This is a genomic window from Mongoliibacter ruber (assembly GCF_003003005.1).
GTDB classification, from domain to species: domain Bacteria; phylum Bacteroidota; class Bacteroidia; order Cytophagales; family Cyclobacteriaceae; genus Mongoliibacter; species Mongoliibacter ruber.
In genome coordinates, this window is sequence record NZ_PVTR01000008.1 from 1 (window position 1) to 57,671 (window position 57,671).

Annotated in this window: 53 protein-coding genes (1 of these 53 running past the window's edge); 22 read left to right on the plus strand and 31 right to left on the minus strand. The window is 39.6% G+C overall.

What is annotated here, in order from left to right; genetic code table 11:
* Window positions 1–369: VOC family protein (locus tag CLW00_RS13630; protein WP_106134255.1), on the plus strand; the 369-nt coding region annotated here is incomplete at its 5' end.
* A 49-nt stretch (window positions 370–418) separates the two neighbouring features.
* On the opposite strand, the gene CLW00_RS13635 is transcribed toward CLW00_RS13630, so the two are convergent.
* The gene (locus CLW00_RS13635) at window positions 419–4,021 is read right to left on the minus strand and encodes an alpha-L-rhamnosidase (protein WP_106134256.1); all 3,603 of its coding nucleotides are present in this window, start codon (window positions 4,019–4,021) and stop codon (window positions 419–421) included.
* Between the two features lie 418 nt (window positions 4,022–4,439).
* Here CLW00_RS13635 and CLW00_RS13640 point away from each other — a divergent pair, with 418 nt between their 5' ends.
* Together CLW00_RS13640 and CLW00_RS13645 are read left to right on the plus strand one after the other, a co-directional pair.
* On the plus strand, window positions 4,440–5,693 hold the full coding sequence (locus tag CLW00_RS13640; RefSeq protein ID WP_106134487.1) for an alkaline phosphatase family protein: 1,254 nt from the start codon (window positions 4,440–4,442) through the stop codon (window positions 5,691–5,693).
* Complete coding sequence (locus tag CLW00_RS13645; RefSeq protein ID WP_106134257.1) at window positions 5,680–6,087, plus strand: group III truncated hemoglobin; 408 nt, start codon at window positions 5,680–5,682, stop codon at window positions 6,085–6,087. Before CLW00_RS13640 ends, CLW00_RS13645 begins: the two co-directional genes overlap by 14 nt.
* A 20-nt stretch (window positions 6,088–6,107) precedes the next feature.
* Here CLW00_RS13645 and CLW00_RS13650 read toward each other — a convergent pair whose 3' ends face one another.
* Both CLW00_RS13650 and CLW00_RS13655 read right to left on the minus strand, forming a co-directional pair.
* On the minus strand, window positions 6,108–6,722 hold the full coding sequence (locus CLW00_RS13650) for an NADPH-dependent F420 reductase (protein WP_106134258.1): 615 nt from the start codon (window positions 6,720–6,722) through the stop codon (window positions 6,108–6,110).
* Between the two features lie 300 nt (window positions 6,723–7,022).
* Complete coding sequence (locus CLW00_RS13655) at window positions 7,023–7,805, minus strand: hypothetical protein (RefSeq protein ID WP_106134259.1); 783 nt, start codon at window positions 7,803–7,805, stop codon at window positions 7,023–7,025.
* A gap of 161 nt (window positions 7,806–7,966) precedes the next feature.
* Between CLW00_RS13655 and CLW00_RS13660 the strand changes: the two genes are divergently transcribed.
* Complete coding sequence (locus CLW00_RS13660) at window positions 7,967–9,289, plus strand: metal-dependent hydrolase family protein (RefSeq protein WP_106134260.1); 1,323 nt, start codon at window positions 7,967–7,969, stop codon at window positions 9,287–9,289.
* Window positions 9,290–9,466: 177 nt separating this feature from the next.
* On the opposite strand, the gene CLW00_RS13665 is transcribed toward CLW00_RS13660, so the two are convergent.
* The 4 genes from CLW00_RS13665 to CLW00_RS13680 all read right to left on the minus strand — a co-directional run bounded on the left by CLW00_RS13665 (window position 9,467) and on the right by CLW00_RS13680 (window position 11,753).
* On the minus strand, window positions 9,467–10,096 hold the full coding sequence (locus tag CLW00_RS13665; RefSeq protein ID WP_106134261.1) for a Uma2 family endonuclease: 630 nt from the start codon (window positions 10,094–10,096) through the stop codon (window positions 9,467–9,469).
* A gap of 6 nt (window positions 10,097–10,102) precedes the next feature.
* The gene (locus CLW00_RS13670; RefSeq protein ID WP_106134262.1) at window positions 10,103–10,732 is read right to left on the minus strand and encodes a Uma2 family endonuclease; all 630 of its coding nucleotides are present in this window, start codon (window positions 10,730–10,732) and stop codon (window positions 10,103–10,105) included.
* 6 nt (window positions 10,733–10,738) lie between these two features.
* On the minus strand, window positions 10,739–11,347 hold the full coding sequence (locus CLW00_RS13675) for a Uma2 family endonuclease (protein WP_106134263.1): 609 nt from the start codon (window positions 11,345–11,347) through the stop codon (window positions 10,739–10,741).
* 67 nt (window positions 11,348–11,414) lie between these two features.
* A complete protein-coding gene (locus tag CLW00_RS13680) occupies window positions 11,415–11,753 on the minus strand; it encodes a hypothetical protein (protein ID WP_106134264.1) in 339 nt (112 codons plus the stop codon).
* A 184-nt stretch (window positions 11,754–11,937) separates the two neighbouring features.
* Between CLW00_RS13680 and CLW00_RS13685 the strand changes: the two genes are divergently transcribed.
* Window positions 11,938–12,792 (plus strand): alpha/beta hydrolase, encoded by an 855-nt coding sequence (locus tag CLW00_RS13685; protein WP_106134265.1) that lies wholly within the window; start codon window positions 11,938–11,940, stop codon window positions 12,790–12,792.
* Window positions 12,793–12,966: 174 nt separating this feature from the next.
* Entirely contained in the window at window positions 12,967–13,572 is a 606-nt protein-coding gene (locus tag CLW00_RS13690; protein WP_106134266.1) for a TraB/GumN family protein, read from the plus strand.
* Window positions 13,573–13,623: 51 nt separating this feature from the next.
* Here the strand turns inward: CLW00_RS13690 and CLW00_RS13695 are convergent, their stop codons facing one another.
* A complete protein-coding gene (locus tag CLW00_RS13695; RefSeq protein ID WP_106134267.1) occupies window positions 13,624–16,572 on the minus strand; it encodes a DNA polymerase III subunit alpha in 2,949 nt (982 codons plus the stop codon).
* 538 nt (window positions 16,573–17,110) lie between these two features.
* Window positions 17,111–17,881: a CDP-alcohol phosphatidyltransferase family protein gene (locus tag CLW00_RS13700; RefSeq protein ID WP_106134268.1), complete on the minus strand. Its 771-nt coding sequence runs from the start codon at window positions 17,879–17,881 to the stop codon at window positions 17,111–17,113.
* A 381-nt stretch (window positions 17,882–18,262) separates the two neighbouring features.
* On the opposite strand from CLW00_RS13700, the gene CLW00_RS13705 reads away from it, so the two are divergent.
* Complete coding sequence (locus CLW00_RS13705; protein ID WP_106134269.1) at window positions 18,263–19,159, plus strand: mechanosensitive ion channel family protein; 897 nt, start codon at window positions 18,263–18,265, stop codon at window positions 19,157–19,159.
* 68 nt (window positions 19,160–19,227) lie between these two features.
* Here the strand turns inward: CLW00_RS13705 and CLW00_RS13710 are convergent, their stop codons facing one another.
* The 4 genes from CLW00_RS13710 to polX all read right to left on the minus strand — a co-directional run bounded on the left by CLW00_RS13710 (window position 19,228) and on the right by polX (window position 22,743).
* Entirely contained in the window at window positions 19,228–19,899 is a 672-nt protein-coding gene (locus CLW00_RS13710) for a hypothetical protein (RefSeq protein WP_146131426.1), read from the minus strand.
* Between the two features lie 245 nt (window positions 19,900–20,144).
* Window positions 20,145–20,780 (minus strand): YiiX/YebB-like N1pC/P60 family cysteine hydrolase, encoded by a 636-nt coding sequence (locus CLW00_RS13715; protein WP_106134271.1) that lies wholly within the window; start codon window positions 20,778–20,780, stop codon window positions 20,145–20,147.
* 11 nt (window positions 20,781–20,791) lie between these two features.
* Window positions 20,792–21,079, minus strand: a complete 288-nt coding sequence (locus CLW00_RS13720) for a hypothetical protein (protein WP_106134272.1) — start codon at window positions 21,077–21,079, stop codon at window positions 20,792–20,794.
* A 2-nt stretch (window positions 21,080–21,081) separates the two neighbouring features.
* Window positions 21,082–22,743 carry a DNA polymerase/3'-5' exonuclease PolX gene (gene polX / locus CLW00_RS13725; RefSeq protein WP_245917305.1) on the minus strand — a complete coding sequence of 554 codons (1,662 nt, stop codon included), beginning with the start codon at window positions 22,741–22,743 and terminating at the stop codon, window positions 21,082–21,084.
* Window positions 22,744–22,916: 173 nt separating this feature from the next.
* Between polX and CLW00_RS13730 the strand changes: the two genes are divergently transcribed.
* The 3 genes from CLW00_RS13730 (at window position 22,917) to CLW00_RS13740 (ending at window position 26,111) form a co-directional block, all read left to right on the plus strand.
* Window positions 22,917–24,548: a transcriptional regulator gene (locus CLW00_RS13730; RefSeq protein ID WP_106134273.1), complete on the plus strand. Its 1,632-nt coding sequence runs from the start codon at window positions 22,917–22,919 to the stop codon at window positions 24,546–24,548.
* Window positions 24,549–24,637: 89 nt separating this feature from the next.
* A complete protein-coding gene (gene pyrR, locus CLW00_RS13735; protein WP_106134274.1) occupies window positions 24,638–25,180 on the plus strand; it encodes a bifunctional pyr operon transcriptional regulator/uracil phosphoribosyltransferase PyrR in 543 nt (180 codons plus the stop codon).
* Window positions 25,181–25,187: 7 nt separating this feature from the next.
* The gene (locus tag CLW00_RS13740; protein ID WP_106134275.1) at window positions 25,188–26,111 is read left to right on the plus strand and encodes an aspartate carbamoyltransferase catalytic subunit; all 924 of its coding nucleotides are present in this window, start codon (window positions 25,188–25,190) and stop codon (window positions 26,109–26,111) included.
* A gap of 51 nt (window positions 26,112–26,162) precedes the next feature.
* Here the strand turns inward: CLW00_RS13740 and hslU are convergent, their stop codons facing one another.
* The 5 genes from hslU to CLW00_RS13765 all read right to left on the minus strand — a co-directional run bounded on the left by hslU (window position 26,163) and on the right by CLW00_RS13765 (window position 34,072).
* Complete coding sequence (gene hslU / locus CLW00_RS13745) at window positions 26,163–27,569, minus strand: ATP-dependent protease ATPase subunit HslU (RefSeq protein ID WP_106134276.1); 1,407 nt, start codon at window positions 27,567–27,569, stop codon at window positions 26,163–26,165.
* Window positions 27,570–27,584: 15 nt separating this feature from the next.
* On the minus strand, window positions 27,585–28,625 hold the full coding sequence (porQ, locus tag CLW00_RS13750; protein WP_281257437.1) for a type IX secretion system protein PorQ: 1,041 nt from the start codon (window positions 28,623–28,625) through the stop codon (window positions 27,585–27,587).
* An 11-nt stretch (window positions 28,626–28,636) separates the two neighbouring features.
* Complete coding sequence (gene lon, locus CLW00_RS13755; protein ID WP_106134278.1) at window positions 28,637–31,126, minus strand: endopeptidase La; 2,490 nt, start codon at window positions 31,124–31,126, stop codon at window positions 28,637–28,639.
* Window positions 31,127–31,592: 466 nt separating this feature from the next.
* Entirely contained in the window at window positions 31,593–32,906 is a 1,314-nt protein-coding gene (gene rseP / locus CLW00_RS13760) for an RIP metalloprotease RseP (protein ID WP_106134279.1), read from the minus strand.
* Window positions 32,906–34,072: a 1-deoxy-D-xylulose-5-phosphate reductoisomerase gene (locus CLW00_RS13765; RefSeq protein ID WP_106134280.1), complete on the minus strand. Its 1,167-nt coding sequence runs from the start codon at window positions 34,070–34,072 to the stop codon at window positions 32,906–32,908. Before CLW00_RS13765 ends, rseP begins: the two co-directional genes overlap by 1 nt.
* 186 nt (window positions 34,073–34,258) lie before the next feature.
* On the opposite strand from CLW00_RS13765, the gene CLW00_RS13770 reads away from it, so the two are divergent.
* The 7 genes from CLW00_RS13770 to CLW00_RS13800 all read left to right on the plus strand — a co-directional run bounded on the left by CLW00_RS13770 (window position 34,259) and on the right by CLW00_RS13800 (window position 41,660).
* Window positions 34,259–35,704, plus strand: a complete 1,446-nt coding sequence (locus CLW00_RS13770) for a S1C family serine protease (protein ID WP_106134281.1) — start codon at window positions 34,259–34,261, stop codon at window positions 35,702–35,704.
* A 67-nt stretch (window positions 35,705–35,771) separates the two neighbouring features.
* Complete coding sequence (locus CLW00_RS13775; protein WP_106134282.1) at window positions 35,772–36,185, plus strand: nucleotidyltransferase substrate binding protein; 414 nt, start codon at window positions 35,772–35,774, stop codon at window positions 36,183–36,185.
* A 374-nt stretch (window positions 36,186–36,559) separates the two neighbouring features.
* Window positions 36,560–37,837 (plus strand): LVIVD repeat-containing protein, encoded by a 1,278-nt coding sequence (locus tag CLW00_RS13780; RefSeq protein ID WP_106134283.1) that lies wholly within the window; start codon window positions 36,560–36,562, stop codon window positions 37,835–37,837.
* 3 nt (window positions 37,838–37,840) lie between these two features.
* Entirely contained in the window at window positions 37,841–38,446 is a 606-nt protein-coding gene (locus CLW00_RS13785; protein ID WP_146131427.1) for a hypothetical protein, read from the plus strand.
* Between the two features lie 96 nt (window positions 38,447–38,542).
* On the plus strand, window positions 38,543–39,037 hold the full coding sequence (locus tag CLW00_RS13790) for a hypothetical protein (protein ID WP_146131428.1): 495 nt from the start codon (window positions 38,543–38,545) through the stop codon (window positions 39,035–39,037).
* 273 nt (window positions 39,038–39,310) lie between these two features.
* Entirely contained in the window at window positions 39,311–40,027 is a 717-nt protein-coding gene (locus tag CLW00_RS13795) for an ABC transporter ATP-binding protein (RefSeq protein WP_106134286.1), read from the plus strand.
* Window positions 40,020–41,660 carry a putative ABC exporter domain-containing protein gene (locus CLW00_RS13800; protein ID WP_106134287.1) on the plus strand — a complete coding sequence of 547 codons (1,641 nt, stop codon included), beginning with the start codon at window positions 40,020–40,022 and terminating at the stop codon, window positions 41,658–41,660. Before CLW00_RS13795 ends, CLW00_RS13800 begins: the two co-directional genes overlap by 8 nt.
* Here CLW00_RS13800 and CLW00_RS13805 read toward each other — a convergent pair whose 3' ends face one another.
* From CLW00_RS13805 to CLW00_RS13820, 4 genes are all read right to left on the minus strand, one after another.
* Window positions 41,661–42,107 carry a GNAT family N-acetyltransferase gene (locus CLW00_RS13805; RefSeq protein WP_106134288.1) on the minus strand — a complete coding sequence of 149 codons (447 nt, stop codon included), beginning with the start codon at window positions 42,105–42,107 and terminating at the stop codon, window positions 41,661–41,663. It abuts the gene before it with no gap.
* The gene (locus tag CLW00_RS13810; protein WP_106134289.1) at window positions 42,104–42,565 is read right to left on the minus strand and encodes a GNAT family N-acetyltransferase; all 462 of its coding nucleotides are present in this window, start codon (window positions 42,563–42,565) and stop codon (window positions 42,104–42,106) included. The genes CLW00_RS13805 and CLW00_RS13810 overlap by 4 nt, the downstream gene beginning before the upstream one ends.
* A 91-nt stretch (window positions 42,566–42,656) precedes the next feature.
* Entirely contained in the window at window positions 42,657–43,151 is a 495-nt protein-coding gene (locus CLW00_RS13815; RefSeq protein ID WP_106134489.1) for a methylated-DNA--[protein]-cysteine S-methyltransferase, read from the minus strand.
* Between the two features lie 376 nt (window positions 43,152–43,527).
* Entirely contained in the window at window positions 43,528–44,223 is a 696-nt protein-coding gene (locus tag CLW00_RS13820) for an XRE family transcriptional regulator (RefSeq protein WP_106134290.1), read from the minus strand.
* 177 nt (window positions 44,224–44,400) lie between these two features.
* Between CLW00_RS13820 and dinB the strand changes: the two genes are divergently transcribed.
* Together dinB and trxA are read left to right on the plus strand one after the other, a co-directional pair.
* Window positions 44,401–45,585: a DNA polymerase IV gene (dinB, locus tag CLW00_RS13825; RefSeq protein ID WP_106134291.1), complete on the plus strand. Its 1,185-nt coding sequence runs from the start codon at window positions 44,401–44,403 to the stop codon at window positions 45,583–45,585.
* Window positions 45,586–45,776: 191 nt separating this feature from the next.
* Complete coding sequence (gene trxA, locus CLW00_RS13830; protein WP_106134292.1) at window positions 45,777–46,097, plus strand: thioredoxin; 321 nt, start codon at window positions 45,777–45,779, stop codon at window positions 46,095–46,097.
* A gap of 91 nt (window positions 46,098–46,188) precedes the next feature.
* Here trxA and CLW00_RS13835 read toward each other — a convergent pair whose 3' ends face one another.
* Window positions 46,189–46,815 (minus strand): 3-keto-disaccharide hydrolase, encoded by a 627-nt coding sequence (locus CLW00_RS13835; RefSeq protein WP_106134293.1) that lies wholly within the window; start codon window positions 46,813–46,815, stop codon window positions 46,189–46,191.
* A gap of 107 nt (window positions 46,816–46,922) precedes the next feature.
* Complete coding sequence (locus CLW00_RS13840; RefSeq protein ID WP_106134294.1) at window positions 46,923–47,504, minus strand: DUF502 domain-containing protein; 582 nt, start codon at window positions 47,502–47,504, stop codon at window positions 46,923–46,925.
* Window positions 47,505–47,555: 51 nt separating this feature from the next.
* Here CLW00_RS13840 and CLW00_RS13845 point away from each other — a divergent pair, with 51 nt between their 5' ends.
* Complete coding sequence (locus CLW00_RS13845) at window positions 47,556–48,488, plus strand: hypothetical protein (RefSeq protein WP_106134295.1); 933 nt, start codon at window positions 47,556–47,558, stop codon at window positions 48,486–48,488.
* Window positions 48,489–48,540: 52 nt separating this feature from the next.
* On the opposite strand, the gene nqrE is transcribed toward CLW00_RS13845, so the two are convergent.
* The 7 genes from nqrE to cmk all read right to left on the minus strand — a co-directional run bounded on the left by nqrE (window position 48,541) and on the right by cmk (window position 54,951).
* Window positions 48,541–49,152 carry an NADH:ubiquinone reductase (Na(+)-transporting) subunit E gene (gene nqrE, locus CLW00_RS13850; protein WP_106134296.1) on the minus strand — a complete coding sequence of 204 codons (612 nt, stop codon included), beginning with the start codon at window positions 49,150–49,152 and terminating at the stop codon, window positions 48,541–48,543.
* A 13-nt stretch (window positions 49,153–49,165) separates the two neighbouring features.
* Entirely contained in the window at window positions 49,166–49,849 is a 684-nt protein-coding gene (locus CLW00_RS13855) for an NADH:ubiquinone reductase (Na(+)-transporting) subunit D (protein ID WP_106134297.1), read from the minus strand.
* Between the two features lie 28 nt (window positions 49,850–49,877).
* A complete protein-coding gene (gene nqrC, locus CLW00_RS13860) occupies window positions 49,878–50,654 on the minus strand; it encodes an NADH:ubiquinone reductase (Na(+)-transporting) subunit C (protein ID WP_106134298.1) in 777 nt (258 codons plus the stop codon).
* Window positions 50,641–51,855, minus strand: a complete 1,215-nt coding sequence (locus CLW00_RS13865; protein ID WP_106134299.1) for an NADH:ubiquinone reductase (Na(+)-transporting) subunit B — start codon at window positions 51,853–51,855, stop codon at window positions 50,641–50,643. Before CLW00_RS13865 ends, nqrC begins: the two co-directional genes overlap by 14 nt.
* Before the next feature lie 5 nt (window positions 51,856–51,860).
* Window positions 51,861–53,225 (minus strand): Na(+)-translocating NADH-quinone reductase subunit A, encoded by a 1,365-nt coding sequence (locus CLW00_RS13870; protein WP_106134300.1) that lies wholly within the window; start codon window positions 53,223–53,225, stop codon window positions 51,861–51,863.
* Between the two features lie 132 nt (window positions 53,226–53,357).
* On the minus strand, window positions 53,358–54,260 hold the full coding sequence (locus tag CLW00_RS13875; RefSeq protein ID WP_106134301.1) for a 4-hydroxy-3-methylbut-2-enyl diphosphate reductase: 903 nt from the start codon (window positions 54,258–54,260) through the stop codon (window positions 53,358–53,360).
* A gap of 1 nt (window position 54,261) precedes the next feature.
* Complete coding sequence (gene cmk / locus CLW00_RS13880) at window positions 54,262–54,951, minus strand: (d)CMP kinase (RefSeq protein ID WP_106134302.1); 690 nt, start codon at window positions 54,949–54,951, stop codon at window positions 54,262–54,264.
* Window positions 54,952–55,101: 150 nt separating this feature from the next.
* Between cmk and ade the strand changes: the two genes are divergently transcribed.
* Together ade and CLW00_RS13890 are read left to right on the plus strand one after the other, a co-directional pair.
* Window positions 55,102–56,736: an adenine deaminase gene (ade, locus tag CLW00_RS13885; protein WP_106134303.1), complete on the plus strand. Its 1,635-nt coding sequence runs from the start codon at window positions 55,102–55,104 to the stop codon at window positions 56,734–56,736.
* Window positions 56,737–56,973: 237 nt separating this feature from the next.
* Window positions 56,974–57,671 carry the 5' portion of an acyl-CoA dehydrogenase family protein gene (locus CLW00_RS13890; protein WP_106134304.1) on the plus strand. The gene runs 442 nt beyond the window's last position, so 698 of the gene's 1,140 nt are visible here — the first part of the coding sequence; it begins with the start codon at window positions 56,974–56,976; its stop codon lies beyond the right edge, outside the window.

Below are 57,671 nucleotides of genomic sequence, written 5' to 3' on the forward strand. Positions count from 1 at the left end.
CGCTACAATACCTTTAAAACTAACAGAAGAACAGCAAGAACTTACCTCAGCTATCATGAAGTTTTAGCTTGGGTGTCCCATCGCACAAAACAGGAAATAGAAGAATTTGATATGGCTTGGTTCCCTTTTGATCATGAGAAAGGTGGCGCGAGTGGCTCTTTGGTGAAAAGCAATGAGCTTTACAAGCCAAGCGATAAAGGTGTAGTGGTGTATTTCTCTTCAGAGGATGTCAACATTGAAATTTCCAGAGTAAAAGCAGCAGGTGGTCAAATGCTTCAAGAGAAAACCTTGATTACGGAAGATATTGGTTATATGGCTTTATTTTTAGACACAGAAGGAAATAGGATCGCCTTGCACTCGCAAAAGTAAGTTTAAGATACAAGTGAGACGTGGCAGGTTTTGAAAACCTGCCACGTCTTTAATTATCAACCTCGAATTGATATCTCCCAGAACCTAATTGGATTTGCACCAATCCGTCTTTGTAATTCAAGGAAATTATTTCTGAATCCTCTTTAATCGGCTTTCCTTTATAACTTATGTGGGATATTCCTTCAGCCTCAAGGAAAAGTTTCGCTTCAGTATTCGCAGGAATATTGACTTCGTACAAAATGCTATCACCATCAATCTTCCAAGTACTTTCAATCCTTCCATACATGGAATCATAGTGCCCCTTGGCCCAAGTCATTACCCCATCCGGATCAGGCTTAGGTTGCAGGATAAATTTTTTAAACCCTGGAGACTCTGTATCCCTTTGGATTCCCAAAGAATAATTCATCATCCATGCACCTATCGCTCCGAAAGAATAATGGTTGAAGGAATTCATGCTGTTATTTCCTCCAAAACCATTTTCTACTGTATAGGAATTCAATCTTTCCCAGATCGTAGTCGCTCCGTTGATAACAGAGTATAGCCAAGAAGGATAAGTAGTTTGCTGAAGTAATCTGTAAACTATCTCATGTTGTCCTGCTGCAGATAAAGCTGAACCAATAGACGCAGTGCCGATAAATCCTGTCATCAAAGAGTATTCTGGCCTGCTTATTCCAAGATCATCTACATTTTTTCTTTTTATAGAAGCAAGAAAATTATTCAGCACTTTTTCCTTAGAAGCATCTGATACAGCCCCCATATCAAGGGCTATGGCGTAAGAACCCTGAGTGTCTACCAATTGACTTTTTTCTGCATTATCTATTGGTGCAGTTTCCCCTGGAGGAAGCATCATCCCTGTACGAACCCCCGACTTTACTGTCTTCCCATTTTCATCCAGATAGGTCTTATTGAAAAAGTCAATACGATCTAATCTTTTTGTATTGTACTGCTGGGATTTGGCACTAAAACCAAGAAGCTGCGAGGTTTTTGCCATAATTTCCAAACAATAAATCTGATAGGCATTCCAAAGTAATGTATTGTCATTTTTATTGTTTTCAGGGCTAAGCCAATCACCAAGAGGTCCTTCCTCAAGAATTCCTTCTTCAGAAGTCTTTGAATCCAAAAAGGACATGTACTTTTCCATAGCTTCATAATGTTCTGATAGCATAGTAAGATCACCGTATTGCTGGAAAGTTTCCCACGGCACTATGATCCCAGCCGAGCCCCAAAGAGTTCCTCCAAATCCGCCTCCCACAGGAGCCACATCCGGGAATCTGCCGTCAGGTCTTTGTATGTCTCGCATCCCCATCAAATGACGCTTTAAGAAAAGCTGTGTATCCGCCATATAAGTCGCCGTTCTGGCAAATACGTTGATATCTCCTGACCAACCCATTCTTTCATTGCGCGCAGGGGTATCAGTAGGAATGGAAAGAAAATTACCCCTCATTGACCAGGTAATATTTTCCCAAAGTTTATTCACCAAAGAATTTGATGTTTCATAATGCGCAGTCAACTCATCTATGGAACTGATAACCAATCCAAAAACATTATCAACAGGAATTGCAGTCTCGATTCCAGTAATTTCCAAAAACCTGTACCCATGAAAGGTGAAACTTGGTTGAATGGTCTCATCTCCACCTTTGGCTATGTAAATATCCTGAGCCAGTGCTGCCCTGATGTTTTCCAGCATGATCATACCTTGTTGTCCATCATGCTCAGGTAAATCCGGGTATCGGACTTCTGCAAAACGCATCGTGATCTTTTGACCCTTTTGCGCATTTTTCAACACGATTTCCGGAAAGCCAACCATGTTTTGTCCCATGTCATAAACAAAGACCCCTGGCCTGACTTCCTCAACACTTTGTGCCTGAAGCTTTTTTACAATTTGTGGGTTTTGCCCTTGATGGTAAATCAGTTTTAATCGGTCATAGTTTCTGATGATTTCTCCGCTTTCAGGATTCCCTTCCTGATCCATAAATGCTGTTCCTTCCAAAGGCACTTCTTGGGCATTTATCCAATCACTATCATCAAAGTTTGTCTTGGTCCATCCCAGGACTTCCTTATTGGCATCGTATACTTCCCCCTGAAAAAAACTTCCATACCTAACAGGTCCTTCATGGTAGATTTGCCATGTATCAGGGTCTGTCACCACCACTTGTTCAGTCCCATCCTCATAACTGACTACCAACTTCGCCAAAAGCGATTGCCTGTCACCGAAGTAGTTCCAGTTTTCACCACTGTAAGTGATATTACCAGACCACCAGCCCTCACTCAGCCATGTCCCTAATACATTTTCCTGACCGGGTTCCAAATCCAGTGAATACGCCTGGTAAGGATGGTGTTTGTTATACTGTGTCAATCCTGGATTAAAATAATCGTTACCTATCCTCTTTCCATTGGCAAATACCTCATATATACCTCGGGCTGTAATATAAAGCCGGGCTTTTTGAATGCTCTTGTTTTCTGTTTTAAACACTGTCCTTAACATGGGAGCAGCTTTTTTACTCGGGTCAGCCAATACCAAAGTACCTGACCCACCACCTTGAACTTGATATGAACCTGAATCGATGGTGACCCCACCATGTGAAAAAATACTTTTCCCTAAAGAAAGCTCTTCTTCAAATAAAACATGGGATGGTTTTCTGAGGTTTTTGATTTGTAGATTTGAAAAATTGGCTGATTGTCCTTGTTTTAACCAGAACCCAATGTCGGCAAGCATAGGAAAACTGATGAAGTTATTCCCAGCACCTATTGGGTTGAGGTTGAGACCTTGCTGCTGAAACCTAGGAGCCTGGGAATCAAAGGGAGAAATACGGTTTTCTGGTCTTTTCTCTCCTACATACAATGTAAAAATCCCAAAATTACATTCCGCATGGATCTTATGAGAAGCGTGGTGATTACCTGAATGGATGATTGATTTGGGAATTTCAAGGCTGGCAAAAGGCTTCTCTTTACTGTCAACATGATCATAACCCACCCTGTAAATGTTCAATAAAGCATTCCCCCCTTCCTCCTGAAGCCCTTCGATATCCAATTCAAAGGCGATAAAACTCTCATTTTCTGCATTTTCAATCTCTTGGATATTGAGATTTTTGTTCATCAGCCTAGCATCATTGCCTCCGAAAAGAAACGCGGCCCTATTTGAACCTTCTTCTATTTGAACATCATATTGAAATTGAAACACTGAGAAATAATGGGAGTGAAAAACCAAATCTTCATCTCCTCCACCTATCCATTTTGCACCTGACCATGCTTTTGGAGAATCGTCAAGAAGAGCGGTAAAAAACGACCCTTCAAACTCAGCGTTTCTGCCATGGTTGTCCCAAACAGTTATTTGGTACCGGTACTTTTCATTGGGTTGAAGAGGTGAATTGGCCTGATAAATGACCCCAAGAGAATTGGAATCATTTATTTTACCTGAATCCCAAACCAGTTTACCATTAGAAGATTTTACCTGTATGGAGTATGCAGTTTGAAGTACTCCCTTTTCGTCATTGGAAATAATTTGCCAGGAAAACCTTGGTTGGGAAGTATTGATGGTAACTTCTTTATGGGATTTTTCATATTCAACCCTTGCGTTTTGAATCTCCAATTGTGCAAAAGCATTTAAATGATGGAAAAACAAAGCAAATAGAATAAGGGTGTAGTGTTTCATGTGTTTATATTTATTTTCAGTGGTAATCCCGATTAGTCGGACAGGCTATGGAATGCCTTGAATAATCATCGCGCAATGTGTGAACTATTTCTTGTAGGTATTTCATGAGTTGAAAATTACTCCCTTGTGGTTACCAGCATTATCTCACAAAATGGTATTGACCGGAACCTATTTCTATTTGTACATATCCATTTTCTTCTGAAATGACCTTGATATCTTTGTTGGCATCCAAACTCTTATTGCGCCGTAAGCATATTGGTATAGGTGATAACTTACGGGTCAAGCTCCGACAATATAATCATTCACTTTTCAAAAATCTATCCTGATGCATCCTGCTAGTTGACTTGGATTAATTTAATATTCCTTTAAAAACTGTTTTGCGAAAATGCCTACATTTATCATAAAATTTCCCCTCCTGATGCATAAACATATCCTATTTTACCTGATAGTTTTTTTTATTTCCACTCAAAGCCTTAAAGCCCAGGAAAAAGACCAATATGTCATTCTTATATCACTTGATGGTTACAGATGGGATTATACAGAGAAATTCAGACCTGAAAATATTTCAAAATTTGTAGCAGAAGGCAGTTCCGCTCAGTCTATGAAACCGTCATTTCCAAGTAAAACCTTCCCAAACCACTACACCATTGCTACGGGAATGAAACCTGAAAACCACGGATTGGTCAATAACTCCTTCTATGAACCAGAAAAAGACCAGACTTATGTGATCAACGACAGAAGCCTAGTGGAGGATGGCTATTGGTATGGGGGGACGCCGCTGTGGGTTTTGGCAGAACAAAATGGCCTGATAGCTGCAAGTTATTTTTTCGTGGGTACAGAAGCGCCAGTTCAAGGCATTCATCCTAGTTATTACTACAATTACGATGGTGGCGTTTCCAACCTTACTCGAATTTCCAAGGTATTTGAATGGCTGGAACTTCCGGAGGATGAAAGGCCCCGCTTGATTACTTTATACTTCTCAGACATGGATGATGTCGGGCACGGCTTTGGCCCTAATAATGAAACAGAACTCAAAAAGAAAATCACCAAACTGGATAGAGAACTGGGAGCATTGTTTGAGGGCATCAAAAGTTTTGAAATAGACATCAATATATTTATCGTATCTGACCACGGTATGACCGATGTCCCAAAAGAAAATCTTTTAAATCTTGATCAAATCACAGAAAACATCAATGCGAGGGTAGTCAGCAACGGGGCACAAGCCCACCTTTATCTCGACAATCCGCTTGAATTGGAAGAAATCTATCTCCACCTCAACACCATAGATGGCCCTTTTAAAGTGAGTAAAATACAAGACAAAGAATATTATAAAAATATAGACCGGCACCGCAATAGATTGGGTGATATTCTCATACTGCCTGATCTTGGTTTTTATCTGGCTGATGCCCAAGGTATGGTCAAGTACCAAAACCGGTCTGCATTGTTCAAGACCAATGTATTTGGAGAGCATGGATTCAGTCCTGAGTATAAAGATATGCATGGGATTTTTTATGCCAATGGACCAAGAATCAAAAAAAATGAACTTATCCCTACCTTTCAGAACTTTCATGTGTATCCTTTGATTTGTAATATACTAGGACTCCCTATCCCTGATGATATAGATGGAGATATCAATGTCCTGGAAAAAATACTTAAAAATGAGCAACCTTAAGAAAGATATAGAGAACAGGGCTGATGTAAGTCATCTTGTCAGAAGTTTTTACAGCAAAGTTCGAAAGCATGAGACCCTTGGGCCGATTTTCAATCAAATCATAGATGATTGGGATACTCATTTAGAAAGGTTGACAGACTTTTGGGAAATGGTAATTCTAAATACAGGACCTGGAGCGGGTAAATTCAACCCCGTACCAGTGCATAAAGAAGTTGATAATTTTACTGGCAATCGTATACAACAAGCTCATTTTGGAAACTGGTTGGAGTTGTGGTTCAACACACTTGAAACTTCCTTTGAAGGAAAAAATACAGATTTCGCAAAAGAACATGCACGCAGAATGGCGCATATTTTATTCTTCAGGATTATGGAGAGGAGAACTTCTAAAGTTTGAATTTTAAAAAAGACACAAGATCAAACACCTATCAATTTAAAATGATAATCCAAATTTTCATTTTTTTGCTGACTAATCTCTTTTCTTAAATGAAAGACGGCCTCCAATAGCTTGGCGTTACTCAAAACACCTGCGTCGACTCCTTTGAAACCTATAGTGGATATCAGGCGTCCTACGGTTTTTTTGGCAGGAATGTCAGGGCCGCAAAAATAAGTTTCTTTTACCAAACCCATCGGATCTGAATGTGGGTAGTCTAAGCCAAGATTATTGAACGCTTTGAAAACATGAGCATTCCCAACGGCTTCATTCAACATATCTGTATTGCAAGTCATACTATCGGAATAAGCCGCGTTGGTGCAATCGATTACTATTTTACCACTAAGGTCAATAGCTGACAACTCTTTCGTCACCTCTTCTAAGTATTCATTTTCACAACAAATCAACAGAAGTTCAGAAGTTTCAATAACAGACTTATACGTGTTGACCCTGCCTGGAGACATTTTCAAAATTCGCCATTCAATTCCTTTTGGTTCAAAGTCTTTCCTAACTCCAAAGTGCACATCATTAGCCCTTGAGGCCAAAGTATCACCAAGGTAAAGGGCTAATCTTGTGCCACCAATGATTCCAATTTCCATAAATTTCAATTTTAATCGGGGAGGGAAATTGCTATGTATAATGTGGTTAAGCTTGGGGTGCTAAGCAAATTTCCCGAAATTATTCATGGAATTTAAGTCAATAAATCCAGCAATGCAAAATTTTGTTTTCCGTTTTACAACAAACTAATCTATTTTAAAATAAAAAGCAGAAAATAGGTTATAACCAACAGCTATTTCTAAGTATTTAATCATTTCTGGGAATACTCATCAATTCTTTATTTTGAAAGTCAAGGCTAACCAAACAAAATATACGCAGCTGTAATTCTGCTATCGGTCAAATTAACTTCTTTGGAAAATTTTAGTAATTGGGTTAGTGGATCTATTTACAAAAGCATGATAGGAAACAGCTATGGTCAAGAGCCCTACCAACAAAAGCGCTGTGTAAGCTACCTCTTGATTTACATCCCATTGTTTGACACTAATGGCTACAAAAGCCCAAACACCTACAACAGCAGCCTCTCTCATATTTCGTTTGAAAGTCAAAAACAAATAAATTCCTGTAGCCACCATTAGGACAATTATTGTCCAAAGAGGTTCATTTTGAAATATATTAAGCGTATAAAACCAAACAGAAAGATTGACCACTGATGCCACCACTATCCAACCAGTATAAATACAAATAGGCCACCAAACGAATGCAATAATACTTAAAGGAGCATCCCAAATTTCAAGTTTCAACCTAAAAACAAGAACTAACAAACTGGCCAATAATCCAAAAATCACTAAGGAAGACAAGCCTATCAATTCTGAAGTCCATACCACAATCCAAAGGGCATTTAGCAAATTAGACAGTCCAAACCAAAAAGAGGATGGAGCTAAAGACTTATGAGAGTTATTTCTGAAATAAGTAATCCATTGGTACACTAAAAATCCAAAAAGCATTAAGTAAATCAGTCCCCAAATAGAAAAAGCATAACCAGCAGGAGTAATCAAGGTGTCAAATTGGCTGCTAATTTCACCCACTGATTTTCTATCTCCAACTCCAGCGCCGAAAAGATAATTGAGGTAAAGAGTCAACACAAAAGTAAGAGAATTGAAAATCAAGAGTATAATATTTTTCATAAACATAGAATTGTTAGGCAAAAGTAGAATTCCAAAGACTTTTCTTTAATTTACATTTTAAAATCAGATTTTATGTAAAAGCCTGAAAGGAAAATAGGTTTTTCATAAAAGCTCTGGAAAAACTCAGATTTTTCACTAGATTCTTGAAAATTTTTGACACTATGAAATCATTAATTACTGCATTATTCTTATTCTTTCTTATAAATGAAACGGCTTTTGCCCAGTCAGATGAGCGGATTATCTTTCAAAATGTGCGGATTTTCGACTCTAAATCGGGTAAGTTAACGGCGCCACAATCGGTCATAATAGAAGGTGAAAAAATCAAATCCATATCCATATCAACAGCGGATACAGATGGCGCTAAACTTATAGACGGAACTGGAAAAACACTTATTCCTGGCTTGATCGATGTACATGTGCATATGACCTTTGGGGCCCTTACAATGAAAGAAATGATGTCTCCAATGATGTCTGAAGGAGTGATATTAGACAAAATAGGTGGTAATGCAGAACGGATGCTTATGCGGGGTTTTACTTCAGTACGAGATGCCGGGGGCCCAATTTTCCCATTAAAAACAGGGATAGACAATGGTAAACTCTCCGGTCCTAGGATATGGCCATCCGGAGCAACCATTTCTCAAACCGCAGGACATGGTGACTTTAGAACTCCTGATGAAAAATCCAGAAGATTTTTTGGAGAGCCATCACGTGCTGAAAGATTCAATGCTACTTTTATTGCAGATGGCCGAGCTGAAGTACTGACAGCTGTAAGGGAAAACCTGAGATTTGGAGCCAGTCAAATCAAGTTGATGGCAGGTGGTGGAACTTCTTCAGCATATGACCCGGTGGACGTCACACAATATACTTTTGATGAAATGAGGGCAGCTGTAGAAGCGGCCGAAGATTGGGGCACTTATGTGATGGTCCACGCTTACACTCCTAGAGCCATTAGAAGGGCTATCGATGCAGGTGTCAAATGTATTGAACATGGGCAGCTCCTTGATGAAAAGACTTTGCGCTATGCCGCCAAGAAAAAAGTCTGGCTAAGTACGCAAATGCTCGTTGAAAACACACCCAATATGGATGCTCAGAGAATCGAGAAAAGAAAACCAGTATTAGAAGGCCAGTCTAAAGTGTGGCCGATGGCAAAAAAACTAAAACTCAAGCTTGCTTGGGGAACTGACTTCCTTTTTGAGCCAGAGCTTAATGACAGACAAAATGAGTTTATTTTGAAATTGCAACCTTGGTTTTCCAATGCCGAAATATTGAAAATGGTTACACATGATAACGCTGAGTTACTCCAACTCTCAGGCCTGAGGAGTCCCTACCAAGGTAAGTTGGGGGTGGTCGAAGAAGGTGCTTTTGCAGACTTGATTTTGGTTGACGGAGATCCGTTAACTGATTTATCGTTGATTGGAAACCCCACTGAAAAGTTTTTAGTAATCATAAAAGATGGAAAGATTTATAAAAATATGCTGGATTAATAAAACACATTATGCATATCTGTAATTATGCCACTAATCAATTAAACGAGGGTTTTTTGGCAAAGTGATACTAATAGATCTTGGATATTTATCGATATTGGTTCGGAATCACAGGTTAATTCTATTATTTAGATACTACTGGTATTAAAGCGGATATACATAAGTAGTAAATTCAATTTACATCATTCCATCAAAAACTTCCTCAAGGTCCAACACAAAACCCGCAACAGCCTGAGATGCCACCTTATCTCCATGCGTGAAGATTTTGGAAGCGCTGTATTTACCATCTATCAAGGTGTAGATTATCAGAGTACATTCATTGGGATGGACAACCCAATATTCTTTGACGCCTGATTCTTCGTAAACCTCATATTTGTTTTGCAGTTCCTTTTTGTTGTTGCCGGGAGAAAGGATTTCTACGACTAAATCAGGTGCACCAACACAACCTAATTCGTCCAGTTTGTCATAGTCACATATCACACAAATATCAGGTTGCACTACTGTATCGATGTCTTCGTTTTGTTTTGACTTGACTGGTAAACGAACATCAAATGGTGCCGCATATACTTTACATGGCTTCTTTTCCAGATAGTTGTAAAGATTATTGAAAATTTTACCAGAGATTTCCTGATGAATTCTTCTCGGTGCCGCGGCTTGTTTGAAAATCTTGCCTTTGATCAGCTCGACCATCTCATCCATCTGCCAGGTCAGGTAATCGGCATAAGTATAGAGGTCATGTGCCTTTTCACTAGAAAGGTAATCGGCTGTTGGCTCTTCGACTTTATTTTTTAACTCTTCCTTTTCCATAATCAATTAAATCATATCATCAAAAACTTCTACTAAATCAAGTACAAAACCTTCAACTGCTTGGGATGCTACTTTATCTCCATGTGTAAATATTCTTGATGCTTGGTATTTCCCATTGATTAAAGTGTTAATGATCAAGGTACATTCATTCGGGTGGATGACCCAATATTCTTTGATGCCTGATTCTTCGTAAACCTCATATTTGTTTTGCAGTTCTTTTTTGTTGTTGCCGGGAGAAAGGATTTCTATTACTAAATCAGGTGCACCAACACAACCTAATTCGTCAATCTTTTCAGGATCACATACCACACAAATATCCGGTTGTACCACGGTATCAATGTCTTCATTTTTTTTAGATTTGATTGGTAGCCGAACATCAAAAGGAGAAGTAAAAACTTCACAATTCTTACCATCCAAAAAGACAAAGAGATCACTGGATATTTTAATTGAAATCCTTTGATGATTTACTCTTGGTGCTGCAGCTTGTTTGAAGATTTTGCCTTTGATCAGCTCGACCATCTCATCCATCTGCCAGGTCAGGTAATCGGCATAAGTATAGAGGTCATCTGCCTTTTCACTAGAAAGGTAATCGGCTGTTGGCTCTTCGACTTTATTTTTTAACTCTTCCTTTTCCATAATCAATTAAATCATATCATCAAAAACTTCTACTAAATCAAGTACAAAACCTTCAACTGCTTGGGATGCTACTTTATCTCCATGTGTAAATATTCTTGATGCTTGGTATTTCCCATTGATTAAAGTGTTAATGATCAAGGTACATTCATTCGGGTGGATGACCCAATATTCTTTGATGCCTGATTCTTCGTAAACCTCATATTTGTTTTGCAGTTCCTTTTTGTTGTTGCCGGGAGAAAGGATTTCTATTACTAAATCAGGTGCACCAACGCAACCTAATTCGTCAATCTTTTCAGGGTCACATACCACGCATATATCAGGTTGAACTACGGTGTCGATATCCTCATTTTTTTTGGAATTGAGAGGCAATCTCACATCAAAAGGGGCTGCAAAAACTTCACACTTTCTTCCTTTTAAAAAATTAAAAAGCGAATTAAAAACTATACCAGATACTCTTTGATGTATTGATCTTGGTGCAGCCGTTTGCTTGAAAATTTTACCTTTAATCAGTTCTACCATTTCATCCATCTGCCAGGTCAGGTAGTCAGCATAGGTATGACGATCGTAGTCTGCTAATGGCTCTTCAACTTTGTTTGTCAATTCTTCCTTTTCCATAAAGTAAAAATACTGATTATAAGGGAGAAAGGAAATATGGAATTTAAGGTGGATTAGAATATGGTCATTAGCGTCGATTTATTTCTTCCAGTCGTATTACTGGAATAGATTTCAGAAATACAGGGACATCATTTGGAGCAGGAGTGAAGATATCAGCTTCTTCGTCTGTTAGCTTGAACTTGATAAAAACAGGTATAGGGTCTTGGCTGACAAATTTATACTCTTCAGGTAGATTTTCCGGATAGTAAACCTCATCCTTGTAGCGAATTAAAAACTGATATGAACCTCGTGTAGCTACTTTTATTACCACTTCACCATTTCCTTCTATGAAAGGACCATCATCCGAAATGCAGGAGTTAAATAAAAGAAGGAATATGCCGATTAATAAACTTAAATGAGACTTCATATTATAAAAACGATGATTTTGATAAAAATGTGACAGATGATCTTTTTCTAAAATAAAATACCTGGGACCTAACTTTTTGTTCTATACGATGCTTGGAAAAAGGATATTGAAGGTAGAATTGATAATTTCAAACACTACAATGCTACGTATGTTATCAAAGTTGAAACGTTCTTTAATTAAATCTATGAAGTTTTATACCAGTTACCTTGCTTGTACCATTCTTTTCTTAGGATCTTTATCCTGTTCTTTCAAAGGGGTTCAGCGGAGTAAAGAAATCACCTATATGGAAAAAGGGCTTTTAGAAAATCTTCCAGAAAAACAATTAAATGTATTTTCACCAAATAAGGCTAATGGTAAGAATCCGGTTATGCTTTTCATACACGGTGGCAGTTGGAATTCAGGGAATAAAGAAATATACAATTTTCTTGGATCAAGATTGGCAAGGAAGGGAATCGTAGCAGTCATCATTGATTATCCGCTTAGCCCAGACTTCCAGGTTCATGACATGGCAAAAGCATCTGCGCAAGCTGTGAAATGGACAGAAGAAAATATCAATACTTATGGAGGTAATCCTGAAAGGATATTCGTATCAGGTCATTCTGCAGGTGGGCATCTTGCGAGTCTGATTTCTGTGCGGGATGAATACTTTGACACCTTGGGTGCAGAGAATCCCATCAAAGGGACAATCCTGATAGATGCGGCAGGTCTGGATATGTATTGGTTTTTGAAAGAAATGAATTATGAACCAGGGACTAAATATCTGCGGGCATTCACAGATGACCCACAAGTATGGAAAGATACCTCACCGATTTACTTTTTGGATGAAAAAGACCCGCCGATGCTGATCATGATGGGAGGTAGGACGCTTCCGGGAATAGAAAAGACTACGGAAAGGTTTTTGGAAGAATATAAAAAAATAAAACCTGAGCCCAATTTCCACCTTCAAAAAAAGAAAAAACACATCCCTATGATCGCACAGTTTATCTACACGCCCAATAAGGTATATAAATGGATTGAGGAGTTTATGTGGGATAAGTAAGGGATTGAAGTTGAAGGTACGATTACAATTTTTTGAAATCTTTGTATAAGTTGTAAGTATGATTGCAATATTTCAGGTTCAACTGTTTCAAGTCTTCAGACCTAGACCAAAAGTATCACAGTCTTCAGACTGTAGTAAATTCAGGTGAAAAGTCATGTAAACTCAATTGGAAAAATGAGACTTAACTTATTTTTAATCTTGCTATTTATATCAATTTTAGGCTGCTCAAAAAATAGGGGAAATCAAATCATCATTGATAGGGATTTCGAAAACCTATCGATTATTGACAAATGGGTTGAGGGTAAAGAAATTGTATTTCTAGGAGAACCTACCCATGGAGATGGAAGCATTTTTACTGCAAGAATAAAAATAATCGTATGGCTGGCAAGTGCACATGCTCTTGAAAACCCATATTCTATCGTAGATCCGGAAGACCTAAAAGAAATTGGCCAAACATATGCTGATATGGTTACTTTAGGGAAATTTGCAAAATCCCACTTTGGAGACAAAATGCTGAATCTGGCATTTTCGGCATATCAAGGCAGTTTTTATGACTTTGTAGATAAGAAGGAAATTGATTTTCGTTTAGACTCTATACCCAATCTCGAAAGGAATACCATAGAAAAAAACATGGCCATAACCTTAGTGGACTTGAGGAAAATAGATTCTGTTTATTACAGTGGAATATTGGGATTTGAGTTCATTCAAGCAAATTGGGGGAAAAATTTCGATGGAGTATTTATTTTTCCTGAAGTAAAGGCAAGCAGAAGAATAGAATAAGATCATTTGGTCCAAGTCTGAAGACTTGAACCAACCACCTACCCCAACACCTCAATCCGCAGCATTCCAATACGCCATTCTTTCGCAGCTTTCTACTTCTATACTGTAAAAGTCGAATTCTTGGGTCACTTTGCCTTTGATCAGGTAGATGCCTCGGCCTTTAAAAGGGTATTTTTTGACCACAGGAGGGAAGTGAACCGTATCAATCCAATCTCCCTCACGATCTACAAAAGTCCCAAAGTTCATCACATCGCCCTTTACAGTTCTGGTGTATTTGATCGTGACGAGATAGCCGATGATCTGTACAGATTTACCCAAATACTGTTTCATATCTCGAGCCTTGATGCTGGAGACGGTCTGATCTTTGACAAGATGGAACGGGGAGTCCAGAGGAAATTCCAAGATTTCTATCTGATCTACGATTTCTTGCCTTACATCAGCTTCTTCCAATTCAGGCACTTCCAATTCCCGTAAGCCTGCTTGCTTAAAGAGTTCATTAGCTGTGTTTACCGTTTTACGCTTGTTGAGAATAAAATGAGCCTCCCAGAGCAAAGCCTGCTTGCTTTTACCCGTAAACCGAAAGCATCCTATCCGAATCAGGATCAACACCTGCTCCAAGCTGATATTGACCCGAGCTACAAAATCTGCCAAGCCCAAAAAGAACCCATTTTCACCCCTTTCGGTAAGTACTTTCTCTATGCTGATTTTCTCGAAAAATTTGAGGTGAACAAAACCTAGATAAACAGTCTTACCCTTGATCCTGGTCAGGTAATTACTTTCATTGATGTCCGGAGCTTGGATATCTGCCCCGTTCATACGGAGTTCGTGGATATAGAATTCGGTATGATAGAAGCCTCCGAAATTATTGATCACCCCAACCATAAACTCTAATGGGAAGTACGCTTTCAAATACAAACTCTGATAACTCTCCACTGCAAAGGAGGCTGAGTGCCCTTTGGCAAATGAATATCCCGCAAAACTCTCGATCTGATGCCAGACTTCCTTGGTGATCTTTGGGTCTCTACCTAACCTTTGACAATTGGCAAAAAACTGATCTTTCACTCTTTCAAATTCATCTTTCGAGCGTGATTTCCCACTCATGCCTCGACGCAACACATCTGCCTCGGACAGACTGAGCTCCGCAAAATAGTGGGCTACCTTGATCACATCCTCCTGATAGACCATGATGCCATAGGTTTCAGGCATAATATCTTTCATCACTGGATGAGCCATTTCTCTTCGCTCTGGATCAACATGTCTGAGGATATACTCCCGCATCATACCCGATCGCGCTACACCAGGACGTATGATGGAGCTTGCGGCGACAAGTTCCAGGTATTCGTCAGCTTTCATTTTAGCCAATAGCATCCGCATAGCGGGAGATTCTACATAAAATGCACCAATGGTATGTGCTGTCCTAAGTAGGTGTTTGATTTTTGGGTCTTTTTTGAATTGTTCTACTTGTCGGATATCCACTTCTACACCTTGATTTTGATGAATGATTTCCATCGCACTTTTGATATGTCCTAATCCTCGCTGTGAGAGAATGTCAAATTTATGCAAGCCAATATCCTCTGCAATATGCATATCGATGTGCGCAAGCGGAAATCCCTTGGGGGGCATCTCCGTTGCAGTGTAATAATGAATAGGTTTATGGGAAATCAATATACCACAAGCGTGGATAGTCAAGTGTGAAGGCATCCCATGGAGAACCTGACTGTATTTGATGATCAGCTTTCCGTACTGATCTGGAATATAATCGGACTTGGCGGCATGGTAGATCAGGGATTCTATCTCGGTTTTTGGAAGCCCAAAGACCTTCCCAAGTTCACGAAGCATGGAATTGGATTGAAAAGTACTGTAGGAGCCCAAGAGAGCGACATGTTCTTGTCCTCCTTTATTGTATTTGTCAAAAATATACTTTGTCACCTCATCCCTATCTGTCCAGCTGAAGTCCAAATCAAAGTCTGGTGGATTTTCTCTGTAAAGATTGATAAATCGCTCAAAATACAGATCCAATTCAATGGGATCCACATCAGTGATATAGAGGCAATAAGCCACGATGCTATTGGCTCCGCTGCCTCTGCCGACATGGTAGAAGTTTTTGCTGTAGGCGAATTTGATAATATCGTAATTGATTAGGAAATAAGAGACAAAGCCTTTCTGTTGAATCAACTGAAGCTCTTTTTCTATTCTCGTGCTGATTTCCGCGCTGAGATCTTTATACCTGTTCAATGCACCTTTGAAAGTTTCCTGTCGGAGATAATCGTAATCTTCCCAGTCGGAACCCAGGATGTCTCTTTTGTTTTTGACTGCTTGGAAATAAAAGGAAAACTGACATTGTTCCAGAAGTTTTTGGGCATTGTAAAGGAGGTAGCTGTGACCTTCGCAGCGCCCGACCATATCGGCATAGCTGTAAAACATATCACATATGTTTCCTTGTTCTTCGGCTTCTAACTTACTCAATAGCGTATTGCCATCGATCGCCCGCAGGAGACGGTGGGCATTGAACTCTATCTTGGAACTAAAAGTAACAGGCTGAAGCAAGACCAACTTCTCTTTCTGACGAAACCACCCTGACTTGGCTATTTTATTGAGCTGGTAAGGATGAACCCCGATGAACTCATTTTCCCGCAGGGTAAAAACCTTCTCAGAAAAAGGGTAAACGATAAAGCTATTTTGAAAAGAGGGGGCTTTTTCTCTAAAAGGAATCCCTTTGGTCCGGTGTTGGGAAAGGTGGAGGTTGAGTTCGTAAAAACCCTCTTGATTTTTGGCCAAACCGACGTATTGCTGCTTCACTCCATTTCGGAAATCTATGCCAATGACGGGGTGGATGCCGTTTTTCTGGGCTTCGCGAATAAAAGGAAACACTCCTGCTACCGAGTTGATATCTGTTAGGGCTAGGGAATCAAGTTTTTTACCCTTCGCTTCAGCAATCAGTGCCTCCACAGACATAGTACCGTATTTGAAGCTGTAAAACGAATGGCTGTTGATATACATTGATATAAATGAAAATATAGTTGAACTACGCCTTTGGAGATATATACTTTTTGACGTGTGCTTCTATGGCGGCGAAATTCAGATACAATTTCCCTTAAGTAGGCACGTAGATGATGCATCTTGCATCTCCTATATCATTCGATACCAAGGGGTAAATCTCCATACACATCCATGAATGTTAATTATATTAACATTCATGTGTTTATAATTTAAACAATAAAATGATTTCTGATCAAGCTCTTGAAGGAAATTGTCAGGGAAAGTTTGTGATTAGTAAATGAGAGTGCAGTAATGCAGGTTTGAAAGCATTCGACATAAAAAAAATATAAAACCTCTCTTTTCTTGAAATATACTATTTCATCTGCTTTTTTCTTCGGGTTACCACATAGCCTGTCCCGAGCCCCTCTGCCTCAAGCAAGCCTGGTTCGGAGAATATTCAGATACCCCAATAGCGATCAGGGCATTTCCCTGCGCGGACTTCTTTTTCTCTTGGCATTTCTTCATGCAGAACCCACAGATGGAAGAATAGAAGGAACGGTTATCTAAGGAATACTTTTCTGATTCCGATAAATACCAATAAAAGAATACTATAAGCAATAAAAAAAGGAATAATAAAATCTATCCATCCCAAGGCGAGCATAGCAGAAATGATCAACAATTGAAAACCCAATCCATAGACAGAAACGATTGACATAAACCAATTGGGAAAAGGTGCGATCTTGACTGCATTCTTATCCAACACGAAAATTGCTTTGTCAAAAGCTCCATAGAGGAGATTATATGTCCCAAATAACCAATTTACAGTTCTTTGACTTTCGCCAGGCAATGCTCTGGGGCTTTGGTCTTCAATAATTTTACTCGTACGCTCACCTCCAGCCGTATTGTGCCTCAAGACTACATAATAATAATTATACAAGGTACCCTGAAGTTGTATGCATATAAATGCAGCAAACATCGCCATCAAAGATGCCGAGGAGACCGCCCAAATTGTAATTAGTATCAGGAAGTTGAGGATAATATCAAAAATAGAATCTAAGTACCGTCCTGTATATGAGGGTGTATTTTTTACTCTGGCAAGCTCCCCATCTGCGGCATCCAATATAGACTTCAAAATCAAAAAGATTCCAGCTGCAAAATAGTAGCCATTCAAAATAGAATAAATAGCGAGTATCCCACTTACCCCAAAAAGGTATGTGACCTGTACAGGGGTGATCTTGGTGTGTTCGATTTTACTTACAAACAGCTTAGCGAAGGGTCTCCCATAATCGGAGACATCAACAAACTTCTTATCAGAAGGTAATTTAGACATTGATATAAAATAACACACTCAAAAGCCTTGCAAGATTTGAGCGATATGGTGGGGGTGGAAAATTTTAACAAAAATAGAACATGCGCTTTATGATTTTTGTTTTTTTATGGATGATATTTACCGTCATTCGGTCATTTTAAAAAATCAAACCCCTCAAACAGGCCTTCATCAGGTGATATTAGACTATCATTTGAACAAAATTTATTCAGAAAAATCAGTTTGGAGTACAAAAAGAGGTCTTAACCTCTCGAAGGGTAGAACAAGTATGTGTAAATAACGATTTGATCAGAAAGATCTCCGAAAACTATTTAAAGATATTGCCCAATACCTCGCATTGATTTTTTGTTAAAAAGAAATCTTCCTTAGCTTTACTTTTGACCTATGGAAATCTATATCGAATACCTTAATAGCATTGTCGAATATGAAATCAGGTGGAATATTTTCAAAACCATCCTGATCATACTCGTATTATGGCTTATCAAAAAAGGAGCTTATCACCTGATTGGCATCGGTAAAGACGAAGATCTAAAAAGAATATACCACTGGAGAAAAACAGTCCAATATAGCTTGGTTTTTATTGGACTACTATTAATCGGAAATATTTGGATCAGTAATTTCCAATCGATTACGACATTTTTAGGCTTATTGTCTGCCGGTATTGCCATTGCCTTGAAGGATATTTTTGTAAACATCGCAGGTTGGCTTTTTATTTATTGGAGAAAGCCCTTTGACGTCGGGGACAGGATTCAAATCGGAGAACACAAAGGTGACGTAGTAGATTTGAGGCTGTTTCAGTTTTCATTATTGGAAGTAGGCAATTGGGTGGATGCTGATCAAAGTACCGGAAGGATTGTTCATGTACCCAATGGGAAGGTTTTTTCTGATGCTCAAGCAAATTACAGCCAAGGCTTCGACTACATTTGGAACGAACAAAATCTCTATGTAAGTCTTGACTCCAATCACAAAAAGGCCCAAAAAATCCTCAAAGAAATCATGAATGAATTGATGCAGGATGGGTTTAAAAGTATAGAACGGGCAATGATGAAAGCGCATAAAGAGCACTTTATCCACTTCGGCCAATTCACCCCTACGGTCTATAGCAAAATACATGAAAGGGGTATACAGCTTTCTTTGAGGTACTTATGCCATCCTCGAAAGAGACGGGTATTGGAGCATCAGATTACAGAGGCTGTTTTGGAGAAATTCCGAGTCGAAAGCGATATCAGAATTGTCTACCCAATCACTTCTGTCTACTTAGACAAAGGACTCCAGTCATAAAAAAGCCCCCAAAACAGAGTTTGAAGGCTTTAAAGTTGAGTATGCTTTCATGAAGATCATTTCTCCACTCAAGATCCAGTGTGTTGACAGCTGACGTTGGGGTTGAAAGGAGTGTACATTCCGGAAGGGTTGGCTTTCCAAATCCATGCGTGAAGTTGGTAATGAGGTATAGGAGGACCTCCTTTAACATTGACCGGATCACCGTTTTCATCCACTGTCATTGCCCTATGATCATCAAATTGCACATCACCAAGCATTGGTGGTCCATCGTTTTCCGGATTACTGTCCCAAGGGCCTGCCGGCACTATGTATTCTACCCCTACTAGCTTCATTTTTCCATTTTTCATCGGTTCATATAAAAGCACTCCAGGTTCTGTTGCATTTACAAAAGGCCCGATTTTCCCCATATGTACCACATGGTGTCCCATCCCTCCCAAAGTAGGGTGCTGTACACAATGCTCAAGCATGTAACCATCATCAATTGCCGCATAAAAATCATGGTATTTGACCGTGGCTTGTCTGATTTGAGCGATCAGTTTATTTTGATTAGATGGGTTCTTTCTTAAAAACTCAGCCACTTCATCATTTTCCAAAAGGAAAATACCGTCAGTATCTAACTCTGAATCTTCATTTTGCATAGGTAAAGGGTCATCCAAATTCTCAGTCGTACAAGCTGACCAAATCAAGAAGATGCCTATAAGTGCGATGTAATTTTTCCATTCATTTTTCATATTTCTCAAGACTATGGTGATTGATATAGATTTTGTTTTTCAAAAATTAACTCTCCTAAAAACGCCTCTTAGCATAGCAAAGACGTACCGATTCCAAAAACCCATTTTCTCTCAATGGGAACAGTTCATTGCATGAGGCCTACATGAATACCGAAAGTCAGTGCTTAGTGCCAACTTATGGTGAAATAAAATTGTAAAATCATCAGAAAAATTGCTTCACCCAATCGGGTGATATTGTAATACAAAGATAAAAATCAATCAATTTTGATCATTGTAAGAATAGGATCCAACGACATGCCACCTGGATTAAGTCCTAATTCTCCTTCAGGCACATCAATGCCGAGATCCAAAAAATAACTCTCCCAAATGGAAAAAAGGTCTCCTGTATCCGGATCTTTGTAAGTCATTGGCGCAGGTTGAAACAGATTTGCACCATGATTTGCCTTTTTGAAAGCAACATGAATCAACTCTGAACAGTAGTACGCATCATTTTCAAATGAAAAAGCATAATCATACGGTTTACCGAGTTTGGTCTTAGCTTCTTGAATGGCAGCCGGAATCAAGCTTTGATAAGGATCATCAAGTCTTCCAACCATTACTTTGGGGCTTCCATTTTCATCCAAATGTCTATCCAAAAAGTCTTCGAGTGGCGTCTGGCTAACGCCTTTGCCAATGGCTTCAATTACAAACCATTCGCCACTTTCCTTGATCAATAAACCATTGTGAGAAAAATCCCTGCCTTCAAAACCATCCGTGACTTTTCTTATTGCGTCACAGAAATCCCCACAGTCCCCATCCTGAAAAAGAATATCTCCTTCCTGCCACACAAAATCTGGCTCAGAACAAGAAATACAGAGCAGAAAGGAAAGAAAAGAAATTAGGCGAAGCATGAGTTTAGAATTTAGATAACCATAAAAAAGAAAACCAAAGCAACTCCCAAAATCAAAACCATCTTTTTAGCTTTTTCTTTGGTCTTGTCTGTAATTTTTCTTTTTCTCAATACCAATACTGCTATACTTAACCCAAAAAACTGCAATGCTATACCTACCCCATTCAAGGGGCCCATAGGAGCTTCCAATAGGTTCATGTTTTTATTGATCAAGGCCAATAGGCACAAGGTAATCCCCACTATTCCAAAAATAAAAGAGCGCTGCAGAAGTAGCCCCTCATCCTTTTCCATCCAATTCATGCTTATTTGATTTTGCTTTTTCTTTCTTCTAAATAATTCTCTATACTTTTCAAATCCATGGCATTGAATGTCATATCCTTGGTCAATCCTCCTTTTCTACCAACAATCACTCCATAGCGCATGTCTGCGTAGCCTTCCATCTCGTGTGCATCGGGATTAATGGACAATTTCACTCCCTTTTCCAGTGCATATTGAATCCACCTCCAGTCCAAATCCAGCCGCCAAGGGTTAGCATTGATTTCAATCACAACATCATACTTGGCACATGCATCGATGATCGCTTTATGGTCAACTGGGTAACCTTCTCTTCTAAGCAACAACCTTCCCGTAGGATGGCCAAGGATAGTAGTGTATGGGTTTTCTATCGCTTTGAGAAGTCTTGCCGTAGCTTTTTTACGATCCATGCTTAACCCAGAATGGATAGAAGCCACAATAAAATCAAAACTTGCCAGTACATCATTGGGGTAATCCAAACTGCCATCAGTCAAAATATCACTTTCAATTCCTTTAAATATCTTGAATGGCGCTAATTCTTTATTCAACTCTTCAATCTCATGTTGCTGCCTGGTCACTTTATCTATATCCAAACCACCTGCATACGAGGCTGTTCGGCTATGGTCCGAAATCCCCAAATATTCATATCCCTCATCCCTACAGAATTCAGCCATTTGACGAAGGCTGTGTTTCCCATCACTATAAGTGGAGTGGTTGTGGAGGATTCCCTTAAGATCACCTTCCTGGATCAAGTTGCCAAATCCTCCATTTCTGGCCATATCAAACTCAATAAAGCCTTCTCTCAACTCCTCTGGAATAAAAGGCAGTTCAGCTTTCTGATAAATTTCCTCTTCTGAATTCACCTTTCCCTCTTCTTTTATGATTTGGGCAAGTGTTTTATTTTCATTGACAGGATAAAGAAGGTGACCCTTGCTCCCAGTTCTTAACAACTTTTCAGACCAAAACTTATCTTTTTGAGTAAAATGAATCAAAAGCTGAACTTCAGGATTGAGCGTTTTGCCTCTCCATTTGTATGGGCTAGAAGTCTTTAAGTCTTGCTCTAAATTTTCCATAGCAGAAATTTGACTGAGCACAATTCCGTGATCTGTCCCGCTGACAAGCCACTCTACAGTCTGGATGATTTCCATTTTCCTTGCAAAATCTCCAACGGAAGTCACCTCATTGACACCTTCCAAAGCTTCGAGCTTTTGACCAAAATCCTGCATGAGATCTTCAATATCTGCAAACAGCCATTTGCCCATATTAGCAGCTTTAAACTCCAAAGCTTGAATGATACTTTCTTGGGTTTTTTCACCAAAGCCCTTGATTTTAGCTACTTGACCAGCTTGGCAAGCTTCTAATAGTTCATGGGTTGAAGTGATACCCATCTCCTCCCAAAGCACCTTTACTTTTTTTGGCCCCAAGCCCTTGACCTCCAAAATCTCCAGGATTCCTGTTGGAGTTTTAGCCAATAACTCATCGAGGTATTGACTTTCTCCTGATGCATTAAAAGCGTAAATCACCTCAGCTATACTTTTACCAATCCCATTGATTTTCTGAAGTTCATCAATGCTTTTGCCCACTATCGAAATATCTTCTCCACGATCAATGACATTGACTGCAGTTTGATAGCTTCTTATTTTGAAAGTATTCTCATCATGCAGCTCCATGAGCTTGATAATGAGTTTGAGTTGACGAATAATGCTTTTTTGATCCAAAATTTTGTTGAATTTGATTACTGATAAGGACAAATGTCATCAATAATTGTTTCAAATTAAAATCATAAAAACTAACTTATGCCTGAAGAAAAATCTGTCTTTGACCAAAAAATTAAATCAACTTCATGAGATCATACTTATTCGTCCTGACTTTTCTCTTTATCCAAACGTCACTACATGCGCAGGTGATATTTGTGGAGAGATTTGAATTCGAATCGAAGTATCAGGAAAAAGATTTCATGGTCATGAACAGACCAGGAGGTTTGATCGCGTTTAGAAACCAAGCCGAAAAAGGATTCAACCTTCGTTCTAAACTCCAACTGATTTTGACCGATTTCCAATTGCAGACCGAAAGGTTTTCTGAAATACCGGTCAAAGACAACTATGATTTAGTGGGATATGATCTGGAAGGAGATTTTTTTTATGCCCTCTTCCAAAAAGGAACTACAGCTACATCAGACAGGTATGTCATTGAAGTAAACCTCAAAAATGATGAGGCCATTGAAATTTCCATGGAATTTGTTCACGCCATGGAATTGCAGGAGTTTTTTGTTTTAAACCGAAAAGCAGTCTTTTTAGGCATTTCAGAAATGCGGCCCCTTGTACAAATTCTGAATATCGAAAGCAGTGATTTGATTACAGTACAAGGTGTATATTCTAAAGATACAAATGTCATTCAGATCAGAAAAGATTCTGAGTTGGGCCTGATAGACATCCTCGTAAGCATGAGGGACAGGCTAAAAGTGAAGCAACTAAAGGTGTTCAGTTTTGATGATGAAGGAAATAAAATCCGTGAAATCAATATTGAAAACCCAAATCCGAGAGAAAACGAATTCACAGAAGGTATCATCACCCCGTATTTTGAATACCAGCAGAGCATTGTCGGGTCATATGGGAGAAAAAGAAGAGATGCTTATCTGGGTTTGTATATTGCCGATATCAACGAATTTGGAGAGTCTGATATCAAATTCTATACGATGGAAGATTTTCCTAATTTTTACAATTACCTGACAGACAAACATCGGGAAAGAAAACTTAGGTCATTAGAAAAAACAATAAGGAGAGGGAAAACACCCATCATAAATGATGTGTTTTCTACAAGGGAAGTAATCCCAATGGAAGACGGTTTTTTGATTCATAGTGACCATTTCAATGCTACCAATCCCCGGTATATGCCAAGAGATAGGATGTATGCCAATGATGCTTACAGGCTATTCCCCAACAGGACACTTTTTCATGGACCTGTAAGCGGCTATCATTATAACCCCATGTTTTATTCGCCACGTCACACTTATTCATCAAATTGGCAACAAAACGGATCTTACAAGTTTCTGTCTTCCTACTTTATTTTGATTGGTCGGGAAGGGCAGGTAATTTGGGATAATGCGTTTAACCTAGACAATAAAACCGTAGACTATCCCGGTAAATTTGGAGAAATCGCCTTTGATGGTCAAAAACTTCATTACCTCTATCTGGATTGGGGAAAAATCAACATGAGTTACATGAAAAATGCAGAGGTGATTTTCGAAAATGTCCCATTTGGTATAGAATTGATCAATGAAAAAGAAAGAATTAGGGACACCCGAGACCAAAGCTTGAGCCTAAGTTGGTGGTATGACAACTATTTCCTACTCTCCGGCAAACAGCGGATTCGGTACTTAAACGAACAGGGAAGAGAAGAAACTAGAGAGGTGTTTTTCATGACTAAAATAAAGGTCAATGGAGACCTCTATGAACCCGAGGAAGAGGATAGATAAGGAAAGAATTTTGTAAAAACCATAAAGGGATTTTTCAGCTTGCTTCCTACTTCTTCAATTATGTTTATATTTGCATCCAAAGCTAAGCCATGCAAAAACGACTTGTGCTGGATCAACAGCAAATTGCCATCATCCTCAAGCGCTTCTGTCATCAGTTGATCGAAAATCACGATGATTTCGAAAATACTGTTTTTTTAGGCCTTCAGCCTAGAGGCCCTATCGTACTGGACAAAATCGTGTCAACAATTCAAGAAATATCAGGACAAAAAGTGCCTTACGGTTATCTGGATGCGACTTTTCATAGAGACGACTTCAGAAGAAGAGACCTCCCGCTTAAGGCAAATGAAACAAAAGTTAACTTCCTTATCGAGGGGAAAAAAGTCATTCTTATAGATGATGTACTCTACAAAGGCCGCTCAGTAAGAGCCGCTCTTGATGCCATGATCGCTTTTGGAAGACCACAAAAAGTAGAGCTCATGGTTTTGATTGACAGAAAATATACCAGAGACTACCCTATCATGCCGGACTATCACGGATTGAAAGTCAACACCCTTGAGAGCCAATACGTGTCCGTAGAATGGGCAGAAAACGGATTTGAAAAGGACGCCATTTGGATCACTGAAAAAGCATAAAGCCAAAATGTCACAACTCAGCAGCAGACACCTCTTAGGAATCAAAGACATCACAGCAGAAGACATTCAGCTTATCTTTGAGACAGCAGATAATTTTAAAGAGGTACTCAACAGACCAATCAAAAAAGTCCCCTCATTAAGAGATATCACCATTGCCAATATATTTTTTGAAAACTCTACTCGTACCAAGCTTTCCTTCGAGCTTGCTGAGAAAAGACTTTCAGCTGATGTAGTCAATTTTTCTTCCAGCAATAGCTCTGTAAAAAAAGGAGAAACCCTCATTGACACTGTCAACAACATCCTTTCCATGAAAGTGGATATGGTGGTCATGCGCCACAGCAGCCCGGGAGCTCCTCATTTTCTCTCAAGAAATATCAAAGCCAATATCGTCAATGCTGGCGACGGTACGCATGAGCACCCTACTCAAGCATTACTCGATGCTTTTTCTATCAGGGAAAAATTGGGTGATGTAGCTGGTAAAAAGGTGGCTATCATCGGTGACATATTACACTCCAGGGTGGCCTTGTCCAATATCTTCTGCCTTCAAAAGTTAGGTGCCGAAGTGATGGTATGTGGACCGATCACTTTACTTCCAAAACATATCACTTCATTAGGGGTCAAGGTAGAGTATGACATACAAAAAGCACTTGAATGGTGTGATGTAGCCAATATCCTGAGGATTCAACTGGAGCGACAACAAATCAAATATTTCCCTTCCTTACGTGAGTATTCTTTATTCTATGGGGTAAACAAAAAGATGCTAGACCGACTTGATAAGGAAATTGTCATCATGCATCCGGGCCCAATCAATAGAGGAGTGGAATTAAATTCAGATGTAGCCGATTCGGAGCATTCGATTATTTTAAACCAAGTAGAAAATGGAGTAGCCATTCGCATGGCTGTACTTTACCTTCTTGCTGGAGTAAGATGATATTATTAAACATAAAAAAAGAGGGCTACCGAATCGATAGCCCTCTTTTTTTTACAATATGTATTGAGAAAGATCTCTGTTTTTGACTAGAGAATTTAGCCTTTCTTCCACCATTTCTTTGGTAATCATGATTTTGGAGTTGGCTTCAATAGTATCCGGCACATCAAAGAGGAAATCATTGAGCAAGTGACTCATTACAGTATGCAGTCTTCGTGCTCCTATATTCTCCACTTCTTCGTTGATTTTAAACGCCAACTTGGCGATTTCCTTGATCGATTCGTCATTGAATTCCAAGTAAACCTGCTCTGCCTCAAACAAAGCTTGATATTGCTTTGTCAAAGCATTTTTTGGTTCCTTCAAAATCCTATAAAAATCGTCTTCTGTCAAACTACTAAGCTCAACCCTAATTGGGAATCTACCCTGAAGCTCTGGTATCAAATCTGATGGCTTGCTCACGTGAAACGCACCCGCTGCAATAAACAGTACATGATCTGTATTGATGATACCGTATTTGGTATTGACAGCACTTCCTTCTACAATTGGAAGTAAGTCACGTTGCACACCCTCTCGGCTGACATCAGGCCCGCCACCACCTTTTCCACCTTTGGAGGCAATTTTATCTACCTCATCGATGAAAATAATCCCATTGTTTTCAGCAAGTTTGATCGCTTCCTCTTTGACTTCATCAAAGTCAATAAGCTTCGATGCTTCCTCCTCCATCATTACTTTTCTGGCTTCGGCAATGGTCAATTTTCTCTTTTTGGTCTTCTTGGGCATCATACCTGATATCATGTCCTGAATACCAGCCATAGCAGCATCATCCATCATGCCGTTTCCTATCATTCCTACGCCGACAGGAGAACTTTGCTTGACATTGATCTCAATCTTACGGTCTTCCAATTCGCCATTTTTGAGCTTTTCACGAAACCTATCTCTGGTTTTCTCATTCAACTCATCCTCAGAGGCACTATCGGGATTGAATTCTGAATTTGATTGGCCCGGAGAAGTTCTTAAAAAACCGGGTGATTTGACAGGTGGAATCAAAATATCTAAAATAGCTTCCTCCACCGCTTCTGCAGCTTTTTCCTTTACCTGTTCATTTTTGTTTTCCTTGACCAAGTGGACTGCCTGCTCTACCAAGTCTCTTACCATACTCTCTACGTCTCTTCCTACATAACCTACTTCAGTAAATTTGGAAGCCTCCACTTTTGTAAAAGGCGCATTGGCGATTTTAGCAAGCCTTCTGGCGATTTCTGTTTTACCTACCCCTGTAGACCCTATCATCAGTATATTGTTGGGGACGATATCTTTCTGGATGTCAGTTTTCACATTCAACCTTCTGATTCTGTTCCTCAGGGCTATGGCAACATTCCTTTTTGCATCATGCTGCCCGATTATATATTTGTCAAGTTCGCCTACAATTTGTCTCGGCGTCAAATGATTGATGTCGTTTCTCATAATTTATTTTAACGATTAAAACGTTCTCCACTCGTTGATTGCGGTAGATACTCCAAATACATTGGAGCCTCCCGGTATATTGTAAAACATCCTTGCGTAGGATAGTTCGAATTTCTTTACCTTAAATGCGAATCCTCCAGAAAAACCTCCCGCTCCAGCACCCGCTGCAGTTTCAAACTCCTTTCTGATAAGATGGTTGTAGCCCAACCTCAAGCTTAAGTGCTCACTTGGCAATATTTCCACTCCAAAAACTGCCCTTCTGAATAGTTTGTCAGCCACACCAATATCCATTCTGTTCCTCGAAGGATTTGTCATGTAGAAATCAACTTCTCTTCCCTGAAGGTTGCGTAGGCTCAGATGGAACCTGAAAGGCGCATGCTCAGGCTTAAAGCTACCTCCTAGCCTCAGGTCAGACGGCATTTGTAGACTTTGGTTGTTTAAATATGTACTAAGCCCAAAACCAATATTTCTTGCATTGATACCCAGTACAAGGTCTAGATCAGGATGATAGTAATTTACCCCAAAATCAAAAACCAATGCATAGGCTTGATAGCTTTCAAGTACAGAGCCCAATAACTTCAAATTTGCGCCATAGCGGAACACTTCCGTCCCTTCACTATATCCCAACACCAATGCAAATTCACTGGCTCCAAATTCACCAATCGGCATTCCTATTGGGTCAAACCCTTCAAATCTACCGTAATCCATGTATTGGAGCCCTACACCCCATACACCTCTAAACAGGCCTTCAAATGTATACCCGACTGTTGCTGCCTGAACACCTCCAGGGAAATTCAGGTAGTGGAAAGCCGGCGTGTGAAGCACCGTACTATCCAAAAGTGCAGGATTGGAAAGAAACATCAAGGGGTCTTTTCCCGCTGTAATATTCACCCCGCCCAAAGCTGCCAATTTGGCTTGGGCTGGATTATCTATAAAGTTAAATGCTGAAATACTAGTCTGCCCTAGAATAGGTTGAGTGCAAAATGCCATGCATCCGAAACAAAGCGCTAAGGAAAAACAGAAATTATGGACTCCTTTTCTGACAAACTGCTCCAATTTGGAATATATTAATCCACTAGTTTCCCTGAATTGCTTTCTTTAGGAAAAGAAAAAACCATAGGATTTTCAACTTTGGTTTTAAGCAAAGCTATGTCAAGCACCTCTTCCACTTTATCTACAAAATGAAAATTGATCCCTTTTAAGTATTCCTCATCTATTTCCTCTATATCTCTCTTATTCCTTTCACAAAGGATGATTTCTTTTAATCCCGATCGCTTGGCCGCAAGGATTTTCTCCTTGATTCCACCCACAGGCATTACTTTTCCTCTCAATGTAATTTCGCCAGTCATTGCCAGCTTTGACTTCACTTTTCTTTGAGAGAAAAGAGAGGCCATCGCTGTAAGCATCGTAATACCAGCAGAAGGTCCATCTTTGGGAACTGCACCAGCCGGTACGTGTACATGCAAATCATAATGATCAAATATCCTGTAATCGATGTCCAAAGTGTCGGCTTTTGATTTGAGGTAAGACAAAGCTGTCACCGCAGATTCTTTCATCACTTCACCAAGCTGACCTGACAATGTCAGTTTACCTTTTCCTCTACTCAATGAAGTCTCTATAAATAAGATCTCACCGCCTACCGAAGTCCAAGCCAAACCTGTAACCACACCGGCAACACTGTTGTCTTGATAAATCTCCTTGTCAAAGATTTCGCTACCCAATATTTTTCTGACTGCCTGCGTAGTGATTTTTTTATTGTATTCCTCCTCCATCGCAATGGATTTGGCGATATTCCTGATTACTTTACCAATCACTCTTTCCAGACTCCTTACACCTGATTCACGGGTATAGTGCTCGATGATTTTGACTAAAGCTGCCTTGTCAAAAACAACGTCTCTAGCCTTCAGACCATGTTCTTTTTTCTGCTTGGGCACCAAATGTTTTTTAGCTATTTCAAGCTTTTCTTCCATCGTGTAGCCAGTCACTTCTATGATCTCCATCCTGTCTCTCAAGGCTGGCTGAATTGTATCTAGTGAATTGGCCGTCGCTATAAAGAGAACTTTAGAAAGGTCATATTCCACTTCCAGATAATTATCCACGAAAGTGCTGTTTTGTTCAGGATCTAAGACCTCCAAAAAAGCTGAAGATGGATCTCCTCTGAAATCTGAACTCAGTTTGTCAATCTCATCCAACACATAGACAGGGTTAGAGGTTTTGATCTTCTTCATATTTTGAATGATCTTGCCTGGCATTGCCCCTACATATGTTTTTCTATGTCCACGGATTTCTGCTTCATCATGCACACCACCAAGTGACATGCGCACATATTTTCTTCCAAGTGCTTTCGCTATGGATTTTCCTAATGAAGTTTTTCCGACACCTGGAGGGCCATATAAACAAAGAATCGGTCCTTTCAAGTCATTTTTCAGCTTCAAGACCGCTAAATATTCAATGATGCGTTCTTTGACTTTTTCCAAACCATGGTGATCCTTATCCAATATTGTTTTGGCTCGTTTGAGATCAAAATTATCTTTGGTAAGCTCATTCCAAGGAAGCTCGACCATAGTTTCCGCATAGTTGAGAGCTATTGGATACTCAGCTGCCGATGGATTGATTCTCAGTATTTTGTCAAGCTCTTTGTTGAAATGTCTGGCTACTTCAGTAGGCCATTTTTTCTTCATCCCCTTGACACGAAGCTCTTCGACTTCCTTTTCGGGCCCTTCTTCACCAAGCTCTGTTTGAAGCACTTTCATCTGCTGCCTAAGAAAATAGTCCCTTTGCTGCTGATCGATATCAGTATGTACTTTTTTCTGGATTTCGGACTTCAGCTCAAGCATCTGAATATCCTTCATCATAAATTCAAGCAACAATGTCGCACGCTCAACTCCATCATTTATTTCAAGCAGTTTTTGCTTGGCTTCTACCGGCGCATTGATATTGGAAGAAAGGAAGTGCGTCAAAAATGGCGTGCTGTCAATGTTATCCAAAGCAACCTGTGCTTCTCTTGGTATTTCTGGGTTTAGGTGCAAAATCTTGGCTGCAGCGTCTTTTAATGACTCTTCAAGGGCCTTAATCTTTCTGTTGTTTTTGGGGAAAGTTTCCTCGAGGTAATCAACCTTGGCTACAAAATAGGGATCCTCACTAATTTGCTCAGTGATCTGAAACCTCTTTTTCCCCTGTATGATAATAGTTGTATTGCCATCAGGGAGCACAATCATCTTGATGATTTTGGCCACTGTACCCACATGATAAATATCATCCCAGGAGGGATCGTCGTTTTGAGGATTAATCTGTGCACAGACACCGATCATTTTATCACCTTTTTGGGCTTTCTTGACCAGTCTGATAGACCGTTGCCTGCCTACTGTAATAGGGATTACTACCCCTGGGAATAATACAGTATTTCTAACGGAAAGGATTGATATTTCATCTGCATAAGATTCTTTTTGGTTGAGCGATTCCTCTTCGTCATCAGTAATTAACTGAATGAGGTCTCCCTCTCCTGCAAATTCTCCTACCATAAGTGATTGATATAAATGATTTTCAAAGTTGTTCATAAAGGACAATATGACAGTCAAACTGTCACAATTTATTTAAAATAAAGAAGAACCTTCAAAGTACGAAGGTTCTCCCAATAAATTCAATGTATATGCCAATGTTTGTTTAGGTACAAATTGGCAGGTGCAAGACTTTACCAAGTCTAGTTCTTCTGAAAGCATATTGACGCTTATATGATTTTTTATTTCGTACTTCCTTTCCATACATCAAAATCAAAAAACTCAGGGTCAAACTCAGAAATGAAATAAAACCCATTAAGGCGCTAGAAGCCCAATTTGATTTGCCAGGTTTAAAATATTTGTTGACTCCAGATACTTTCGAAAAATGACAGGGAGTGGGAAGTTTGAGAGCCTTTCAATTCCTTCATTACTAAGGAAGCAGGAAATTAAAATAAAAAAATATGGGTGAAACGTACCAGTCTCACCCATAGTTTAAGTATTTGATCTTCTGTAATTAAATTTTTGATCAGCCAGTGAAAATCTTCAAAATATCATTGCCTATTGCAAAAACCATCAGTGCTAACAGCAAGACCATTCCTACTTTTTGGGCATTTTCCAAGAAACGGTCTGAAGGAGCCTGTCCTGAGATCATTTCATACAAAAGGAACATGACATGACCTCCATCCAAAGCTGGAATTGGAAGCAGGTTCATAAAAGCCAAAATCATAGAGATCAATCCTGTAATACTCCAAAATTTCACCCAATCCCAACGGCTTCCATAGATTTTAGCCATCCCGATGGGTCCGCTCACGTTTTTGGCTGACACTTCACCTGTAAACATTTTGCCCAATGCCCTTGCGTTGATAATGACAACACCAAAGGCCCTCTCTGTTCCTTTTACTACAGATTCACCTACGGAATAGCGTTGGGTAACCAGTTCCAAATTCTGATTGAGAAAACCAATTGTCCCATCTTCCGAAACTGCTATGGTCTTTTCTATTTCTTGATTATCTCTGCTAACCAAAAAAGTGGCTTCTTGACCTTTCATATCAGCCAATTTCTTTTGCAACTCATCAATATAAGTCACCTTTTGATCATTGACAGCAATAATTCTATCTCCAGATTCCAATCCTGCAGTTTCTGCGGAACTTTGCGGTGCTACCTCATACACTTTGACAGGATGTCTGATGTCTATAAACTGAGACATGCTCTCTTCATCTGAGAAGGAATTGATAAATCCTCGAGGAATTTCTAATTGCAAGGTCTCATCCCCACGCTGTACCGTATAATATCCACCACTGCTTAACAAAGCTGTTCCACCTGACAACTCACCCAAGGTTTTGTAAGGTTCTCCATTGATGTCGAGAATTCTATCCCCGTCCTGGAAACCTATCATTTTCCCTATATCATAAGCCACGATACCGTGTTCAACCACTTGGTCCCTTGAATAGTAAGTTTCACCCTTTTGGTACACCAATACCACAAAGATGATAATACCTGTGATGACATTGACGATTACCCCTCCAAGCATTACAATCAAACGTTGCCAAGCTGGTTTTGCTCTAAATTCCCAAGGCTGGGGTTCGGAAGAAAGTTGCTCCGTGTCCATGGATTCATCCACCATACCGGAGATTTTGACAAAGCCTCCAAGTGGGATTGCGCCAATGGAGTACTCTGTTTCACCCCATTTAAATCCTGCAATTTTTGGCGGAAAGCCTATAGAAAATTTCTCTACTCTCATGCCAAACATCTTAGCAGTGAGTAAGTGGCCTAGCTCGTGCAAGCCGACCAAGATTGATAATCCCAGCAAAAGCTGGCCCACCATAATAAGTGTATCCATTATACTTTACTCTTGATTAATTCTTGTGTAATAATTCTGGACTGTTTGTCAGTCTCTTTGTAATCTTCCAGAGAAGGCTTCGCAACAAAGGTAGCCTTTTCTAAGGTCTCTCCTATCAAATCCGACATCTCTAAGAAGCCTACTTCGTCTTTCAAAAATGCTGCCACTGCAATTTCATTTGCAGCATTCAATATACATGGAGCATTTCCGCCTTTTTCCAAGGCAAGATAAGCTAACTTTAGATTTCTGAATGTATCCACATCTGGTTGTTCGAATGTCAGATTGGGGTATTTGGCAAAATCAAATCTAGGGAAATCGGATTTAAATCTGTCTGGATAACTTAACGCAAACTGAATAGGGATACGCATATCAGGCAAACCAAGTTGTGCTTTGATAGACCCGTCTTCAAATTGCACCAATGAATGTATAATAGACTGCGGATGCACCACCACTTCTATCTGATCCTTTTCTACTGCAAAAAGCCACTTGGCTTCAATCACTTCTAGCCCCTTATTCATCAAAGAAGCCGAATCTATAGTGATTTTAGCTCCCATGTCCCAATTAGGATGCTTAAGCGCTTGTTCTTTGGTTACTTTCTCCAAGAATGTAATATCTTTCCCTCTAAATGGACCACCAGAGGCGGTGAGAATAAGTTTTTCTATCGGATTGTGAAATTCCCCCACCAAACACTGAAAAATTGCTGAATGCTCCGAATCAACGGGATAGATATTCACGCCTTTTTGCCTTGCTAATTGCGTGATCAGCTCTCCCGCGACTACCAAAGTCTCCTTATTGGCTAAAGCAATTTGCTTTCCTGCTTCTATCGCACTGATCGTAGGCAATAATCCTGAATACCCCACCAAAGCGGTAAGCACCACATCGATGGTTTCCATTTCTACTACCTGAGCAAGGGCTTTTTCTCCGGCATAGACTTTTATATCTGCGGGAGAAAGGGCGTCCTTTACTTTTTCATAGTGCAGTTCATTGGCAATCACCACGCAATTTGGCTTGAATTCCAAAGCCTGCTGAATCAATAAATCTGCGTTATTTTGGGCAGTTAGCACCTCCACCTCAAAATTATCCTTGTGTGACCTTATCACTTCCAAGGTCTGTGTTCCGATGCTTCCTGTAGAGCCTAGGATGGCTACGTGTTTTTTTTCTGACATGAAATCAATTTTGAACCAAGAACCAAATGGCTCTATTTTTTCAATCTGACAAAATTACAAGGTTCAGGGAGTTTTCCTGCTTATTTTTCCGTCTTTTTGAAAAGGGGTAGATTTGGTATATTAATAGTTGTTAAATTATGATCTTGGAAACTCAGAGTAAATAACCCTAAAAGAACGTGAATCGTTATGAACGACATGATGAAAAATTTAAAATTTATCTTTTTGGCATTTTGTGGTGGTCTGATGGGGGCTTGGACCTTTCAACAGTTTCAGTCAGTTGAAGAAAACCTACAAATCACAGATAGTTACTACAACGAAAAACCATCTATGAATGTCAGTTATGACAACCATAAAGAAGGGGTTACCAATTCTCCTGTATCGTTTGTGGAAGCTTCCGAAATAAGTACACCTTCCGTAGTTTTTATCAAAAATTTCTCAGGATCTGACCAAAGGAGGTATAGTATTTTTGATTATTTTTTTGGAACAGGACCTACCCAGAGGGTAAGTACCGGTTCGGGCGTAATCATCAGCAATGATGGCTATATCATTACCAACAACCACGTCATAGACAGGGCTGAAACTATCGAAGTGGTTCATCAAAGAAGAACCTATTCGGCCAAACTTATAGGGACGGATAAAAACACCGATATAGCGGTCTTGAAAATTGAGGCCAACAACCTCCCTGCGATCAAACAAGGAAGTAGTAGGGAACTGCGTATTGGAGAATGGGTGATAGCGGTAGGTAATCCATTTAACCTTACCTCGACCGTCACCGCAGGAATCGTTTCTGCCAAAGAAAGACAAATCAATATATTGGGAGGTGAATTTCCCTTGGAGTCATTTATTCAGACAGACGCACCAATCAACCCTGGAAATTCTGGAGGAGCATTGGTCAATATCAAAGGTGAATTGGTAGGAATCAATACTGCCATTTTATCTCGTACAGGTTCTTACACAGGGTATGGTTTTGCAGTACCCGTAGATATTGCAGTCAAAATCTCAAATGACCTGATCGAGTATGGAGAAGTTCAGAAAGCAATACCGGGACTAGATGTGGTGGAGATCACACCCGAACTGGCTGAGGAGATGCGTTTAGAGGACTTGGATGGTGTGATCGTCACGCATGTCATCCGTAATGGGGGCGCAGACAAAGCCGGTTTACAGCGCAATGATGTCATCACTCGAATTGAAGGCACCAACATCATTGGGAAAGGAAGTTTCGAAGAAGCGCTTTCTTACCACTATCCGAGCGAAAGAATCCAGGTAGAGTATATCCGCAAAAACGAGAGAAAAACGGCCAGCTTGACACTCCAAAATTTAGAAGGAGGAACTGGTATCCTCAAAAGGGAGTTTTTCTCGTCCAATATCCTTGGAGCAAGACTCGAAGCTGTCAACGCCATAGAACGAGATAGATTGGGAATAGATTTTGGGATCAAAATTACTGGTTTGACAAGAGGGTATCTTAGAGATTTGGGCCTAAATAATGGTTTTGTCTTGACTAAAATCAATGATGAACCAGCCAAAAATCCTGAACGAGTAGGAAGATTCTTAGAGGATTTCAGTGGTCGATTAAGAATCGAAGGTGTCACACCAAGCGGTCAGACATTTATGCAGTCTTACAGTATCCGCTAAAGGAAGAATCCTACGTAGATTTGAATTTGCAGATTAAATTTTGGTAACTTATAGAAAAATAGAAAACATGAAAACGCCAGAACTTACCTGTGAAAAATGCTTTGAAGACTTTCAAGAATCTTTGGAAGAATTAAGTACCCTGGTAAAAGACAGTGATAAACATGAACTTAACGCTGCACACCAGAAAAGACTTATCCGTTCTTTCGAGGTTACACATGAATTGGCAATTCAAACCATCAGCGAGTTTTTTAGAAAAAATCGTAAAACTGTCTTCAGTGGATCAAGAGATGCTACTATAGAGGCCTTTAATGAGGACTTGATTGATGATGGCAAAGCATGGCTGGATATGATTATTGATAGGATCAAGTACAATCCACTTTACCCAGAGGACTTTGATCATGAATTATTGTACAACATCCGTAAAAAATATTACAGGTTACTATTGAACTTCGAAAGAATAATGAAAGATAAGCTGGACTGAAAGTCCAGCTTTTTTATTAGAAATTGATCATTTTTCGCTGTGCGGGTGTATTGTTATTATATGGAAATATGATTATCCGCAATCATGCCACTAATCAATTAAACGAGGGTTTATTGGCAAACGGATACTAATAGATATTGGATATTTATATTGGTTCGAAATCACAGGTTAATTCTATTATTTAGATTCTACTGGTATGAAAGCGGATATACATAATATGGAAATATAATTGCTCATCGATGTTACCCACAAAAGTTTAAAACGAAAAAAAAATCAAATTATTTTTTCGTGACATTGTCACATTTTAGAATCTCTTTTCGTCTTTGGGATATGCAATAAAATTTATTGCCTTCACCGACTAAACTGCGTGGAACATGAAAAAGCCTATCTTCCCTCAATTGAAATGGTCTATTTTTTATTCATTTGTAGCCATTCTATTCTTGACACTACCCTCCTGCCATGACGAGGTCAAGAGCAATTATACTTTTCGGGCAATGATTCCGGTATTTTTGGATATGAATACGGTTCGGGAAGCGGATATTCTCATAGAACCTGCCAAACCACTCGATAGTCCAGGTAAAATCTATATCTATGGAGATTATCTGTTCATCAACGAACCCCAAAAAGGCATCCACATTTTAGACAACAGCAATCCTTCATCTCCTCAGACACTCAACTTCATCAATATCCCGGGAAATGTAGACCTGGCCATCAATAGCAATTTTTTGTATGCAGATAGCTATGTAGATCTTCTTGTTTTTGACATCAGCAATGTCAGGAAAATCAACCTTGAAGAAAGGGTGGAAGATGTATTTGAGCATATGTATTCAGATATGAGCAGGTCAACCATCCTAACGTATAAAGACACCATTCTTACATCTGATTCAGAAATGATGTGGGGTTGGCAAGGAAGGCCCGGCAGGTGGATGACTATGGAGATGGCTGCATCATCTGACCTGTCCGGAGCATCGCAAAGCTATGGTCAGGGAGGTTCAATGGCAAGGTTTACTTTACAAAGCGGGCACCTATATGCTGTAGATGATTACAGTTTAAGGGTGTTTGATGTGCTCCAAGCAAACAAACCAAAACACCTGAAAAATATTGATTTGGGCTGGGGAATTGAAACCATTTTTCCTTTTCAGGAAAAACTGTTTATAGGTTCTACTACCGGCATGTTTATCTATGATGCCAGTGATCCTTCTGATCCACAAAAAATGTCCATGTACGAACACATCACTGCCTGTGACCCCGTAGTGGTCAATGAGCGATATGCCTTTGTGACTTTAAGGTCAGGTCCCATGTGCAGATTCGGTGTTGACGAACTTCATGTGCTGGACATCCAAAATCTTTATGCTCCAAAGCTGGTCAAAGCCTATCCTATGCTCAACCCACATGGCCTTTCGCTTTTTGAAAATTACCTGTACCTGGCTGAAGGAAAACACGGGCTAAAAAGTTTTAACGTTTCAGATGTCAACACCATTGACACCAATCAACTGGAATTCCTAAAAAGCATGAAATCTGTAGACATCATTGCCGGACCAAAATCCCTGATCGTGATAGGGGCTGATGGAGTTTGCCAGTTTGATTACAGCAACCCAGCCCAACTGCAGAAACTCAGCTGTGTTCAGGTCAGGAATCCCGTAATCGTGTAGAACATGAAAATCACATTTCTATTATCCATATTGTTTTGTCTGATTACTGAAAGCCTTATGGCTCAACAGTCCATTTTTTTTCACCAAATCGAAATGGGACCATCCTTTGGGCAGGTAAAAACCTGGAATGATGAGCTCGAAACAAGGGTCAATTTTTCATTCCAAACCCTGAATGGAGTACACATCAATTCCAAACATGCGCTGGGCATTTTACTTGGAGTGGACAGCTACCCAGGTTTTGTATTGGCACCGATAGCCTTTGGCTGGAGAGGAACATGGGATATAAAAGGCAGGAATAAATTCCTCTATGGGATGGATTTGGGTTATGCTTCTGCCTTTTTGGAAAAAAGGGTTCTAGATAATTTTACAGAAAGATGGTTTGAGGGAGGTTTGCTGGTCAGTCCAAACATCGGATGGAGATGGAAATCCAAAAAAGAAAAATTTGATTACTCTTTTTCTTTAGCCTTCAGAAGACAGCACGCCTACTTTTTTGAAGGAAGCAGAGGAGAAGGGCCAAATCTACCTGGACTTCCCCCTGGTTTTAGTGCGATTCGGGAAGAATCCTATATCTTCAATAGTCTGATAAGCAGATTTGGAATATTTTTTTGAGAAAATAACAAGAATTTTTCTCCTAAAGCTTAGTTTAGCTTTTAGTCAAACTCTTTTGTTTAGTTCGAATTTCCTATTCATCCCTATATTTTTTGCTTGCAGCAATCCTTTTTCGCAATTTCCTGGAGTTGGTTGACACCCGATACTTTTGTCGGGAGAATGATGAATGACAGTCATGCTTTTTCAATATATGATACCGCCAATATGCTGCAAAGAAAACTAGGTCCTTGGTCGGAAGAGAAAGAGGTGGATGAATACCAAGGGTATATTTTAGGAAGTATTCACCAAGGACAGACAGCATACAACAGGGACAAAAATCTCTTGATACATGCGCAGATCAACAGTGATATTGTGGAAATTATCCCAGTAGACTCCCCATCAGAAAAAATCACCGTAAGTGGTCCGATTCCCGAAGCCCTGAAATACGAAATAAGAGGATCAGGTCGAAATATAGGTGCGGAAATTTCTATGGAAAACACCATTGCATACAACAACTTCTATCTAGGCAGTAACTCTATATTTTTAGTCTATTTAGGCTTTAGCAGAAACACCCCTCTTCTGTTCCCTTTTGTAACTGTTATGGTTTATTAAAAAAAGTTTTTAGAAAGTTGGGCTAGGGATTTACGAAACCCGTCCGACTGGATGTCATCCGAGCGGGTAAGATTTAAGATTTGCACCGGGCAGGGATGGCTGTAGGAGCCGTATTGGGATGGCTGCTTTGTCAGGGATGAAACGCCTTTTGATTTTCACCATCATTTCCCTTTATTTTTCATGATAAATTTTCTTTTATCAAGAAAAAATATTTTTCTCTGACTTGTGAACTATATTTACTGATTCGAAAAAACCAGATTATTTATTGGAAATATGCTTGAGGTAAATGGACTGATCAAAAAGTACGGAAAACAAAATGCGGTGAATGACATCAGCTTCCGGCTTGAAGGTGGTGAAGTGGTAGGGCTTCTTGGGCCAAACGGTGCCGGTAAAAGTACCACCATGAAGTGCATTGTTGGTTTGTTGAGAAAAACATCGGGGGAAATATTGATCGGCGATCATGACCACCTATCTGTATCTGCTAAGAAATTGTTTTCCTATATTCCGGAAACTCCCCATATCTATGATCTCTTGACGGTAAAAGAGCACATGCAATTTATTGCTCAAGCCTATAGAGTGGACAATTGGAAAGAAAAAGCGGATCAATGGATGGAGCTGTATGACTTGACCGACAAACAGGACAAACTGGGTCGTGACCTTTCGAAAGGAATGCGGCAAAAAGTCTCCATTTGCTGTGCTTTGCTTCCCGATCCTCAATTGCTGTTTTTTGACGAACCCATGATCGGACTTGATCCCAAAGCCATCAAAAACACCAAGAAAATCTTCAAAGAGCTGAAAGAAAACGGTAAAACCATATTGGTCAGTACCCACCTCATTGACAGCGTAGAAACCATAGCCGACCGCATCATGATCATGAAAGATGGCAATATCATTGGCAATGATACCCTGTCTAACCTCAAAACTCAATTCAGTGCTACAGATGATTCAAGTTTAGAAGATTTATTTTTAGAACTCACCAAAGATGAATGAATTCAGACTTTTGTTCAGGAAAGATATTTTCGTCCTGATCAACAATATCAAACTCATCCTTAAAAACCCACTGAGGCTTCTCCCCTACGTATTTGTTTTGGGTTACTTCAGTTTTTTTTATTTCAGAAGGAGCAATAAAAAGGCGGAAATCAATACAGATCAGCTCGAAGAATTACAGGGAGTGGCTGAAGAGCTCGCAACGCCCAACTTTGCTGCATTGAATATCACCGGAGGTCTGACCTTGATTGCATTGGTATTTCTGATGTTCCAGCTTTATAAGGCCACCAAAAAAAACATCAGCTTTTTCAGTATGGCAGATGTCAACCTGCTATTTACAGGGCCTGTAGCACCACATAAGATCCTTATTTACTATATGATAAGGTCTATCTTTCCAGCCTTGGGTGGATCTCTCCTTTTTATAATATACAGTACGGCTCAGCTCAATGATGTCTTTGATCTCAATACAGGAAATGTCCTGATCATGGCCATTGGCCTGACACTGTTCTTTTTTATCCTGTCCCCAATTAGATTCCTGGTCTATACCCTAAACACCAAGTATGATATCTTGGAATATGTAAAAGGCGGTGTATTTGGTTTGGGAATAGTATTGGCTGGTATGATCATCATACCTGGACTGATGGCAGAGCAATTTTGGCAGGGAATGTTTGCCTGGATTGGAGCACCTTGGTTTGATTTCTTTCCACTGGTAGGCTGGAGTAGAGCGATACTTACCTATCTGGGGCATGAAAACCTCTGGATTGTAGCGGGGTTTGTGACTGTTTACCTATTGACTTTTGTACTGATAGTCCAGCAAGTCATAGCTCATGCCGGTCACTATTACGAAGATGTATTGGAATCCACCCAATCCAAAGAAGAAGTCAAAGAAAAAGCCAGAAAGTCCCAAGCTTCTGAGTCCGCAGGAAGCCTCAATACAAAGAAAAAACTGGACTTGCCGAATTTCGGAGTTGGCGCCACTGCATTGTACTGGAGAAACTATGTGCATAGCAGCCGTCAGGATTTTCATCCATTATTTGGATTGTATGGCCTACTGCTTAGTGCGCTGGCCATTGTTTTTGCAGTATTGTCCCATTTTGATTGGTTTTCCCACCAAGTGATTTATGGCTACATGGGTCTGTTGATATTCATTTATTTCTTTGCAGGAATGGGCCGTACCAATATTGGAGACATGAAAAAGCCATTTTTCATATTGATTCCGGATTCATGGAGCAAAAAATTCTGGAACATGATCAAGCTTGACGTTTACCAGACCTTGATATTTTCTATGATCTTGATTGTCCCTACCGTGTTGATTGCCAAACTGAGTTGGGGGTTGATAATACTTTTCCCATTGGTCATGCAGTTTTTCTATTTGACAGGATTTGGGATAACATTGGTGACGCATGTAGGATTTGAAGAAGGTTGGGACAGGAAGTTGATACGTCCACTGATCATTGGTGGAGTTGCTTTTTTTGGGATATTACCTTCTTTGGCAGCAGGCTTGTTTACTTTCATCATTTCCCAAAAAGTAGTCTATGCCTTCTTGGGATTAAGTCTTGGAATGTCTATCGTGACTGCCGTCATGCTACACCTGACGATGGATATCATCAGCAAAGTGGAATTTAAAGAAGCTTAATCAAAGGGCCTTTTCCATGAGTATCCTGTGTTCCTGGACTTGATCTTTTTTGATCAGGTCCACGATCATAAATCCCCGATTCAACCCGAAGTGAATCATCTTGGTAAGGCGGTTTCTTGTTTTGAACTGCACCTTTTGGTAGCCGTGATTTTTGGCCCATTCCTCTTGGGTATTTGCCAGCTTTGTGGCTATACCCATCCTTCTGAAGGAAGCCAGCACCCCTCCCATCCAAGAATAGAATACACCTGGAGTAGCAGATTGGTAGCCTACCTTGAAACCAGCAAGCTCACCATCTACTTCTGCTATTAATATTAGGTGTGGACGATCTGACAACCTTTCATGATAAGTCTTCTCAGAGTACGGTTGAAAAAACTCTGGTACCCTTTGGCTCAACATTACTACTTCTGCAATGCTGCCATTTCTGATTTTGATTTCCCTGTTTTTCATATCGAAATCTCCATTTTGATATCACATCGTTCATACTTACCACACTCTTTTGCAGCTTCCCGAAAGCCAAGTTTACGATACAGTGACAAGGCCGGAGCAAGCTTGGTGTTGGAATATAAAACTACCTTGTGGCCACCCATAGATTTGGCTTTAATCAGGATGTGCTGACCTAAAAGTAAGCCCAGTTTTTTACCTCTTGCTTCGGGCATGACACCCATTTTGATCATCTCATAGACCCCATCTTCTACTTTAGAAAGGGCCACCGTACCCAAGACCTGATCATTTTCTTGAGCAAAAATGATAGCACCTCCTTTGGAAATGATGTTTTCATCAGGATTTTCGAGTTGCAACCTATCAAATTCTTCCAGTGCAAAAAGCTCTGCTATCCATTGCTTGTTGATATTTTCAAAATAGGGCTGAAGGTCTGGCTTGTAATCGATGATCTGGATATGATTCATGTGGATAGTATTTACCTTCCACAAATTACCTGAAAAAGACTGATTGTAATAATCTAAAAGTATAAAAAAAGCGGCCTTTTGGCCGCTATAATTAATTCTCAAATTCCATTGTCACTTGTCTACCGACTTTTTCCTTTTGTTCCATCTCGAGCAATTTGGATTTTCTCCATATCCCGCCTGAATACCCTGTTAGTTGACCATCTTTGGCCACTATTCTATGGCAAGGCATCATGATAAGAATTGGATTGGCACCTACGGCCGTTCCTACTGCCCTTACAGCACTGGGATTACCAAGGTTTCTGGCAATCTGTTCATAAGTACTCGTTGTACCAAAAGGTATCTTATTGACTTCCATCCAGACTTTGTGTTGGAAATCAGTCCCACCTAGTGCAACAGGAACGTCAAACGTCTGTTGTTTTCCTTGGAAATACAGCCCAAGCTGTATCCTGACATCCATTAGAACGTCATCTAGAAAATCATCTGTAGCTACCTCATCGGTAAATTTCATCTTTACCACGTAGCCATCCCAAGCCTCGACCTTAATATTGCCAAGTGGGGTTTCCATCACCGCAAATTCTTTCTTCATATTTACTGACATTTAAGGTTAATACTCCAATATTTCAATAAACAATCCCACGTATTATCATTACAACGGTCTCAAAAGCCTTTTGTCTTGAAAAATACCGTTTATTTTATAAATCTTTAAAAATCCCCCTGAAAGCTCAGGTCAATACATCACCAAATTAGCATTAATATTTTTGCCTCTAGTGAATTTGTGAAAAAAATTATGGATAGATAGAATGATATCACTAAAGTACCCTGACCTGCTATACGGATCCCAAATGATACACGATCTCTGGGAGGCGGGTTAAATATCCAAAACAATCGTTGATACTAAATTTTTGATATTACTGGCAAATCAGCGTACAATCATGAAACAACTACTTGAAAACAAATGCCAATCAAACCATCATGAGTCTATACCTCCACACTTCTCTAATATCTAATATATTCACGTAAAAAGGCTTATAGACAGGGTTGCTAGAGCAAAGCAATAGTCTTTCTTTGTCTTTGATCTGATTGTAGGCTATTTTGAAAGTTACTCCGTCTTGTTCGGTAACCACCACGTACTTTTCTCCATCTTTGATGACTGTCCAGTCATCTACATATTCACATACAATCCAAGCACCATCGGGAATCGGCAACATGGAATCACCATCTACCTGAAATACCCTGTGTTTTTTGTCTGTAGGCAAAAAAGGAAGAGAAAACCTTGGGAGTTCTTCTATGTAATCAGGATCTGAAAACCCAGCAAGGTAGGACGCTTTGGCCTTTTGAGACACTACTTCAATCAGCTCTCTTCCCTCGGCATCCACTGTAGTGGTGAGGATTCGGAGATTTCTCCCATGTAAAAACTGATCAGCTTCCAGCATCTGCCTGAGTTTATATTCAGACATAGTCCCCAGATTCTTTCTCAAAAGCACATCAATTGACACCCCGAAATAATCTGATATTGAAAGCACTGTTTCCAGAGGAGGATTGATATTGAGCTCATAGCCAGCAAGCTTAGACCTACTAATCCCCAGTGCATGGGCTAGTGTTTCCTGGGTGAGGGATTTCTTTTTACGTAGAAATTTAAGGTTAGAATGTAAATGCATATTCTTGGTGTTTTAGTCATCTCATAAAGTATAGCTACAGCTATAATGCGTTTACCATCATCTATCATCACTTAGATTACAATCCGACAGCTATCGTCACAATACTTTGATCAGCCATGTTCAAATATAAAAAATATGTTTAAATTATAAACAGTTTAATGTTAAATAAATCAACAAATGGACAGAAATATTGTGCACATGGATTTAGATTCGTTTTTTGTATCAGTGGAGCGACTCTATGACAGCCGACTCAACGGAAAGCCTATACTCATAGGCGGATCCAGTGACAGAGGAGTAGTGGCTTCATGCAGCTATGAAGCGCGCAGGTTTGGCGTGCACTCGGCCATGCCTATGCGAACTGCCAGACAGTTGTGTCCTGAAGCGACGATTGTCAGGGGGGATTTTGAAAAATACAGTAAAAAATCACATGAAGTCACTGACATTATCCGTGAAGATGTTCCTTTGTTTGAGAAATCTTCAATAGATGAATTTTACATAGACTATACAGGTATGGATCGTTTTTTTGGCTGTTTCAAAATGGCAAAGGAACTACGGGAAAGGGTACTCAAAGAAACAGGTTTACCCATTTCCCTTGGACTTTCAGAAAACAAAACAGTATCCAAAGTAGCTACCGGAGAGGCCAAACCCAACAATGCGAAAGAAATCCCTCGTGGAAGTGAGAAGCCTTTTTTGGCTCCTCTTCCTATCAGAAAGATTCCTATGATAGGTGAAAAAACTTCCCACACTTTGTACAATATGGGAGTAAAAACTGTAAAAACACTACAAGTAATGCCCTCCGAACTCTTGGAGGCAACTTTCGGTAAAAATGGCCGGGTAATCTGGGAAAAAGCCAACGGCATAGACAAGTCTTTGGTCACTCCATATTCAGAAGCAAAGTCCATTTCCTCCGAAAACACTTTCGAAGAAGATACCATAGACATCAAAAAATTGGAATCCCACCTGATTGCCATGACAGAGCAGCTCGGCACCAAACTTAGACAAAAACAACAACTCACATCATGCATCAGTGTCAAAATACGGTATTCGGACTTTGAAACCCATAGCGTGCAAAAAAGAATCCCCTATACCTCTGCAGACCATACTCTAATTTCTTTGGTCAAAGAACTGTTTACAAAACTCTACAGCCGAAGACTACTGATCCGGTTGATCGGTGTACGCTTCAGTGGTCTGGTGTACGGCAATTACCAGATCAATTTATTTGAAGATACACAGGAACAGATCAGCTTGTACCAAGCTCTTGACAGACTGAATACCAAATTTGGAGACAAAACAGTCTGCCGTGCCGTAGGCATGCAGGTAGGCAGAAGAAGGTTCAACCCATTCAATGGCGCGACGATATAGAACAGGCTGTTGCTATGAAGCTTACATAAAGCCCTTGAAAAAAATATCGAACAATATACTTTTATCAATTGTTAAATTGTGTCTGATTTACATATTCAAATAAAATCAACTTGGATTCGGAACTTATTACCCCTCAATTCCACTTTAGTAGTATATTTGAAAATTAAGAAACATCAAAAAAATAACATACAATGGGAAAAGCAATAGAGATTACTGACGCAAATTTTGAAGAAATCATGAAGTCAGAACAACCGATTTTGGTTGATTTTTGGGCAGAATGGTGTGGACCATGTAAAATGATCGGTCCTATCGTGGAAGAACTGGCGGGCGATTACGATGGTAAAGCAGTCATTGGCAAGGTAGACGTAGACTCTAACCCAGCGGTAGCTTCTCAATTTGGCATCAGAAGCATTCCTACCCTTTTATTCTTCAAAGGCGGACAAATTGTAGACAAGCAAGTAGGAGCTGTTCCAAAAGCCGTTTTAGCACAAAAACTGGACGCTCAACTTTAATTAATATAGAATTCATAAAAAAGGCCGTGAAACTTGATTTCACGGCCTTTTTTATTGAAAATACTCTCTCAAAATCACGGACAACTCCCATTTAAGGAAGCACTTTTACCATGATATTTTTATAATAAATCACACTCTCAGGATCATGCGCTTGAAGCGCAAATGTACCTCTATCTATTTTCTTTTGGCCTGCATTTTCCGGGCGGTCTTTATCTTCTGATTCTACATATTCCATGACCGTCACTCCGTTAATTTTAACAGTCACATGATCCCCCTTGACAATGATGTGTTGGGTATACCATTCTTTATCCTCCACGTAAAGGTCCTTCACATCATTAAAAGAGTACAAGCTTCCCGTTTTTCTCCAATCACTATGGGTCTGGTTGACCTGCACTTCATAACCTTTTTCAGGCCAGCCATTCTCTTGGTATTCTGTATGGAAAAATATCCCTGAATTGGCTTTGGGCATGGTCATGACATCTGCCTTAAATTCAAAATTTTTAAAGTCAGCATCATTGACTTCACCTACGTAGAAAGCATGCGCCCTAGGCCCATCTATCTGAATAATCCCATCCACCACTTCAAAGGAGCCTGGGTTTTCAGCAACCTTCCATCCATCAAGGTTAGTACCATTAAACAACGATATCCATTCATCCTGCTGCGCCATAGCAAGCGATGAAAACATGCATACTATCATTAAAATCCATAGTTTTTTCATAATACTCTCGGGTTAATATTGTTTTGAAATTAATTGTTACTATCCATTTTACATTGAATTCAATCGACACCTTTTCGCTCCACTATAAATAACGACAGGTTCATTTGCTATTCTGGCTCTATAATATCTCCATTATCTCCGAATTTGGAAACCCCTCCCGAAACAATGAATTTCATCACGTCCGAGCTTTTTACATTTTCAAGAACCCTCACATTTTCTCTGGGCACTAAATACAGGTTTCCCGAAAAATTATAACTGTGAGGGAAGTAGATAGCTACCAAACTCTCTTCCTGCAAAACAATCAGATTGTCCTGTGTAATAAAGCCAAGTCGATACATATTATTTGAAAGCTTTACGATTACGGGAATATTAAATTTTTTCTTATCACCTACGAAGGCAGACATCAAATCCTTGATACTTGTATAAAGAATATTGACTAAAGGAACCTTAAACATCCATTTTTCAAAAATATCGAATAGGGGTCTAGTGATGAAGATACTTGCTAGAAATCCCATAAAAGTAATAAAACTAAGCATGATCAAGATCCCCAAGCCAGGTATAGGGATAGGAATGATTCCATCTAAAAATTTTAAAACCAAAACGATCACGTAAATAGTCAATGCAACCGGCACGACAAAGAGTAAACCTCTAAAAAAATACGATATGAACCTCTTAGTTGTGAAAGACATTATTTTTCTGTTTATTTTATATAAATGTTATTCTAAATATAAGAACAAGTAATGTTTAAACCTTCAAGAACTTCTTTGATATTATTTTTGGGAATAGTATTACTCTTCTCCTGCAAAACTATCAGGACTGTAGAATCACCCATAAACGACCTAAGCACATCATGCTACAAGCATATTCTGGATTATAAACCGGAATCAAAGCCAGAAAGCCTAGAGCTTGATTCGTTCTCTGAAACTTCCAGAGCTGAATTTTCAGAAAATTCTTTATTCTTTATCCAGATATTGGGAATAAGTGCTGAAATCGAATATATCTTAAATAAAGATTTCGATGATGAACTTCACCAATTTAAAAACCTTCAAAAGGCTATCAACCAAATCACACTTTCTGAGTTAGAAGTTAAGGCTTTTTCATCAGCACTAAGATGTGAAGAAGATAAATTTGAACAGTTAGCATGGCATATAGAGACTCTTGGTAGCAATACAAGAAGCCAAAAAACAGTCACAGGTATTATAATTGACGCTTCAGCAAACCTAGCAGGAGCAGCAATAATATTGTTTTTAGCTGGCGGCAACACTACTCGACAACTCATAGGTGTTGGTGCATCTCTTACCCAGATATACCTCAATGTATGGGGTAAGTCCATTACCTATAATGTGGAAATTAACCATGAAGTCAATGTTTTGGAAGAATTTTCAAAAGATCAGGAATGGTGCAAATCCATTCCTGATAATATCTGGGCTTATGTCAATTATATCGATAGGGAAAGAAATGGTAGTACCATCAGGGAGGAGTTAATGGATACCTGGGCTGAAACAGAAATAGAAAAAGATAAGTCCTTATACTTTTCTTCCGGGGGTACTTATACCTCAGAGCAATTACGTAATAGAGCGTCTATGCTTGAACAGCTGGCATCACTTACTGAAGGCATGCTTCAAGATCTTTTGATACTCCGAAAAGAATTACAAGCATTGGATATTCATTAAAAAAGCCTCAGAATTACTCCCGAGGCTTTTTAATATAACCATTGTGCTTTTTTTAAAGATCTATACCCATAAAGGACATGAAAGCAATTCCCATCAATCCTGTGATCAACATGGTAATGCCAAGACCTTTCAATCCATTTGGTACATTTGAGTACTTCAACTTTTCACGTATCGCAGCTAAAGCTACGATTGCTAAAAAGAAACCTACTCCAGAACCAAAACCATAAACAGCAGCTTCAGCTAATGTATAATCTCTAGTTGCCATGAAAAGAGATCCTCCAAGAATCGCACAGTTTACCGCAATCAAAGGGAGGAAAATCCCCAAAGCACCATAAAGCGCTGGAGCAAATTTTTCGACAACCATCTCTACCAACTGCACCATAGCAGCGATAATAGCGATAAACATAATAAACCTTAGGAAGGAAAGATCAATTGTAGCAAATGACTCACCCAACCAAGTTAAAGCTCCCTCTTTCAATACAAACTCATTCAAAAGCCAGTTGGTAGGCGCAGTTACTGTCAATACGAAAATAACAGCGGCACCTAGACCTAAAGCAGTACTTACCTTTTTGGATACGGCTAGAAATGAACACATTCCCAAGAAGTATGCAAAAACCATGTTATCAATGAAAATTGATTTTATTGCAAGACTAAATAATTCCATAGTTCAATTATTATTAATGTTCAACATAACCGGTTTTGGTACGCTGTACCCAAATGATAAGACCCAAGATAATGAATGCACCAACAGGTGACACCATCAATCCGTTAGTTGCCAAGCTGAACTCTTCTCCGAATAATCCAGAAATGGTTTCATAGACTGGTACTCCAAAAACGGAACCTGATCCTAACAATTCTCTAAAGAAAGCTACTGCCAAGATAATCCAAGAATACCCTAACGCAGATCCAAAGCCATCCAAGATTGAGTCATAAGGCTTATTGCCTAAAGCAAATGCCTCAAGCCTACCCATTACGATACAGTTGGTAATAATCAATCCAATAAATACAGAAAGCTCTTTGTACATATCAAAAGCAAATGCTTTCAATATTTCATTTACCAAAGTCACCAATGTAGCAACAACGGCAAGCTGCACAATAATCCTAACCCTTGAAGGAATTGTATTTCTAAGTAACGAAATAGTTAAATTGGCCATTACCATTACGAAGATTACAGAAATAGCCATTACCAAGGTAGGCTGCATCTGAGTCGTAACTGCCAAGGCTGAACAAATCCCAAGTACCTGAATGGTAATTGGATTGTTGTCTACCAGAGGATCTGTTATAAAGTTCTTTCTTCTTTTCGACAAGAGCGCCTCAGCGGGCTGTTTCACTTCTGTCGTTTGTGTTGTTTCAGTGCTCATTATATCATGTTTTACGAAACGTTCAAAATCAATTTACTGAAGCAACCCCAGAGTTACTAGGTGACTTCTTGGTTTTAAGGTATTCTTTATAGTGGCTCAGGTAATTTTTCAGCATGTCGTTTACGCCATTGGCTGTAATAGTAGCACCTGACAAACCATCCACTTTATGCGGATCGCCAGAATAATCTTTACCTTCTCCTTTTTGCATTGATACTGAAACCAATTCTCCTGAATCATCGAAGATTTGTTTTCCTTCATACCTTGCTTGAACATTATTGGCTGTAATTCTGGCTCCAAGGCCAGGAGTTTCACCCGCATGTCCAAATGTAACACCTTCTATGGTAGTCACATCAGTTTGAAGGGCAACATATCCCCAAATATTATCCCAAAGACCAGATCCATATACAGGAAGAATGATTGATTCTACCTGGTCTTCATCACCTTCAGCGTGGAATATAAAAACCGGGTATTGTCTATTTTCTGGAGATCTTTTGAAGTTCTTTCCAATGTCAACATTTTCAGCTTCCAGTGGATTTCCATCGCTATCCTTTTCAATTTCTTCACCATTGATATCTACCACTTTAGAAGAAATTCTTTTTCCATAGTATTCTAAAACTTCTTCTGGAGACATTTTAGAAATAGTTTCTGCATCTATTACAGCTCCAAGGATCTGCTTTTTGGTATCCAATTCAACAGCTTTTTTCTGAATCGGCGCCAATACTTGAGAAGTTCCTGACAAAAGCAATCCCAACACTACTGTGAGGATTACTGAGAATGTGATAATGTAAGCGTTAGACTGTTGCACGTTGTAACCTCCTTTTCTTGTTTGCTTTTACTACATAATGATCGATCAATGGAGCAAAGACGTTCATAAATAAAACGGCAAGCATGATACCTTCTGGATATGCAGGGTTTGTCACACGAATGATCACGGTCAACACACCAATCAGAAGTCCATAAATCCATTTTCCTGTCTCAGTCTGAGCTGCAGACACCGGATCTGTTGCCATAAATACAACTCCAAATGCCAATCCTCCTACTACCCAGTGGTACTCTGGAGCCATTGACATATATTCATTTACTGCCAATAAATTCATAACCAAACCCATCAAGAAAGCACCTGCAAAACCACTTACGATGATTTTCCAACTCGCAACTCCGGTCCCGATTAAGATCGCTGCACCAACCAATGCCATCAATGTAGATGTTTCACCAATTGAACCTGGTATCCATCCTACAAATAAATTCCAGAAACTAAAGAGTCCCTGCTGAACCTCACTGTTATGACTTGACAGTGCAGCCGTGACTGTTTCACCTTCAACACCTGCATTATATGCAACAGCAAGAGCTGTAGCTCCTGAGAAACCATCTACCGGAGCTTTATCTCCAAGATATGTCCAAACTTGATCACCTGAAATCTGAGCAGGATAGGCAAAGTACAAAAATGCCCTTGCTGTCATTGCCACATTCAGAATATTCATTCCTGTACCTCCGAATACCTCTTTTGCAATAATTACTGCAAATATTGTAGCCAATGCCACTTGCCATAAAGGCAAGGTAGCGGGAACAACTAATGGTATAAGCATTCCAGTCACCAAGAAGCCTTCGTTAATTGGGTGTTTTCTAATCACTGCAAATGCAGCTTCTACCAAACCACCTGCAGCGTAAGCTACTATTACGATCGGCAATACCAATTCAAGACCCAATAACAATTTTGGTCCAAAATCTTCCCACAATCCTGCAGTCTGACCAGTTGCCAAAAAATGCTGATGTCCAGTATTATAAATACCGAAAAGCAAACATGGGATCATGGCTATCACGACTGTGATCATCATCCTTTTCAGGTCAATCGCATCTTTTACTTGAGCTCCTTTTATACCATTAGTATGCTTAGGAGAGAACAAGAATGTCTCTCCAGCTTCAAATGCGTAATAAAAGTACTCTAACTTTCCACCTTTTTGAAAAAGCGGTTTCTGTTTGTCCAACAGATCTCTTAGAAACTTCATATTAATTAACTGTATTGAATTAAATCTATACCTTTTCTAACTATTTCCTGAACAGGGTGTTTGGAAACATCCACAAATTCGCAAAGTGCCAAATCCTCTTCGATCACCTCATATATGCCAAGCTCTTCCATTTCATCAAAATCTTCGGCCATTATAGCCTTCAAAAGATATACAGGAAGAATATCCATTGGCGTTACACTTTCAAAAACACCTGTCTGTACAAAAGCCCTTTCTTCTCCTCTAACATTTGTATCCAAAACGTATTCTTTATTTGGATTGAGGAAAGAAAGCAGACCCAGCGCTCTGTGGTAACTCAGTTTCTTAGTTGTTGGCTTCATCCAACCTAAGAATTCATAATAATCGCCTTCAGGAAGAATGGTGATTTGGCTGGCGTAATAACCAAGATAGCCATCTCTGTTGATTTTCTCTCCTGTAAGGACATTACCTGAAACAACCCTAATATGGTCTTGCTTTAGATTACCTTGTACCAGAGTATCTACGCAAGCGCCCACAAAAGTTTTGGTATAAACCGCTTTTTTGGCTTCAGAACCTGTGATGGCAATTACTTTAGCGGCATCATATTTACCTTCAAGGAATAATTTACCGATCTGCACAACACCAAATGGGCTAATAGTCCAAGCGATTTCACCTTTATTGATAGGGTCAAGATGATGAATCTGTACACCTACGTTTCCTGCAGGATGCGGTCCTGAGAATTTGTTGGTTTCCACTCCCTGAATACTAGAGAATACTGCAGGAATTCCTGAATCTGCATTAAGATTCAAATGGATTTTCCCTGTTGTCAATTTGCTCAGCACATTGACTCCGGCTTGGAAATACTTCTCTTCACCCTGAAGCGCAAACCCTGCATCGGCTGCAAGAGGATGCGTGTCAAAGCCAGAAATAAATATAGCCTTTGGGCTATCTTCTGGATTCGCTACAATACCGTATGGTCTTTGAACGATTTGAGGCCACACACCTCCTTGGGTCATCTGCTTGATCGCATCCTCTTTAGAGAGTGACTGCAAGGAAGATTCTGTGTATTTTTGAAACTCCTCGTAGCTTATGTCCTTGTCAGCAAGGATTTTAATTTCCAAAAGCTTTCTTCTTTCTCCTCTTTTTATTTCTACAACTTCACCTGATACAGGTGCTACATAGAGCACTTGATCCATGGCCTTGTCGAATAAAAGCGGAGTGCCAGCTTTTACGGTATCACCTTCATTCACAGTTACTTTTGGTCTCTGCATACCAATAAAATCGGTAGGCTTGAGGGCAAAAGTTTTGGCAGGACTGAAGGCTTCAAGCTGCAATTCAGCTTTTCCTACGAGCTTAATATCGAATCCTTTCTTAAGCTTTACAGTTTTTGACATATGATTTTTGAAATATATGGTCTTTTGAAAAACGCCTCAAATCTAATAAAATAGATCAGTTATTAGAAGATAATTTTGGTAATATTTACGAGTGGGGCAGCCTTAATTGAGGAGGCAGGCACTGTTCGTATTTCAATTATTGGTCAATAGCATGCCTTCTTCCAGAGAATGAATGTGTTGCATCACGCGCTCCATCAACCACATAGGCGTCGAAGTTGCCCCGCAGATCCCGACTTTTTCAGCATTTACAAACCAGCTCGGATCCAATTCCGTTTCGTTCTCTACGAAATAACTTTTATCGTTGACCCCTTTGCACACTTGGTATAATGCCTTCCCGTTTGAACTTTTTTTCCCTGAAACAAAAATGACTACATCATTTTCAGTTGAAAATTTAGCCAGTTGAGGCTCTCTATTGGAAACCTGACGACAAATTGAGTCATTGGCATTGAAATCGACTTCATTAAGTTCACCTTTAGCCTCCTTAATTCGGTCTTCAATTTTCGATTTTAATTCGTAAAAGCCCTTGGTACTTTTGGTTGTTTGACTGAATAGTGTCACGGGACGAGAAAAATCAATTTTGTTCAAATCTTTGTCTTCCATGACTACTATGGCTTTTTCCAAAGTCTGACCTGTAAGCCCGATTACTTCTGCATGGCCTTTTTTTCCATAAATGACAATCTGTCCGTTGTTTCTTTCCATTTTATCAAAAGCTGTCTTTACCCTATGCTGTAATTTCAGCACTACAGGACAGGAAGCATCGATAAGTTCTATATTATTTTCTATGGCTGTTTTATATGTCTCAGGTGGTTCACCATGCGCACGGATTAAGACCTTACAATCACTTAGATTTTGCAATTTCTCTCTGTCAATCACGACTAATCCTTTGTCGCTAAGCCTTCTTACTTCCATATCGTTATGGACAATATCGCCTAAACAATACAGTTGATCAGATGACTCCATTTCGTCCTCTGCCATTTTGATGGCAAATTCAACCCCAAAACAATAACCTGAATTTTTATCAATAGTAACTTCCATATCAATCTTGTTTTTCGGTAATTTTCTTTTTGGCCAATTCCACAATAAGATTTACCTGTTCATCAAATTTCAGATGACTTGTATCTACTTCTACAGCATCATTTGCTTTGATCAATGGGCTCTCTTTTCGTCCCGAATCTATTTTATCCCTTTCGGCAAGGTTTTGTACAATTTTCTCCAAAGGCACATCCGTCCCTTTTTCTTGAAGCTCCTTTTGTCTTCGTGCAGCTCGGATATTCAAGTCTGCTGTCATAAATACTTTGAATTCAGCATCTGGAAACACGACCGTGCCGATATCCCTTCCATCCATCACTACTCCTTTTTCTACCCCCATCCTCTGCTGCTGGGAAACTAGTTCTTTCCTGACAATTTTTAGTTTACTCACCTCACTAACGTAATCTGAGACCCTCATGGTTCGGATTTCTTGCTCAACATTCTCACCATTCAGGTAAGTTTCCTGTTCGTGGGTCACAGGGTTAGTTTGAAAAGTAATATGAAGACTTTTCAGATACTTTTCTACTTCTTCGGTATGAGTAATGTTTACATTTTTATTTAAAAAATGAAGTGTGGCAGCCCTATACATGGCTCCAGAGTCTATGTAGGTATAGCCCAGTTGTTTGGCTACTGATTTGGCTGTAGAGCTTTTGCCACAACCTGAATACCCATCTATCGCAATCACAATTTTTTGCATCTAATAAAAGTAACCCTTGCTTTAAATTCAGGCGCAAATATAGTAGTTTTAAATCTAAATCCTTTCTGAATTACATCTATTGCAGGACATTGTAAAGATAATTTAGATTATTGTTGAGATTTGAAAACCAAGCTTTTAAAACATTTATCAATGAAATCATTTCGCATATCCGGACAGTTCGTAGACATTGACAATAGGGAGATCAGCCCCGTTGAGATTGAGGTAGTTGATAAGACTATTGCCTCGATACGAAAATTACAAAAACCCGCTGACCTCCCATTTTTATTGCCTGGCTTTATCGATGCGCATGTCCATGTGGAGTCCTCGATGCTGGTCCCATCTGAATTCGCAAGATTGGCTGTTTGTCATGGCACTGTAGCAACCATCTCTGACCCACACGAAATCGCCAATGTTTGTGGTATGGAAGGGATTAACTATATGATTGACAATGGTAATAAGGTTCCTTTCAAATTTTATTTTGGCGCCCCTTCTTGTGTCCCTGCCACACCTTTTGAAACTGCCGGCGCAGAAATAACAGCCTCTGACATCAATCAGCTGCTGGAAAGAAGTGAGATTGTCTATTTGGCTGAAATGATGAACTGGCCCGGTGCAGTCAACAGAGACCCTTTGGTGATGGAGAAAATTGCTTTGGCCCAGAAATATGGTAAACCAGTAGATGGTCATGCTCCTGGCTTGAAAGGGGATTTGGCCAAAAAATACGCTTCCGCAGGAATAAGCACTGATCACGAATGTTTCACTTATGAAGAAGGTTTGGACAAAGCTAAGCTAGGGATGAAAATCGCTATCAGAGAGGGCAGTGCCGCGAAAAATTTTGAAGCTTTAATCGATCTCATTGATGTATTCCCTGAATTGATCATGTTTTGCTCAGATGATAAACACCCAGACAACCTGGTGGAAAGTCATATCAATGAATTGGTGGCTAGGGCTGTAGCCAAAGGTAAAAATCTCTTTGATGTCCTAAGAGCAGCCTGTCTTACACCAATACAACATTACAACCTGAAAGTAGGCAAATTGAGAGTAGGTGACCCAGCTGATTTTATTTTGGTCGAGGATTTAAGGGAATTCAAAGTCAAGGCTACCTACATCGATGGGCAAAAGGTGGCCGAAAATGGCAAAAGTTTGATTGGAGGAATCAAAAATACTCTCATCAATAATTTTAATTGCTTACCCAAAAAGCCAGAAGACTTCCATCTTCCAGTAAAAAACAATAAAGTCAGGGTAATCGAAGCCCTAGATGGACAATTGATCACGCCAACAGCTTCAGGAAATATCATCAGCAAGGATGATTTGGCCTGCGCAAACGTTGATGAGGACATTTTGAAAATTACGGTAGTCAATCGGTATGAAGATACTACGCCATCTGTGGCTTTTATCAAAAACTTTGGGCTGAAAAAAGGTGCCATTGCCTCATCTGTCGGGCATGATTCTCACAATATAATTGCAGTTGGAGTGGATGATGAATCTATTTGCAGGGCTGTAAACCTATTGATCAGAGAAAAAGGAGGAGTATCTGCCGTCGAGGGAGATAGGGATATGATATTGCCCCTTCCTGTAGGAGGTATAATGTCTCCTGAGGATGGGTATAAAGTAGCTGAAGCTTATACTGCGATAGACAAAATGTCTAAAGACCTTGGTTCAGAGCTCAAATCACCATTTATGACACTGAGTTTTATGGCTTTACTTGTCATTCCTGAACTCAAATTGAGCGATAAAGGACTTTTTGACGGCAATAAATTCGAATTTGTGGATGTTTTTCATACCTAATATTATTTGGATAAATTAATTTCAATTTTTCCAAACAGAATTTTATCAAATTAATCATAAAAAATTCTTTTACTTTATTTCAAGAACCTTAGAGGTGATCAGTGTTTTCTATTTCCAAAAGATCAAATCACTGAATTCAAGGAATTTATCCTGAATTTAGCAAACCCTAGCCTTCCACAGGAAGTTTGTATATTTATAAAAGTATAAACCCAAATTAACTTAAATACAACTAATATGATGAATTTTGAGCTCAATGAAAATCAGCAGATGATCGCTAAGATGATCCAAGATTTTGGAGCGAAAGAGATCACACCTTTTAGAAAAGAGTGGGATGATAACCAACATTTTCCATTGGATCTTTTTAAAAAACTAGGAGAATTGGGACTGATGGGGGTATTGGTGCCTGCCTCATACGGAGGCTCCGGATTCGGCTACTTTGAATATGTGACAGCTATTGCCGAATTAACCAAATTAGACCCTTCAGTAGGTCTTTCAATGGCAGCTCACAACTCTCTTTGCACAGGTCATATCATGATGTTTGGCAATGAAGAGCAAAAACAAAAATACCTTCCTAAATTGGCTACTTGTGAATTTTTGGGAGCTTGGGGCTTAACTGAGCCAAACACCGGTTCAGATGCTGGCAACATGCGAACGGTTGCGATAGAAGACGGTGACCACTACGTACTTAACGGTGCCAAAAATTTTATTACCCATGGAGTTTCAGGAGATGTAGCCGTTGTGATCGCAAGAACGGGTAAAGTTGGCGATTCCCATGGCATGACTGCATTTGTGGTAGAAAGAGGAACGCCAGGATTCAAAGGAGGTAGAAAAGAAGACAAGCTTGGTATGCGTGCTTCTGAAACTGCAGAGATGATATTTGAAGATTGCAGGATTCATAAAAGCCAGATCTTGGGTGAAGTGGGAGACGGTTTTAT

Coding starts and splice junctions, on each gene's coding strand:
- CLW00_RS13835 (WP_106134293.1), bottom strand. CDS start 46,815: ATGAAAAAACTATGGATTTTAATGATAGTATGCATGTTTTCATCGCTT.
- hslU (WP_106134276.1), bottom strand. CDS start 27,569: ATGAGAAACGACATCAATCATTTGACGCCGAGACAAATTGTAGGCGAA.
- CLW00_RS13820 (WP_106134290.1), bottom strand. CDS start 44,223: ATGCATTTACATTCTAACCTTAAATTTCTACGTAAAAAGAAATCCCTC.
- CLW00_RS13840 (WP_106134294.1), bottom strand. CDS start 47,504: ATGTCTTTCACAACTAAGAGGTTCATATCGTATTTTTTTAGAGGTTTA.
- CLW00_RS13740 (WP_106134275.1), top strand. CDS start 25,188: ATGTCACAACTCAGCAGCAGACACCTCTTAGGAATCAAAGACATCACA.
- CLW00_RS13795 (WP_106134286.1), top strand. CDS start 39,311: ATGCTTGAGGTAAATGGACTGATCAAAAAGTACGGAAAACAAAATGCG.
- ade (WP_106134303.1), top strand. CDS start 55,102: ATGAAATCATTTCGCATATCCGGACAGTTCGTAGACATTGACAATAGG.
- nqrE (WP_106134296.1), bottom strand. CDS start 49,152: ATGGAATTATTTAGTCTTGCAATAAAATCAATTTTCATTGATAACATG.
- CLW00_RS13865 (WP_106134299.1), bottom strand. CDS start 51,855: ATGAAGTTTCTAAGAGATCTGTTGGACAAACAGAAACCGCTTTTTCAA.
- CLW00_RS13670 (WP_106134262.1), bottom strand. CDS start 10,732: ATGGAAAAGGAAGAGTTAAAAAATAAAGTCGAAGAGCCAACAGCCGAT.
- CLW00_RS13660 (WP_106134260.1), top strand. CDS start 7,967: ATGAAATCATTAATTACTGCATTATTCTTATTCTTTCTTATAAATGAA.
- CLW00_RS13685 (WP_106134265.1), top strand. CDS start 11,938: ATGAAGTTTTATACCAGTTACCTTGCTTGTACCATTCTTTTCTTAGGA.
- CLW00_RS13810 (WP_106134289.1), bottom strand. CDS start 42,565: ATGAATCATATCCAGATCATCGATTACAAGCCAGACCTTCAGCCCTAT.
- CLW00_RS13800 (WP_106134287.1), top strand. CDS start 40,020: ATGAATGAATTCAGACTTTTGTTCAGGAAAGATATTTTCGTCCTGATC.
- polX (WP_245917305.1), bottom strand. CDS start 22,743: ATGGAGCTGCATGATGAGAATACTTTCAAAATAAGAAGCTATCAAACT.
- CLW00_RS13655 (WP_106134259.1), bottom strand. CDS start 7,805: ATGAAAAATATTATACTCTTGATTTTCAATTCTCTTACTTTTGTGTTG.
- dinB (WP_106134291.1), top strand. CDS start 44,401: ATGGACAGAAATATTGTGCACATGGATTTAGATTCGTTTTTTGTATCA.
- CLW00_RS13715 (WP_106134271.1), bottom strand. CDS start 20,780: ATGCTTCGCCTAATTTCTTTTCTTTCCTTTCTGCTCTGTATTTCTTGT.
- CLW00_RS13805 (WP_106134288.1), bottom strand. CDS start 42,107: ATGAAAAACAGGGAAATCAAAATCAGAAATGGCAGCATTGCAGAAGTA.
- CLW00_RS13845 (WP_106134295.1), top strand. CDS start 47,556: ATGTTTAAACCTTCAAGAACTTCTTTGATATTATTTTTGGGAATAGTA.
- CLW00_RS13870 (WP_106134300.1), bottom strand. CDS start 53,225: ATGTCAAAAACTGTAAAGCTTAAGAAAGGATTCGATATTAAGCTCGTA.
- CLW00_RS13765 (WP_106134280.1), bottom strand. CDS start 34,072: ATGTCAGAAAAAAAACACGTAGCCATCCTAGGCTCTACAGGAAGCATC.
- pyrR (WP_106134274.1), top strand. CDS start 24,638: ATGCAAAAACGACTTGTGCTGGATCAACAGCAAATTGCCATCATCCTC.
- CLW00_RS13815 (WP_106134489.1), bottom strand. CDS start 43,151: ATGAAGAAAGAATTTGCGGTGATGGAAACCCCACTTGGCAATATTAAG.
- CLW00_RS13635 (WP_106134256.1), bottom strand. CDS start 4,021: ATGAAACACTACACCCTTATTCTATTTGCTTTGTTTTTCCATCATTTA.
- CLW00_RS13675 (WP_106134263.1), bottom strand. CDS start 11,347: ATGGAAAAGGAAGAATTGACAAACAAAGTTGAAGAGCCATTAGCAGAC.
- CLW00_RS13645 (WP_106134257.1), top strand. CDS start 5,680: ATGAGCAACCTTAAGAAAGATATAGAGAACAGGGCTGATGTAAGTCAT.
- CLW00_RS13665 (WP_106134261.1), bottom strand. CDS start 10,096: ATGGAAAAGGAAGAGTTAAAAAATAAAGTCGAAGAGCCAACAGCCGAT.
- rseP (WP_106134279.1), bottom strand. CDS start 32,906: ATGGATACACTTATTATGGTGGGCCAGCTTTTGCTGGGATTATCAATC.
- CLW00_RS13650 (WP_106134258.1), bottom strand. CDS start 6,722: ATGGAAATTGGAATCATTGGTGGCACAAGATTAGCCCTTTACCTTGGT.
- CLW00_RS13720 (WP_106134272.1), bottom strand. CDS start 21,079: ATGAATTGGATGGAAAAGGATGAGGGGCTACTTCTGCAGCGCTCTTTT.
- trxA (WP_106134292.1), top strand. CDS start 45,777: ATGGGAAAAGCAATAGAGATTACTGACGCAAATTTTGAAGAAATCATG.
- CLW00_RS13640 (WP_106134487.1), top strand. CDS start 4,440: ATGCATAAACATATCCTATTTTACCTGATAGTTTTTTTTATTTCCACT.
- CLW00_RS13775 (WP_106134282.1), top strand. CDS start 35,772: ATGAAAACGCCAGAACTTACCTGTGAAAAATGCTTTGAAGACTTTCAA.
- CLW00_RS13855 (WP_106134297.1), bottom strand. CDS start 49,849: ATGAGCACTGAAACAACACAAACGACAGAAGTGAAACAGCCCGCTGAG.
- CLW00_RS13875 (WP_106134301.1), bottom strand. CDS start 54,260: ATGGAAGTTACTATTGATAAAAATTCAGGTTATTGTTTTGGGGTTGAA.
- CLW00_RS13680 (WP_106134264.1), bottom strand. CDS start 11,753: ATGAAGTCTCATTTAAGTTTATTAATCGGCATATTCCTTCTTTTATTT.
- CLW00_RS13705 (WP_106134269.1), top strand. CDS start 18,263: ATGGAAATCTATATCGAATACCTTAATAGCATTGTCGAATATGAAATC.
- lon (WP_106134278.1), bottom strand. CDS start 31,126: ATGAACAACTTTGAAAATCATTTATATCAATCACTTATGGTAGGAGAA.
- CLW00_RS13785 (WP_146131427.1), top strand. CDS start 37,841: ATGAAAATCACATTTCTATTATCCATATTGTTTTGTCTGATTACTGAA.
- CLW00_RS13695 (WP_106134267.1), bottom strand. CDS start 16,572: ATGTATATCAACAGCCATTCGTTTTACAGCTTCAAATACGGTACTATG.
- cmk (WP_106134302.1), bottom strand. CDS start 54,951: ATGCAAAAAATTGTGATTGCGATAGATGGGTATTCAGGTTGTGGCAAA.
- CLW00_RS13770 (WP_106134281.1), top strand. CDS start 34,259: ATGAACGACATGATGAAAAATTTAAAATTTATCTTTTTGGCATTTTGT.
- CLW00_RS13780 (WP_106134283.1), top strand. CDS start 36,560: ATGAAAAAGCCTATCTTCCCTCAATTGAAATGGTCTATTTTTTATTCA.
- CLW00_RS13730 (WP_106134273.1), top strand. CDS start 22,917: ATGAGATCATACTTATTCGTCCTGACTTTTCTCTTTATCCAAACGTCA.
- CLW00_RS13690 (WP_106134266.1), top strand. CDS start 12,967: ATGAGACTTAACTTATTTTTAATCTTGCTATTTATATCAATTTTAGGC.
- CLW00_RS13700 (WP_106134268.1), bottom strand. CDS start 17,881: ATGTCTAAATTACCTTCTGATAAGAAGTTTGTTGATGTCTCCGATTAT.